Genomic DNA, 57,671 nt, shown 5'->3' with positions numbered 1-57,671 from the left:
CCACGGGCCGCCCCCTGTACGGCTGAAGCTCCAGCAATTCGATGAGCTCTGCCGCCTTTTTTCTATGGAGAACCTCCTCCCTCCCTGCAAAGGATTTTCTTCCCCACATGAAGCCCCCCCTGAACAGACCGGTTTTCATAAACAGGTGCCTGCCCAGCATGAGATTTTCCATGAGCGTCATTTGCGAGAAGAGTTCAATATTCTGGAAAGTTCGTGCGACGCCCATTTGGGCGATGGCGTGGGGTTTTTTGCCGGTCAGTTCCCGGCCGTTCAAACGGATGGAGCCGCTTGCGGGCTTGTAGATTCCGTTGATGCAGTTAAAAAGCGTGGTCTTACCGGCCCCGTTGGGGCCTATGAGGGAAAAAATCGAGCCTGGGGGGATTTCAAATCCAACATCATCCAGAGCCGCCAGCCCCCCAAACCACATGGAAAGTTTTTCCACCATGAAAAACGCCATGCACCATCCTTTTAAAGCCGGGGCCGCTCTGCCCGGCGTTACGCAGCGACCGCTCCAAAGGCTTTTCATTAACGCCCGGGCGGTTTGCAGGCTTTATTGCAAGGCTCCGCAAAATCAGTCGATTTTCAGCCAATCGGTCAACTGGACCATGTCGCCGTCTTCCACGCACTTAGCGATAAACACTTCGGTCTGCCCCTGACGGCACATGGGGTCATTGGGGTCAAAGGGCGCAAAGCTGATTCTGCCCATGACGCCCCGGAAGTATTGCAGCTTTTCCAACTCCTCCACCAGGCGTTCGCGGGTGAGGTCACGTCCGCACCGGTGCAGGGCTTCCACCAGGGGTTCCGCAAAGCCGAAGCCGGAGGTAAAAAAAGTGCCCCATCTTTCGCCGGGAGCGGCAAATTTGTCGTAGGCGGCTTTATATTCCCGCATGAGAGGGCCGAAGGAGTCGGGCCCGTCCCCGAAAAAGGTGGTGATGACGCCTTCCCACAGGCCTTTGCTTATATCGTAGAGGTAAGGATAGTCCGAACAGGTGCTGGTGCTCATCCACTGGGGATCGTACTTCATGGCTTTAGCCGCCCCCAATAATGCAATGGCGTGCTTGGGCGCCACCCACAAGAGGACGGTGTCTGCATCCGCCTGCTTGAGTTTTGCGGCTTGGGGCCTCAGATCGCCCTCCGCCGTGTCCACAGGAACTTCGGCGACTAAGGTCAGGCCGTGTTTTGCAAGCTCTTCCTTGGCGCCCTTGAGGCCGTTGGCGCCGTAATCGTCATTTTGGTAGGCAATGGCGACCCGGGTTTTACCCAGAATTTCCACCGAGTAGCGGCATAAAGCCTTGGCTTCCATTTTATACAGGGGATAGGTTGCAAAAAGATATTTTTGCGGAGGATCTATCCAGTGCATGGAGCCGGAAGCCGGGCTGATCCAGGGCGTCTTGCGCTCCATGAGGTAGTCTTTCACGGCCATTCCAGGGGCCGTGCCCACGCCCCCCACCCAGGCGAAAATCCCTACGCTTTCCTGCAGTTGCTTGACGCCCGCCAGGGTTTGAGCCGGGTTGTAGGCGTCGTTGAAGGTGTGGTAGATGATCTTCCGGCCGTGGATGCCGCCTTTTTCATTAATCATTTCAAACAGTACGCCCGTGCCCCTGGCCACCGAACCCCAGGCTGCGGCGGGGCCTGTCTGGGGCCCCCACTGGCCGATATGAATCTCCGTATCGGTCACGCCCTCTTCAGCAAAGGCGGGAAAGCCCATGCATGCAATCAAAGAGAATAAAGCAAAAGATGCCAAGAGAATATTTGTTCTCATGCCAGTCCTCCTGTCCATGAGTGCTTTGAGTATTTTTTACTATACCTTTTTAACATAATGGCGAGAAAAAATCCCGCTTGGTTTAACACACAATACAATTACTATTAAAGCAAAAGCCACTGCAGACTTAAATTCCATAGATGCGTAACGGCCGAACAGGTTTTCTACAATGCCTATAAAATAGGCGCCGAACACCGCTCCGGGTATGGAGGTCATCCCCCCCACAACAGCGCCGGCGAAGCCTTTCAGCATGGGGTCCCACATCATGAACGGCTCCATGGACCGGGGGGCGAGAAGCAGGCCCGCGATGCAGCCGACCAGGGAAGACAAGCCCCAGGTGAACATGAGCACCCGGTTGGTCCTCACTCCCATGAGTTTGGCCGCGGACCTGTTTTGCTGGGTCGCCTTCATGATCAAGCCTAAGCGCGTGTAGCGGTAAAACACAAACAATCCCAGCATGACAGCCCAGACAACGGAAAAGGTGACGGCCTCCAACGTGGTGACATAAAAGCCCCCCAGCCAAATGGACTCGAACTCCGTAATGGGAAAGGGCATCACTTTGTGATCGGCGCCGAATTTCCAGGAAACCAGGCCCATGAGTATCATTTCCAGCCCTATGGTTACGATGATCATGCCCAAGGTGGTTTGCCGCCTGGCTCTCCTTAAAACCGCAAACTCCAGCACACAGCCCACAAACACGGCGAACAAGGCGGCCAAAGGCATGGCGTAAACAAAGGGAACTCCGTAATTCCGGAGAATCATATAGGTGAAAAAAACCGACGCCAACGCCATTTCCCCCTGGGCGAAGTTCACCACCTCCGAGGTCTTGTATATAATGACCATGGCAATGCCCATAAGGGCGTAGCCGCTGCCCGCGGCGACCCCATTGAGCATTATTTGCAAAAACTCCGTCATTTCGCCGTCCAACCCGTTTTCAGACGCCGGCCGAGCCGGTGCCCTGCGGGTTTGCAAAAATTTTACCCGCTGCGCCCCCTGCTTGAGCGGGCTTGCCAATATCGCCTGGCGCGAAGCCATATGCCGTGCAGGCCAAGAGGCTCAAACAGCATAATCAAAACCATGATGGCGCCAAAGACAATATACTGGATATTGCTGACCCCGGTAATGGAAAAATAGGACTGGGACAGACTCTTCAGCCAATCCCCCAATACGGGAACGTCCAGGACATTGCGAAGGGTCAGGTCCAGCCAGGTCAGCAAAACCGCCCCGGCGACGGCCCCCGATATGGAGCCCAGGCCGCCCACGACAATCATGGCCAAAAACATGATGGACATGAGCAAATTAAAGGTGTCGGGCTGTATATATCCCAAAACGAAGGCGTAAAGCCCCCCGGCCAGCCCTGCGAAAAAGGCGCTGACTGCAAAGGCCAGGGTCTTGTAAATCATGAGGTTCACCCCCATGGTTGAAGCGGCCACGTCCGAATCCCGGATGGCGATAAAGGCCCGCCCCACCCTGGTTTTCATCAGGTTTCGGGCGAACAGACAGGCTGCAAACGCCATTGCGGCGAATAAATAATACTTTTCGGCGTCCGAACTCAAATTAAACGGGCCGATAACCAAGTCAGGGGCGTGCAGGCCCTGACGGGCCCCCAGATATTGAATTTTGCCGATAATTTGCGTGATCGTCAGCCCAAAGCCCAAAGTGGCGATGGATAAATACGGCCCCTCCAGCCGCAAGGCGGGCAGCCCCAATAAAAAGCCCAGCAAAGCGGAAATGGAGGCGGCGATCAGCAAAGACGGCAAAAACGGCGCCCCCAGTTTGCCGGTCAGCGCCGCTGTTGCATACGCGCCTACCGCAAAAAATCCGGCGTGTCCCAAGGATATCTGTCCAGTGCATCCCACAAGCAAATTAAGGCCTATGGCGGCGATGATGTTGATAGCAATGCAGTTGGCGACGTATATATAATAGGTTTTCAAATAGTTGGAGGCGATGAATGGAAAAAGGAGCAGCCCGGACGCCAGGATGACAAACCATAACACGCCCAAACGCGATGTAAAGAACGCTACATCCTCATAGTGATCCCGTTCCATATCCATGCACAATGCTCCGGCATGCCATTCCATAAACGGCGCCGATATCTTGAAATCATTCAGGTCCGTAGAAACGACGGCTCCCCTTAGGCAGCGACCCAAGCATTAACACAAGCTGTCTTTCCATGTCACTTGCTTTTCAGAAACCTGGCCTTCCAATCAGGAAGTAAACCGGGAGTTGTGTGAAACAGGCAACATTGCCCCCATGAAATTGTTCATTGACTACTACCAGGATTTATGGCATAAAAGCCAAAATAGACGAGTAATATACTCGTCGATTAGGGTGAGCCGTCACAAACGTTCTGTTTGTCATCGGCTCGCCCGCCATCTTTCGGCAGGCGCACTTGTAGTATTAGGGTTTATCTGAGAACCCATCCCACCGTAGTTGCGGCGAGGCTCCCATAGGCGCCTTAAGCCGCCCACTTTTCCTAATTCCTATCCCAATCTTACCTCAGCAATCTTCACCCAGCCTGCCTTTATCCAAATCAAAAACAACACTAAAAAATCATGAATTTGATTTTTAAATGAATTAGAAGATGTGGATCTGCTTTGGGCGTCGAACTGCAAAAATAGGGGCCTGCCCTCGGCGAGTCGCTTTCTTGAAAGAAAGCTCCGCAAAGAACTTTTCAATGGCGCTACGCGCAAGACAGCGGGAATGCGCTCCATCCCCAAATACGTGACTTACGGCCAATGGAGCGTATAAAAAAAAAGCAGGGCAAGCCCTGACACTACATTGCATCTTGCGTCCTTGGAGGCTGAATTCGGCTCGTTGGCTCAAGCCTGCATGTACAACCTGAGAGTCAAGTAGTTGGGCGGCAGCGGCAGCGTTGTTGCTTTTTGCTGCCAGGGTCCGCGGGATTTTTTTTGATAAGGCTGGGATGGAAATGGGCTTTACATCCCCTAATTATAACACTAACTTAAAAACTTAAGGTCGTCCCCAAGAGCCTAAGATATGCCGCCATTGAAGAAGAGCTCTTAGTTTTTTTCTTTCAACTCAGGATGCCTCTCAAAAAAGCCTTTCACGGATTCAAGATCTCGGCCGCATTCTTTACATTTCAAGTCCGGCGCATCCCTTCGACAAATAGGGACCCTACATTGTAGACAAATAAAGGCTTCATTCTCATCATGCTCCTTCTCCGGATCATACCCCATGGATGTCCGGAGGAAGCCCATTCCCAGTGCTGAAAGAAGGAAGCCGAACAAGTACTTATATTCAGTCAGGTCAATATTAAAACCATATTTGTCACTGTAAAAGGCAGAATCAGATTTGATGATAATAGAAACCCCTAAAACCAGTAATAAAAAACCTAATGTTGAATAGTTTGCACTTCTCATTCAATTAAAAATCCTTAATTAATCAAACGTACGGGATAGGAACGTCCAGCGGGCGGATTCAACCTTTTTTATAGAGGCCGGTTATTTTTCCCTGGGCGAGGATGCGGCCTTGCATGGCTTTTAGCAGGGCTTTTTTGCCTGTTTTGGCGGGATCCAGGCCCAACATGGCGTCCAGGGCGTATACGGTGAAAATGTACCGGTGCTCGCCGAACGGCGGTTTGGGTCCTGCGTAGCCGTTTTTGCCGTACCCGTTTTTCCCCTGCTTGATTCCCTTTTCCAAAAGGGGCTTGACGGGCAGGCCGGGCTCCAGCGAGGCCATGTCGGGCGGAATGTCAAAAACGACCCAATGGGTGAAGTTGAAAAGGCGCAGCCTTGGGGAGGGGGCGTCCGGATCGTTTGCGACGACGGCGTAACTTTTCACGCCTTCCGGAGCCCCTTCCCAGGCCAGAGGAACGGAGCGGTTTGCTCCGAATTGAGTGTGTTCAAATGGTATGGTTTCCAGGTCTTCGAACGCGGAGCTGGCCACCGTTAATTCCAGGATGCCGTTCGGGTTCATGCTTTCCCCTCCTCAAGCCAAATCCCCGCGCTCGGCGATAAGGCTAATCCAGTTTGATCAGATTGTACTCCTGGGTTCCCAGGCCGATTTCCTCTCCATAAGAGACCTGCACGTTCCCCTTAGTGTAGCTCCTCATGCCCTGAAATTTGTCCAGGCCGGGGTCGTGGTTGCCCTTTAGCAAGTCGTGTTGATGGCCGATCTGGTCGTTCACCAGGTCCAGGCTGGCCTTATCCAGGGCCACCGGGTCCGTGGAAGCCAGGATGCCCACATCAGGTACGATGGGCGAGTCGCTCCAGGGCACGCAGTCGCAATCCGGGGTGACGTTCTGGACAAAGTTGATGAATCCCATTTTGCCCAATTTATCCTTGACGGCGCCGTAGGCGTATTCGGTCATGCGCTCCATGAAAGCGCCGATGTCCGTGGCCCAATCGGGATTGATGGCTTTTTCAGGGCATACGGTCATGCATTCGCCGCAGCCGATGCACACCTTGGCGTCTATGATGGAAATCTCGTCCTCCAGCTTGGCGGCGCCCACAGGGCAGACGTCCTCGCAGCTTCCGCAGCCGGTGCACTTATCTTTATCCACCTTCATGGTGAGGTCGTGCTGCTGCTGCTTGCCGGCCGCCGGGGCGCACCCCATGGCCAGATTTTTTATGGCCCCGCCCCATCCCGCCAATTCATGCCCCTTGAAATGGGAAAGGGCGATAATGGCGTCGGCGCAGACGATGTCCGAGGCGATTTTCACGGACTTGAAATGCTTTTTATCGATCTCCACTTCCGCAATGCTTTTGCTGGTCAGGCCGTCGGCGATGATCAGGGGCGCGCCGACCACGGCGTAGGCGAATCCGTGCTCGATGGCCGTAATGTAATGGTCTATCGCATTGGCGCGGCTGCCCGAGTACAGGGTGTTGGTGTCGGTAATAAAGGGTTTTGCCTTGGCTTCCTTGATTTTATCCACCACCTGGCGCACATAGACGGGGTTGATAAAGGAATCGTTGCCTCTTTCTCCGAAATGAAGTTTTACGGCCGTCAGATCCTTTTTCTTCAAAAAACCGGCAAAACCGGCTTTGTCGAAAAGCTCTTGAATCCGGTTGATCTTATTGTGTTTCCACGATCTGGTTTTGAAACTCACGAAAAAGACGTCTGAAGCCATGATACCACCTCCTGGCAGAAGTTATTGGGTGCTGCGGGGACATTTATACACTTGTATCAGATTGTCGGCGCTTCTTGCAACCGGTCCGCCTGATTTGTTATTCGGGAACCTTGTCTACGGCCTGAAATCAGGCGCCCATGATTCTCAGACCGGCTTCCTTGGCCATTTCCACCAGATCCTGGCGATCTTTGGCGTCGTTTTTATCATAGACTCCGCATGCGCGGACCGGGATGACTTCCGTGAATCCGTACCAACGGAAAAAAGCCTCGTAACGGGGGAAGATATCCGCGAAAAGGGAGTCATCCGGTTGGCCCTGAGCCAGGACGATGACCATTTTCTTGCCCGGAGCCAATCGGCTGGGAGTTTCCTTTTTGGCGTATTCGGGAACCAGGAAGCTGAAGCTCCTGTCCACAAAGGCCTTGGCCTGGCTGGTTATGTCGCCGAAATAAACCGGAGAGGCAAGCACCAGCACATCGGACTCCAGGACCGAGTCGAGCACCGGGCCCATGTCGTCCTTGACCACGCATTTTTCCGACTTGCCCTTGCAGGACATACAGGCCTGGCAGCCTTTGAAATTCAATTTATTTAAAACAAAGGTTTCCACCTCCGCGCCTTTTTCTTCGGCTGTTTCCGCGATGACTTCCGTTAAAAACGCGGTGTTCCCCCACCGGCGGGGGCTTCCCAAAACACATGTCACCTTCATTAATTTTCCTCCTATAATTGGTTCGGTTAGGCGTCTTTTTTGATACCATACCCGGCACGGGCATATCAAAGTAAAACCTCCGGACCTTTTAAGGGCCGCAAAGGAGAATTAGAAATATTTTCTATTTTTACAATAGGTTAAAGATCTAAAGCGCGGTTGATGACGCGCATGAGGTTTTCGGGGGTGAAGGGCTTGGCGATGACGCCGGAAAAGCCGAATTGCCGGAACTCGCTCATGATGGGATCCTGGGAGTAGCCTGACGACACGATGGCTTTGGCCTGTTTGTCCAAGTCCCAGATTTTTTCCATGGCTTCCTTGCCGCCCATGCCGCCAGGGACGGTAAGGTCCATGATCACGATAGTATACGGGTCGCTTTTCTCCATGGCTTCTTTATAGGCGGCGACGGCCTGGGCGCCGTCGGCGACCGTTGTCACGGCGAAACCGAGAAACTCAAGAATCTCGCCGGTCACGTCCCGCACCACCCTTTCATCGTCCATCAGCAGCACTTTGCCCTGGCCGCGATCCAATACCTGGGCTCGACTTTCTTTGGAAACCGGTTTGGAGTCGGATGCGGGCAGATAAACCGTAAAGCTGGTTCCCTCGCCTAAGACGGATTCCACCCCAATGTGGCCGTCGTGCTTTTTGACGATGGAATAGGCTGTGGCCAGGCCCAAGCCGCTGCCTTCCTGTTTGGTGGTGAAATAAGGGTCAAAGATATTGGAAAGGTCTTCGGGGGGAATGCCTTCCCCTTGATCCCGGATGGACATTTCCACATATTGTCCGGGCGGGAGCGGGAGGTTGTCCTTTTCCTCCACTTTCACATTTTGGGCTGAAATATACAAAATTCCGCCCTGGGGCATGGCCTGGGTGGCGTTAATCACCAGGTTCTGGATCACCTGACGTATCTGGGAGGCGTCCACCTCGGCGGGCATGAGATCCTCGGGAACGTAGTACTCGCACCGGACTTTGGAGCCGGACAAGACAAAGCCCACGCACTCCTTGAGGAGTTCCGCCAGGGAAGCGCTTTCCTTGACCGGCGCCCCGCCCCGGGCGAAAGTCAGCAATTGCTGGGTCAGCTCCCGAGCGGTAAGGCAGGCCCTTTCCGCTTCCTGAAGTTTGGACACGACTTTTTCGTTACCCTGGCCATAGAGCTTGGCCAGGGAAATGCTTCCCAAAACCCCGGTAAGGATGTTGTTGAAATCATGGGCGATGCCGCCGGCCAGGACGCCGATTGACTCCAGCTTGTCCATCTTTTGCAATTCGGTTTCATATTTTCTGCGCTGAGTCACGTCCCGCAAAATCAGGATGGCCCCGATGGCCCGGCCAATCTCGTCCGTAATAGGCGAAGCACTGGAGGAGATTGGCGTGGAAACCCCGTCCATGGAAACCACCATGGCGTCCCCCCGAGGCTCCACCCTTCCGCTGGTCAAAACCGCGCCCGCCAGATCCAGGCGGTCGTCCTCCCTGTTTACATGGTGGATATGCAGCACTTCCCTGGCGGGCCGGCCCAAAGCGTCGGAGACGGACCAACCGGTCAGGCGCTGGGCTTCTTCGTTAAACAACCGGATAAGCCCTTTTCCATCCGTGGCGATAACCCCGTCGCCGATGCTTCGCAGGGTGACCGCCAAACGCTCCTTTTCCTCCTCCAGAGCCTTTTCCGCCTGGCGACGTTCCGTCACTTCGCGAATGTTCAGGATCACGCCGTCTATCAAAGGATCGGCCAGAAGATTATTGCCCAACAATTCCAGGATGCGCCAGGTTCCGTCCCGATGCCTTAAACGGAATTCCGTCACCTTCGGCATGCCGGGGCGCTCTATCATACTCAGCAGCAATTCTTCGAACTTGTCCGCATCCTGGGGATGAAACCAATCCAGAATGCTGCGGCCCACCATATCCACGGGATCCAGGCCCAGAATACGCTCCACCGAGGGGCTTTGATAGGTGATGATGCCATTGGCGTTCAAAATTGTAACAATATCGGTGGCGTTTTCAATGAGGGCGCGAAACCATTTTTCCCGATCCGCAATGGTCTCCTTGGCTTGCTGAACCTGGTCGATCTTTACTTCCATGGCCGCATACAAAGCCTGCAACTGGCTGATCATGGAATTGAAGTTTTCCGCCAGAACCCCCATTTCATCCCGGGATCGGACCGGCACCTTTTGCGTCAGATCGCCTTTCGCCGCCGCCTGAGTGGCTCTGGTGATTGCCGTAACCGGCCGCACAAATCGCAGGGATATAAAATATACCGCCACCGCCAGGATGCAGGCCACGATGATGCCCGTCCCAAGCACCGTCCCGGCGATTCTCCTGGCTTGGGCAAGGCCGCGCTTTTCGTCCACCTCCACCAGCAGGCCAAGGTCCCATTCCCGGATCCACTGATACACGCCCATGACCTTGCGGCCGGCGTGATTAATGTAAGTTCCGTATCCGCTCGCTCCGGCCAAGGACTTTCGGACGCCCTCAGTATTCAGGTTCCAGGATTCCCTCTGGCCGGGCGCAACATGCTTGTTGAGTATGCCGAACCTGCGATCCACCAGAAGGACTTCACGGCCTTCCTGAAAGGAGGTCCAGACCATGACTTCTTTATTCATGTTATCCAGGTTGAGCCGCCCGGCCAATACGGCCAATGTCTCCCCCTGAGAGTCCTTGATCGGGGCCGACACTGTCATGGTGGGTGAAGATTCGCCTTCAGGGAGATACAGGTTCTGCAAAAACACTCCGTCGCGTCCCATCTCAAAATAGGCTTGGCCGGATCTATCCAAACCCTCGTGGCTTTCATTCGTGGAAACCAGCACCTTGCCTTTTTCCCGGGAAAGTATGAACACTTCCGCCAGTCCGGGCACGGAGCTTGTCACCGAGTTAAGCAGCCCCCGCAGATAATCCTGGGCTTCAACAAAAACCGGGCCGTCCCCGTCCGGCGCCAGATCCTCGCATAATATACGCACGTCCGGAAGCTGCGACATCAGCATAATCTGCTTGCGCTGCCGCTCCACCCATTCTTGCAGGTCGGCCCTTTTGACGGACGCCGCCGCCTGCAATTCGTCATACACGACTTTTTCAACCGTGGTTCGGGCTTGAATCCAGGAAAAAAAAGACGAAACGGCAATACCGATGAGTAAAAGGCTTAGAAAAGAGGCTATCAGCCTGACCAGCAGGCTGCGGGGACGAAACATAACCACCTCTGGTTGATTAAGGGCGCGCAGATAATGATTCAAAATATTCAAATTTCGCGGAATTGAGGCGCCAATATACCACCAAACACCAGATCACTTTATATTCAACCCTTTCCAACAAAGTCAAGCTCCTTGGACGCTGCTCAAATTTCATTGTTGACCTTTTTGGGTTTATGTATAATTTTATAAAATTACTAGAAGCTATCATGATACCCATTGTTTTTGTTAGGAATTCACAAGAAGGGAAAGGCTTGAAACTTTCTACTTGACAATGATTATCATTATCTGTTAGCTGTTTTCCAAAACAATGGACGTCAAAAAGAACTTCCACTATAATACGGGATGAATTTGATCACATAACTCAAAAATCAAAGGAGGAAACCATGTCCAAGACCATGGAAAATCTGGCCGCCGCGTTTGCCGGTGAATCTCAAGCTCGCAACAAATACACCTTTTTCGCCGAAGTCGCCAGGCAGGAAGGGTATCATTACATAGCCAAAATCTTTGAAGAGACCGCCTTTAATGAAATGCAGCACGCCAAAGACCATTTCATGAAAATGGGCGGCCTGGGCGACACCATCGCCAATTTGAAGGAAGCCATTGACGGAGAAGACTATGAGACCGTCACCATGTATCCCGACTTCGCCAAGGAGGCCGAGGATGAAGGAGACAAGGAAGCAGCGCGTCTGTTTATTCAGGTGGGCAAGGTGGAAGCCGAACACCGTGAAAGATATAAAAAAATCCTTGAAATGGTGGAAAACGGCACGGTATACAAACGGGACGAGCCCATCGCCTGGAAATGCGGCATCTGCGGCTACATTGTGGAAGCCAAAGAGCCCCCCAAGAAGTGCCCCAGCTGTCAGTATCCCCAGGAATACTATGAACCCGCATGCATGGTCTTCTAAAAGGGGTGTATGGAATCCCAATCCCGCAATGTGAGTGAACTAATGGTGGACACCCTGATAAATTGGGGCGTCCACCATATTTTTGGAATGGTGGGCCATTCCAATTTAGGCTTGGCCGAAGCCATCCGCCAACGCTGTTTAACGGGCGATCTTCAATTCATAGGCATACGCCATGAAGGCGCCGCCGCCTTCGCCGCCTCGGCCTATGCCAAACTTTCCGGCAGGCCGGCAGCGTGTTTATCCATTGCAGGGCCCGGAGCCACCAATCTGCTGACCGGCTTATGGGACGCCCACATGGACCGGGTTCCGGTGATCGCCCTGACCGGGCAGGTGAATTCCAACATGCTGGGGAGGAACAGCTTTCAGGAAGTGGATTTGCACAAGGCTTTCGCTGGAGCGACCTGTTTTTCCCAGACCGTCTATAAGTCCAGCAATCACGCCGAACTCATGAATCTGGCCATGAAAAGCGCCTTGGAAAACAGGGACGTCGCTCATCTGGTTTTTCCCAACGACGTGCAGGAACTGGAGGTGGATGAAAACGCCGCGCCCGGATCGCCCGTAGGAAGGATAGCGCGGCGAAAGATTTCCCCCGCAAAAAATGACGTGGATCAGGCGGCGGAGCTGTTTCTGAGGGCGGAGCGGCCCGTCATTATCATGGGCCATGGCTGCCTGCAGTCCGTTGAAACCGTGGTGAGTTTCGCCAAGGCCTGGAACATCCCGCTCATGACCACCTTCAAGGCCAAGGGCTTCATCCCGGACTCGCACCCTCTAGCCTGCGGCGTACTTGGCTTAAGCGGAACTCCCATGGCCATGCGAACCATGCGGAACGCGGACCTGCTGTTGGTGCTGGGGGCCGCCTTTGCGCCTCACACCCGCATTGCAGAGGACATCCCGGCCATTCAGGTAGATCTTGACCCTGCGGCCCTGGGAAAATTCCGCCCCGTGACCCTGCCCGTATGGGGGGATATACAAATTACGTTGGAAGAGCTTGGCAAGGCGCTTTCGGCGGCCGTTCCCAAAGAGAATCCCCGGCGAGAATTGGCTGAACAATGGGAAAAATGGCGGGAAACCAAGGCCAACAGAGCGTCCAAGGACCAAGGCAAGGGGATCAGTTCCGCAGCCGTCTTTGAAGCCATGTCCCGCCGTACGCCCGCCAACGCAGTCATAGCCCTGGATGTGGGCGACAACACCTATTCCTTTGGCAGATATTTTGAATCCAAGCACCAGCGCGTGCTGCTCTCCGGCATGCTGGGCTCCATCGGGTCCGGATATCCGGCCGCCATGGGCGCCTGCTGCGCCGCCCCGGACAGGCCCGTAGTTGCGGTAACCGGGGACGGCGGGTTCGGCCAGTACTTGGGCGAGTTGACCACGGCGGTGAAATACCGCATGCCGATCAAACATGTTTTGCTGAACAACAGCAGGCTGGGCAAGATCGCCAAAGAGCAGAAGGCTGATAAAAAAACCGTGTGGTCCACGTCCTTGCGCAACCCGGATTTCGCCAAATACGCGGAGATTTGCGGCGCCCGGGGAATTCGCGTGGAGTCCGCCTATAATCTGGACGGCGCCCTGGAGCAGGCCTTCGCGTACAACGGCCCGGCGCTGGTTGAAGTGCTCACCGATCCGGACTTGGTTTAATCCCTAAACTTCTTTTTAAAAATCCATGCTCAGCCCGGCGGTGAAGCGGAAGCCGTCGTCGGGATAGCCGTGGTGCGTCTCGTAATTGGCGTCCAAGAGGTTTTGAACTTTGACGTAAGCCTCGGCGGATTTTCCCCAAAGGGAAAAGGGCTGAACTGCCTTGGCGTCAAAGGATGCGTAGGCGTCCACCTGTTTTTCCTCGGTGTTGGAAATATCCGAGTATTGATCGCTAACAACCCTGCCCACGCCTTCCAGACGGGTTTTCCACGGGCCGGCCTTGCTTTTTACCGTCAGTTTAAACGTGTGCGCCGGCGAGTACGGGAGATCCTTGCCGTTGTGCTCGTTTTCCGTGGTTTGCAGCACGTACGAGCCTTCAAGCCCCACCGCGCCCACGGTCCATGAAAGCGCCAATTCGGCGCCCGTCCTGTTGGTCCGGTCCAGGTTGACAGGCCGCTTGATCAGGTCAGAGTAATCATCGTACTGAATCTTGTCCCACACGTCCTCCCGAAACAGGGTGCACTCCAGCCTGTTTTTCTTGGAGATGTCCCATTGCCAGCCCAGGGAGCAGGAGACGATGCGCTCTTCAATAAGATCAGGGTTGCCGCGAACCTGGTCAATGGAGCCGTGGGCGGGCTGATACAACTGGCCGAAAGTCGGGACGTGGGTGGTGTATCCGGCCCGGGCCTTGATCTGATGCCCTTTTCCAACGGGAACTCCCACGCCGACCGTAGCGCCGGGCTGAAAATCAAAGTCGGAGACGAGATCCCCCCGGACGCCCAGGGTCCATGTGAAAGCCCCCTCATCCCGGTCAAACTGGCCGTGGAGGCCGCCTTGGGTCCGTTCGTGGTCCCCGGAAAGGGTGTGGTCGGCGCCTTCCCATTTGCCGTTGCCGCCAAAGCGCAAGGCCCACTTGCCCAGGCTGTCGGCGATGGTGGTTTCCTCCTTGATTCCAATCAGGTTGGAGTCAAGCAGGGAAGTGAGGCCGCTTTGGGACTCGTCCTCCAGACGCAGGGTTTCTCCGAACACTTTGACTTCATACTCGGCCTGATCATTAAAAAAACCGCGGGCCCGCAAATCAGCCGATCCTTTATTGTATTGCTGCCTGGCGTCGGGGGTGGGATTGTCCGTCCTGCCTGGAGAGCCGTGCTCGGAATGGTAGTACCTGGCGCTGCCGTCCCATCGGGTGGGGGACGTTTTGGGATTTTGCCAGCTAACGCTCGCCTTAGCCGTATCCCTGTCGCTGTTGACGCGGAATCCGTCCTGATGGCTTGCGCCTGCGGACAACCCCAAAGCGTGGTCGTTGACCTTGAATGAACCGGAAGCGCTGCCTCCAACTTTGCCGCGGGAGCCGCCATAGGCTTCCGCGCGTCCGGTAAAGGCTTTTTTTCTTTTGACGTCCTGCTGGAGCACGATGTTCACGGCTCCGTTGGAGCCTCCGGCGCCCAGCCAGACGGGAATGGGCGGTTTGTACACCTCAATGCGCTCCACCATTTCCATGGGAATGCTGTTGATGTCCGCGCTGCCGTACTGCGTGGCGCCGGCGGGGCGGCCGTTTACCAGCACCAAAACATGCCCCTGGCCCGCGCCGCGAATGGCAATGCGGGTTCCTCCCGTCACGCTTTCGGTTGCGTCCACTCCAGGCATGGAGGCCAGGGCCTCGCTCACTTTGTGGTAGTGGCCCTGCTGGATGGATTCCCGTTGCAGAATATCCAGTTGCTGGGGATAGTTTTTAACGTATTCGTCCAACCGGGATTGGGTGACCACCATGTCTTCCAGGGCGATAGGCTCCTGGTCATGGGCCAAGGCGGTTGCATTGCAAAAGCAAAAAGCAAGAAGGGCGGCGACAAGGGAACAAAGGCCCCTTAAGGAAAAGGGGGGGTTTCCCGGAAGAAGCAATAAGCGCATAACTATCCTATAACCTCTTTGATAAAGAGGATTTTTCCGCTCCAACTTAGATGTCTCGTCAAAGCAATTAGCAAATGTCGACAATTCTCACAATCCCTGTGCAGCTCTTTTTCGACAATTCAAAAAGATGCGGCGGGGGAAAAGGATCCCCCGCCGCAGTGCTTTTTAGGCTGAAGCTGTTTTACATTTCAAAACGGATTTCGCCGTACACAGTTTGGCCGGCCTTAACGGAACCGCCCCAGTATTCGCCTTCGTCAAAGACGTTATTTACGGCGACGGAGGCGTGCACCTTATCCGTAGCATTGAAGGTCAGCTTGGTATCCCATTCCCAGTGGGGATAGTAGCCCATGTAGGTTTCTTCATCCGTATAGGAATTGTCATCTTCCCAATAGGTTTTCCCGAAATATTGGCCGAAGATGCTATACTGAAATTTCCAGAATCGAAAATCCGTCCCAAGTTTTACAAGATCCCGCGGGAATTCCAAAAGGCTGTGGCCTTCCACGGTTTTATCCAGCTCGTATTCTTTGATCTCGCTTTCATACCGGCCGTAATTCACGAAGAATTGCATCCAGTCGGTGGGGTACACCCTGGCGTCCGCTTCAAAACCAATGATGTCCACCTTGCCCACGTTGGTTTTCTTTGCCACTTTGGGCGCTTCATAATAATTTGTTATCAGGTCCTGAATCTGAGAGAAAATGAACGTGCCGCCCAGCTTAATTTTTCTGTTCAGCAGGTACTGGTCCACGCCGACTTCATAGTTCCACATGGTTTCGGGATCCAAGTCGGGGTTGGATTTGTACAAGGTGCCTGTGCTGCCGTACCATGTGCGGAAGAGATCATAGATTGTGGGCGGTTTGAAGGCCTGAGCGACGGAGGCCCGAACATAGGTTGAGTCTTTAACGGGCTCCCAAACCATGGACACTCTTGGACTGACTGCGCTTTTATCCTTATCTTCAAGAATGGCGAGATTTTTCGGATCGCCGGACTTGCCGTTTTTCGCCCACCACCAGTCGATGCGGGCGCCGGTGTACAAGGTTACTTTATCGTGCAGGCTCCATTCCACCTGAAGGAAAGGCGCCAGGAAGGTCGTGTCGCCTTCGGTCAGGTCAACCACGCCGCCCCATGTGGAGTCTTCATCCTGGTAATAGCGAAGGCGGGTGGTTTCCTGTTCAAAGGTTCCTTGTTTATAAAAAAGACCAGCGGTAAGCACATGCTTGCGCATCCAGTTGAATGCATAATCGCCCTGGATTTCAGCCATGTACTCGTTGTCTTCGGAAGCCACATATTGGCCTTTGGCGCTGTAATAGGTCTCGCTGCTGGAAGCTCCGCTAAGGGATGTGTACCAGGATTCGCGCTTCTGCCAGGCCAACTTGGTTGTGACATCCACATTCCCAAAGGTTTCCTCGTACTTCAGGGACGGGGCGTAATACTCACGGGCGCCTTTACCCGCCAGGAAGTCTTTGGGATTAACCTTGGAAGTCACCTGACCGCTTCCGGCTTCGACTACCCCGGAAAAAATAAAGTCGTTTCCATCGCTGATGTAGCTGTGCGGCGCGTCATATTCATATGTATGGCTGCCCCCCATAAACATGAAAGTCAGCTTGCCGGTGTCCGTGGTCTTCCATGTGGTCCGGAGGGTGCCCCCATAACGCTCGGAGTTTTTGTCGCCCTTGTCGCCGACCACCCAACGTTTGGCGACCTGATCAGTACCGGCAATGACGCTGTAGTTGATTTCATTCCCGCCGCTAATGCCGGTGGCTGCGCCTGCTTTGGTGGTTTTGGTGACCAATTGCGTGGGATAGCCTTCCTGGGCTTCCCAGTCCATAGTGATCCGGTATGTGAATCTTTCGCCGACCTTGTCGCCCACCCAGGCGCCGGCCTTTTGATTATTGTACGTGCCGCAGCCCAGTCTGCCGCCGGCTTCCAGTTCCTTGGGATCCTTGGTAATCAGGTTGACCGAGCCGCCCACGGCGTTGCCGCCGAACAAGGCGGAGCCGGGGCCAAGCACGACTTCAATCTGGCTGATGGCGTTGGGATCGATCATGTTGTACGGCACCAATGAGGAGTAAGGATCGTTAACCGGAATGCCGTCCACCATGACCAGGGAGCGTTCGTCTCCCGGAAGGCCGCGCATGGTGGTTGCCGGCAAAGCATCTCCCAATCCGCCGGGGCGATCCAGATACACGCCCTTTTCGTAACGCAGGGCTTCATCAATGGTATTGATCTGCATAACCTCCATGTCTTCCTTGGTGATAACGCTCACGCTGGCCGGGGCCAGGTCAGCCTTTTTCTGGGTTCTGGTGGAGGTTACTTGCATTTTTTCCATGCTTTTGGCTTCCGGGGCCGTATCTGGGTCCGCGGCAAAGACCGGAACCGCCATAAGCAACCCGACGAGAATTGAAACGACGCCCGTCAGAAATTCTCCCCTGTACTTCATCTTACTTCTCCTTTTTTCCTATAAGTTCATATGGTTTTCGCCTTTTATCCATCCCCCGAAAAAAGGCGGCAAAAAGCCGTCTAACGAGGACGAACGGGTTGCGTCCGCCAAGGCCTTCGCGGCCTCCCGTTTTTTATGAATTGCTCCAGGCCGGGCTTAAGCAACGCCGGTCAGGATTTTTTGGGAAGTCTTCGTGACTTTATTTAGAGGTCAGCCGATTGCGGCTGTCGCCGCCCTACGGGGCGGGTTCAAAGGCCAGAGCCTTCAGGCTTCTGACCAAATAGGCGCTTGTTACGGCGATGCTTTCGGGATCCAGGTAGTACTCCGTATGCTTTTGAAAAAGCACGGTACCGAAAGCGGGAAAGCGCCCCTCAACGTCGTTGAACAGCATGAGCACGGAAATTTTCGGCAAGGCCTGAAATTTTTTGACCAAATCGTAGGACAGGCCGGTATCGTCCGGCTGGCCGCCCAGGCCGTCGCAAGCCCTTTTGAGGTCATCTATTTTTCCGCCGAAATTTGCGGCGAGCGCCCGCTCCGTATCGCTGTTAAAATAGTTCACATTGGTGAAATGCGAAGTTTTCTTAAAATCCTTGAACGCCGCCCATTCTTCCATAAACGGCGCTTCGTCAGGACATAATGTCAGATACCTGGCCAAAATAATGCAGGCCATATAATCCGGCTTCTTCCCCGATTCGTCTGCAAGCCCCTTTCCCGATGCAATGTAGTTGCGGCCATATAACGGAAGCAGATACCCGTCTTCCGCTTTTTCCAGTCCCAGTTTTTCCGCAACGGAAGACAAATCCATTGCGGCCACCCGCTCCTGGTACTCTTCGTAGTATTTTGCAAAAATTTCAGCTTGCTGACTCATATCGCCGCTCCTCTCCCCGAATCGTTCAGGCTCTTGTCTGCTGGGTAAAAGACGGCCTCAAAACTCCACGGACATGCCGACCATGACGGAACGCCGCGCCCCGGGCCATCCTCTATACACGTAATAGCGGCGGTCAAAAAGATTGTCCACCTCAAGATACCAGTTACACTTTTTCCAGCGATAGTCTATCTTGGCGTCCAGATACCAGCGATGGGGCAAGCCCCACAGATTTTCCGAGTCGTCATAGCGGGAGCCGTTGTAGTTGGCCTCCAACTGGCTGACCAGCCCGGCGATTTCATGGCGCAGCCGAATCTTGGCTTTATGCCGCGGCTTTTGGAACAAGTAATTGTCCGTATCTTTGTTTTTCGCCTCCAGATATTGGTATTCCGCATTTAGCTTCAAAGACTTAATCGGCCGAAGCGTGGCATTGACGTTCACCCCCGTCGATTCCGTGCTGGCCAGGTTCCTGTATTCAGCCTTTCCGTAGTTATCGTGGGTTTTAGGCAGACCGGCGTAGCGATAGTATTCAATCTTATCATCGATCTTGATGTAAAAAGGCGTAAGCCCCCAGCTGAAATATTTGTTCCAGTCGTGCTGAAACTGAAGTTTGGCGCTGTATACGGTTTCCAAAGACAAATCCGGATTGGCCAGGCGGGTGCTGTTTTGATAGTAGCGCTGGTCAAAGGTCGGCATGGTGTTGGAGCGTTCCAGAAGCAGGGAAAGACGCACCGGGGACGGCTTCCAGGTTATATTCAGTTGAGGATTGGCTTCCGCGTCGTAATCGCTGTAAAAATTGCCTTTTAAACCAGCCAGTATGGAAAAATTATCGCCGGGCTGAAATTCCTTGGACAGGGAAACGCCGCCCACGGTTTCTTCTTTTTCACCGTAGGTGTTGGAATCAATCTCCCGATACTCCACATTGCCAGCGACGGCTACCCGTTTGATTCCCCAGGGATCGCCGTTCCACCGGGCTTCCTCGCCAAACACCCGGCTGTCCAACTGGCTGTCCAGGCCGGAGTCAGGATTTACCGTCTGATCGGAAAAGCTGTTGACGTAGACGCGATTGCCAAAGCTGCCTTTGCTAAGCAAAAAGGAGCCGCCCCATTCGTCCGTGGAGGATTCCGAATTCGGCGTCATCCGGTATTCCTTGCCGGGGTTTTCCTTTTCTTCATTGGATATCATGCCGGAAATGGTGGCCTGAAACTCCGCCGGGAGAGGAAAGTCCATGTTGGCTTTCAAGGCCAGCTTGTCTTCTTCGTCATTAATGCGGTCTCCGCCGTTCAGGTCGGCCAGGCCGTTGACAAAAAAGCCCACCTCGCCTTTTTGAGCGCCAAGGTTGAATTCCGCTTTTTTTCTTTCGTAACGATCGGGCTGATCGCCTGCATCGTCAAAAGTTGGCTGAGATTCTGCAAAACCATAAGCGACGTCGATCTTGTTGACGTATGCCTTTTCTCCCTTTTTGGAGGTGATGACGATCACGCCGCCGCCCGTATTGCCAACATAGCGCGCGGCCTCAGGCCCCTGCAGCAGGCGCACCTCCTTGACGCTTTGGATGGGTATGCCGCTCAGGTAGACCTTGCCCGAAGCCGGGTTGAAAAGGGGCCTGCCGTCCATGATCACGGCCACGGTCTTGGAGGAACTGCCCTGCACGGTAACGCCTGTTGTGGAGGCGGAGACTCCGGGCAAAAGGCTAAGCAATTCGCATATATCCCGGATATTATATTGAGCTACGTCCTTCTCGGTTAAAACATACGAGTCGGCTTTTACCGATTGTTCTTCAGCTTCTTCCTTGGCTTCCTCCGCTTGAACCGTTTCCGCCCAAGCCCAGCCCTGGGGCATTGCCGCCAGGGCCAGGAGCATCGTCAAACAACATACTGCTTTTGTCATTTCCAGGAATCCTTCAACTTGTCCATCTCTGCTTTCCAAGCGGCCACGTCTTCTGGCGTGAACATGTCTACAGCTCCTCCCTGGAAATCTCCTTCTACATCGCCCATATCCTCTTCGATCCAGCCTTCCAACTCCAGATAATGCTCTTTGAGTTCTTCCAGCACTTCAGGATCGGCTTCCCACAGCCCCCGGCTTTCCGCTTCCAGCAGCCGCCGGGAGATTTCCTCCAAGGCCCACGGATTGTGCTTGCGGAAAAACTCCCTGTTTTCCTCGTCCAGCACAAAGGTGCGGGTAATATCGTCAAAAATCCAATCGTCCACTTCCTGGGTGGTGGACTCCCATCCGTAGACCCTGCCGACCCGTTTGGAGATGTCGCCTGCGCCTTTGTATCCGTGGCGCTTCATGCCGTCGATCCATTTGGGATTCAAGAGCTTGGTCCTGACCACGCGGCGCACTTCGTCGGCCAGGTCTCGCACCTGAACCCGTTCGGGCTCCCGGGTGTCGCCGTAGTAGGTCTTCACCGGCTTTTGGGAGAGGGTGCGGGCTGCAGCTGTCATGCCGCCGTGTGTGCCAAAGTAGCAGCAGCAATTGAACAGGTCGTTTTCGTCGGCGACCACTTTATTAAAAGTGAGGCTGACGGTTTTAAGGCTGCCCGCCAACTGCTTGTGGGAGGGCTCGCCGAACACTCCCTTGCCGTAGGCGTAGCCGTTCCAGAACATAAAAATGTCCGAAAGGTCGGCCTCGGTTTTCCAAGCCGATGCATAGACGGCCAGGTTGACGCCCGCGCGATAGGTGCCGGGCTGGGCTGAAAAAACCCGGTAGGTTGCGCGGCGCAAAGCCAAGGAGTCTGTTTCATCCCCGCCTTCTTCGGCAAGCTGCGCCAAGGTATGCTTACGCACGTAATTCTGTTCCACCGGCTCGTCCAGGGCGGCGACAGCCTGGATCACTTCGTCCACGTACTCAATGCAGTTAGGGAAATTATCCCTGGCAATGCCCGAAACCCGAATGGTCACGTCTACGCGCGGGCGGCCCAACTCCTCCAGCGGGATGATCTCAAAGCCCTGCACCCTGCCGCCGGCCAGCCACTTGGGTCTTGCGCCGATCAAAGCCAGAATCTGGCCCATGCCCTCGCCGTCCGACCACATAATATCGCCGGCCATCCAAAAAATGCCTACGTTTTCAGGATAGGCGCCTTCTTCGTTTAGGTATTTTTCCAGCACGGCTTCGGACAGTTTTTCGCCCACCCTAAAAGCCGCCTTGGTGGGAATCTTGTTGGGATCCAAAGAATAAAAATTGCGGCCTGTGGGCAGAATGTCGTCCCTGCCCCGCATGATAAGGCCCGAGGGGCCGGCGGGAATGTATTTGGCTTCAAAGCCGGAAAGCAGGGCGTCAATTTCTTTGGACTCCCCAACCCGCACGTTGAGGTCCAGGATGCGATCCAGCAGGGAGGCTATGCCCGTCAAAACCTGCCTGTCCACGACCAGGTCGCCCAGCAAGTCCAGGGTCCGATCCAGAAATTCCTCTCCGTTTACGGATTGGAGGGCCTGCTCTACAACCTTGACGCCCAGGGCTTCGATTTCCTCCATTAACATGCCGTGGCTTTTGCCGGTACGGGGATCCACCGCGCCCTCGTCGTTCATGAGGGTTAGCAATTCGTGCCCCATGGAGCGGCAGAGGATTTTCCGGAGACTGTTTGGGTCTCCCGCGTCGTAACGCAAGATGGCCCACAGGAACTCTATGCGGGCTTCTCCTTCGGGAACCTTGCCGAACACGTGCATGCCGTCCGGGATGTAAGTGTTGCGGATTTTGGACAGAGCGTCGTGGGTGCGCCGGACGATTTCGTCCATGGGCATGTCGTCGGTCAGCTTGATTTGCTTGTCCAGATTGGTTTTTCTGACTGTATCCACGATCAAATGCGACAAGGTGTGAGCGCGGTTTTTCTCCGTGGTTTTCGCCTTCTCGTATTCGTCCAGATACCCGTCCAACTCCTCCAGATCGCCGTACAGGCCGCCCTGCCCCATGACCGTCTGCATATGGTTGACCAGGGTTGCGTAGCTGCGGCGTTTGGCGATGGTTCCTTCGGACGGATTGTCCGAGTTATAAATGTACAGGTGCGGGGTTTCGTGAATGCAGATGTCAGGCAAACAGGATTCGGACAAGCCCACGGACTTGCCGGGCAGAAACTCCACGTTGCCGTGGGTGCCCACGTGCACGAAGGCGTCGGCCCCAAACTCGTTTTCCAGCCAACGGTATGTGGCGATGTACTGGTGGGGCGGCGGCACGTCGGGATCGTGGAGGATTTTACAGACCACGCCGTCGCATTTTGTGCCGGCGCAACCACGTTTGGGCTGCACGCACACCACGGCGTTTCCGTAAGAGACGCCGGTGATGAGAATTTTGCCGTCATAAAGCATGGCGGCGGGCACGCCGTTCTTTTCTTCTCCCGGGGGATTGCCCCAGGCTTCCGAAATTCTTTCCTGCATGGCCGTGGGAAAGGTTTCCCACCACTTCAGATAAGTGGGAAGGTCAAGCTGGCAAAGATCTCCGCCTTTTCTGACGATTTCGTCCGTGGTGGTCCACCGGAATTCCGAAACCGCCTTGCGGTCCATGATAGTGGTTATCAACTCTTCGCCGGTTTCCGGCGGATCGACCGAATAGCCCTTGGCCTTCATGGCTTGCAGAATCCTGGCCACCGACTCCAAGGAATCCAGCTTGGCGGCCCCGCCTACCGTGGCTTCCACCGAGGCGCAGGGGTTGTTATGCAGGATAAAGGCAATCTTTCTTTCAGAAACCGGCTTCAGGCCCATGGACACCCAGCGGGCGACGCGCCTGCTCAAACGGCGCACCCTCTCGGGGATGGGGGTCCGTTTTTCCAGGATGGCGCCTGTGGAGTCGTCCTGCTCGCGTTCTGCGCAGCCGACCATCATAGGCTCGATCACGCCTTCAAACTCGGGCAAGGCCACGGTAAAAGCCACGTTGGAAAGGCCCTGGGGGCTGGCCTCCCATTCCTCGGGGGTCATTTCCAGGCTGACAATGGGCTGAAAAACCGGCACGCCCAGGCGTTTGAAAAAGGCCACGCCGTCGCGATTGGCCCTTTCATCGGAGAACTGATCCGCACCTTTGATGCCCAGAAGGAACATCTGGAGTTTAATAAATGCGTGAATCTGGGGGCTGTTTTCCGATTCAAAGAAGACCTCCTCCAGCATGGCAATGCTGCCCTTGGCGCCGTTATCCTTGTCCGGGGAACTGTAGGAAAACACAGGCCTACAGGCCAGACCCTGGTTTTCAAGCTCCCGGATTAACAAGTCCTCCAATTCCATATTGCCTGTAATCCAGGTGTGGCGAGGGATTAGAATGCCGACTTGCGGGGCGTTTTCCAGGCCTTTGGTTTTAAGGTATTCATTGTACCAGGCCTGATACGCTTCCAAATTCTCAAAATGAGTAACCTGAGACTCGGGGTGATACAAGCCCTCCCATGGCATGAAAACCGGCTTGGGCGCGGATTCCGCATCTCCGTCCGCCAGGCCTTTTGCAAAGCGGAGCAAGTTGAAAAAATTATTGTCGCCGCCGAAGCTGATATAGTTGTAAGCCTGCTGCACAGTTTCAGGGCTGAAAGTGGAAAGGCTCCATAAGGAGGGATCGTAACCGGTGCAAAGGATAGGGACCTTTTTCCCGATTTCTTCGAGCCGCTCTTCCAAAGCGTCCCAGAAGCCCGTAGCGGAGCGGTAAAGCAAAATGATGTCCGCCTGCTCCAGGGCTTTGAAAACCTCGTCAAAGCGTTCGGCCTCGTTTTCCAGGGTTTTGGAGGAGTACATGACAAGGTCAATGTCTTCCTGCTGCTTTGCCGCCCGGGCCAGCATGGGTACGTGAGTGTTCCACATGATCGATGCTATGCGTGTCATTTTGCTTCTCCTGTAATCCTATGCAACCCTCAACGGTATGACCACCTGGCTGCCGTTAACGCAGGCGCTTTCCACCACTACGCCGTAAACTGATTGAATATTTTCCGAGCTTAAAACGTCTGCTGGAGGGCCGCAGTCGTGGACCTTGCCCTCCTGGAGCATGACGATGCGGTCCGAAAACCTGGCCGCCGTGTTTAAATTGTGGATGGTGACCAGGGCGCCTCGGCCCGTGGTTTCCGTATACTCCCGCACCATGTTCATGACTTCCATCTGGTGCCGCAAATCCAGGTTGCTGGTGGGCTCGTCCAAAAGCAGGTATTCCGCCTCCTGGGCGAAAGCCCGGGCCAGCATGACCTTTTGCTTTTGACCGCCGGAAAGCGTGTCGAAGTCCCGCATGGCAAGGTCGTCCAGATCCATACGCGCCAGGGCGGCCCAGACCTTTTCCACATCCTTGCTGGATGGCCGCCAGGCAAGGTGGGGCCGCCGTCCTAACAAAACCGTGTCGAACACGGTCATGGGAAAGCGGCTGGGCAGGGCCTGGGGAACATAGGCCAGGCTTAAGGCGCGCTCCTTGCGGGAGAGGTCGTCCACCTTCCTGCCGTTTACCATCACCTCTCCCTGGCCGGGATTCAGCAAACGGAGGATACATTTCAGCAAGGTGCTTTTTCCCGCGCCGTTGGGACCGATCACCGAGACGACTTCGTTGCCGCCCACGGACAAATCCACCCCGTTCAGGATGTCGGCCTTGCCGTAGCCAAAGCCCAGATTGTTTACTATTAGCGTCACCAGAACCTCCTGCTCTTTTTGACAAGAAGGTAAAAGAAGAATGGGACTCCCAATAAGGAAGTCATAATGCCTATGGGAATGACTTGGGGCGGCCAGATTATCCTGGAAATAACGTCGGCCAAAGTCACCAACGAAGCCCCCACCAAGGCCGATGCAGGCAGCAGGTAGCGGTGGTCGCTGCCCACCAGCATGCGGGAAATATGGGGCGCCACCAGCCCCACAAATCCGATCACGCCCACAAAGCAAATGGCGCCCGCGGTCATGAGCGAGGAAAGAAGAATGCCCTCCATCCTGAGGCGTTCCACGCTGACGCCCAAAGTGCTGGCGGTTTCATCGCCGGACATGAGGGCGTTGTAATCCCACGCCCGGGCGTAGACGAACGGCATGGGGCCCAGCACCATAAATGCCGATACCCAAATATGAGACCACCCGGCCTTGGACAGGCTGCCGAAAAACCAGAAGACCACGTCCTGCACTTCCTCCATGGTGCCCGTATACTGGACAAAGGAGGTAAGCGACGAAAATAAAAACATGACCGCCACGCCGCCCAGAATCAGGGTTTCCGTACCTGCGTTTTTCAGCCGGCTGACGCCCAGAATCAAAAGCGTGGAGATTAGCGAGAAAACAAAAGCCGACAAAGCCACGGCATTATGATGGGCCGCCCTGAAAAAGACGATGCCCACCACGGCGCCGAATCCAGCGCCGGAGGAAACGCCTAACGTAAACGGCGAGGCCAAAGGGTTTTTCAGAATGGCCTGGCAAATGCACCCCCCCACCGCCAGGCCTGCGCCCACCAAAAAAGCCATCACAACCCTGGGAAGCCGCAAACCCAATAGAATGACGCTTTTTGGACCTTGCTCACCGGCAATGGCGCGAAACAGATCGCCCAGGGAGGTCTCGGAGGTTCCTATAAGAACCCCCGCGGCTCCCGCTCCCACCAGCAAGCTCGCCAATAATCCCAACCCAAGCAGGGTGCGGAGCTGCATCCGTTTATAGGCTTGCTCCCCCCGGATTTGAAAGGCGTCCTCGGCGGGATACCCGGTTTGCGCGGCGCTATTCCGGAAAAACATAATACCCCTTTAGCGGAAGCCCCTGGAACCGCTCCATGTACTCTTTATGCATGGCGGCGGGGTCGAGTCCGCCGCATGAACTCGGGTGAAACCACTTTGCCATGTAGGCCAGGCCGACCACATACCTTGGCCCCGGCCCGATGTCTCCGGCCAGGATATGAAATTGGCCGTTTTTTACCGCCGGAAGTTGGTTGAATCCCGGACGGTTAAAAATATGCGTGTACAAATCCCTGATTTCCTGATCCGAATCCGTGGAATACGCTCGCTTGATGCTGCCTGCCTTAATCACGGCGTCAGGCGCCATGGACATTACCCACTCGGTAGTGACTTCCGGATTTTGCAGGTCTGTGGTTTCGGCGATGTTATAGCCCCCGGCCAGCTTGCACAGCTCGTGCATGGCGGTCCCTGTGCCCGAAGCCTTAAAGTCGGAATAGGCTTCCATGTACGCGACGATTGGCTTGCCGGAATGGTCGAAGCAATCCAAAACAGCTTTTTCGTGCGATTCCAGCCAGGCAAGAAACTCCTGAGCCTTTTCATCCCGGCCGAATATCATGCCCAGAGTGCGGATTTCGCCCTTAATGGTGGATGGCCTGAAGCAGTCAATGCGTAAAATCTGGATGCCCAGGCCGCCGACCTTTTCCTCCAGGGAGGACCCCGGGTTATGACCGTAACAAAGAACCAGGTCCGGCATAAGCCGCACAATGGCTTCGGGGTCAGGGTCGTTCCACTTGCCCACATTGGCGACATTCTGCAATTCCGGCCAGAGTTCGGGCTCTTTCCAAATCAGGCTGCTTGCTCCGACAATCAGTTCTCCGACACCCAGGGTCCTGAGCACTTCGATGCCGTCCGTCGTGAGAACCACGACGGACTTGATCGGCGTGCGCAGGACGATTTTTTTCCCCCGAGCGTCCATGACTTCCATCTTATTTTCCCCAGCAAAAACCAAAGCCGGAAAAAGAATGCAAGCCATTGTAAATACAATAAAATTTCGAGACTGCAACAAACGACCTCCCTGGTCCAAAAACACAAAAAGCCACGAGACTCAAAAGGGGAATCCTTTTGAAGAGCCTTCGTGGCTTTTCTAAACATCCGTCCGGCTTGATGGGTTCGGACGGCTCATTTTTTTATGAAAAATAGTGTATTTTCAGCCAGTTTCTTACCGACGGAAACTTCGGGTTCTTTTCCGAAGCGTGATTGGCAGCCTATAGCCGTGCGTGGGGGGCATGTCAAGTTTTTTCATGCCATGGGACGAATAGCCCCATCCCAACCTGGCAATTAATATACAAGGTATCAATAGCTTATATCCTAAAAGAGAATTATTTACCCGCATGGGAATAAATCTGCTTGACTAGATTCTGGCATGCGTTTATGCTTTTGACCGCATCAAGCCGGATATCGAAGTCCGAAAAGCAATTCGGGAATTGCGCATTGCATCGGGTAAGGCGCATCCCGGGGTAGTTAGAAAAGTCAGTAATAAAATTAATCAGGCCATGAAGGTCAGTCATCCCATTTTTGGGAGCGACCTTGATGGCCTTTTTTTATTGTCAAAATAGACCCAACAACCTTGCCAGGCCTGGAGGCCTGAAATTTTTGGCTGCCAAAGGAGTACGGCTTGAACCCGAAATACTTTTTATGCTTTCTGCTGATGCTGGCGGCTTCGCCGGCGTTAGCGGGAAATGTGCTGGACACGGTGGAAAAGCCTCTTGGCGATTCAATTCATATCCGCCAGGACGCTCAAAAAAAAATGGACAAATGGGGCGTTGAACGCCAGGAACTGGAAGCCCGATACAGGGAGTTGCAGTCTTTGGTGGAGCAACAGACCAAGACTCTGAACGCCTCCAAAGAAAGGGAGCAATCCCTGGAACAGGCAGCGGCTCAAAAGCAGACCCGGTTGGAAAACGCCCGGCGCATGGGCGAGGAGCTGACCCCTTTTCTGCATGACTCTTTGTCCCGCCTTGAACTTCTGATCTATGAAGGCGACGCATTTTTAATTCCCGAAAGACAGGCTCGCCTGGACAGGCTCAGGACAACTATTTCCGCGCCCGACATCTCTCCCGGAGAAATGTACCGCAAGGTCATGGAAGCCTTTTTGGTGGAGGCGGAATACGGAAACACGGTGGAAGTGTATCGCGAAACCTTGAACGTGGAAGGCGCGGACATCCGGGCCAATGTACTGCGATTCGGCAGGCTGGCCATGTTCTGCCAAACCCTGGATGAAAAGCAGTGCGGCGTCCTCGATTCCGCGACCGGTCAATGGCGGCGCCTTCCGGCCAAATTTGTCCCGGAGCTTTCCAGGGCGTTTTCCATGGCGCAGAAGCAGCTTCCCATGGACATTGTTTCTTTGCCGCTGGGAAAGGTGAATCCATGATGAAACAAATATCCAAAATAGAAGTTTTCACCTCCATCGTCATGGGGCTCCTTTTTCTCGTCGGCGCATCCTGGGCCGGGGATGTACGCACGGCCCGCGTGGAGGCCCAAATAGCCAGAGAGCGGCTTGCCAAGGAAGCCCAGGCTGAAAAGGCGGAAGCTCTGGACGAGGCGAAAAAAATCCAGGCGGAAATCTTTGCGGACAAAGCCAGGCTGAAGCAGGCCGTCGCTGAAATGGAAGTCACAAGCCAAGGGCTTGCCAAAGAAACCGAGGCGGTTGAAAAGCATATCGCTGAACTGGACGTCCAAAACAAGGAATTGGCCAAAGAGGTTGCGATTGCGGAAGCCGACGTCAAGGAATTGCTGGGCTTCATCCGCAGCAACGCCAAAGACCTGGACGCCCTGCTGCTGCAAAGCCCCCAGAGCGCTTTGGGGCTGGACCCGCGCATCGAAGGCATCAGGGAATTATCGCAGGGTCAGGGATACCCGTCCATGGACGACCTGTCGCTCATGGTGGAACTGCTGGTTTCGGAAATCGTCCACAGCGGACAGGTGCGCCGGGAGCAAATTCCCATTGTCACCAGGGAAGGAAAAACCCGGGAAGCCCAGGTTATGACCATGGGCAATTTCTCCGCCATGGCGAGCCTGGACGGAGACGCGGATTTTCTCCTGTATTCCGAGCCTTCCCAATCTTTTTTTCAGTTGTCAAAACCTTCGCCCGCCCGCATGCGCGCCCAACTGGCGGACTACATGGCCGGAAAAACCGAGGCCGTTCCGGTGGACGTATCCCGGGGAGCTGCCCTTCGGCAGTTCGCCCACAGGCTTGATTATAAAGAGCAAATCAAGAGCGGCGGCTTAATTGTGTGGCCGATTTTGTTCATCGCCGTTTTGGCCTGCCTGCTGGTGATTGAGCGTCTCATCTTCCTGCTGAGGGTCCGCACCAATGTGGACGTGCTTATGGAAAAGGTAGTGACCCTTGCGCGTCAGAACAAATGGGACGCCTGCATGCAGGCGTGCACCCAAAAGGGAAACCGGCCGGTTCCTTTGGTTCTGGCTGCAGGGCTGTCCTGCCGGGGGCGCTGCCGGGCGGACATGGAGAACATCCTGGGCGAAGCCATTTTGCGGCAAATCCCCCGGCTGGAGCGTTTTCTGCCCACCCTGGGCATGCTGGCCGCCATCGCCCCTCTGCTGGGGCTTTTGGGCACGGTCACAGGCATGATCAACACCTTTCACGTCATCACAGTGGCGGGGACGGGAGATCCCAGGCTCATGTCCGGGGGCATTTCCGAGGCGTTGGTCACCACCATGCTTGGCCTGGCCGTGGCCATTCCGGTCACGGTAGCCCACGTCCTGCTTTCCCGGATGGTGGAGCGCAACGTAGGCCAGATGGAGGAAAAATCCATGGCTCTGGTGAACGAACTGTGTTCCGAGCCCGCCTGCGACGTTCCTGTGGAGAAGGCGGCATGAGTGCAGCAGTCTATTGGGCGCTTTGGGACGTAGCCGAGCATTTCAGGGCCGGCGGCCCGGTGATGATTCCCCTGGCTCTGACGTCCCTGGCTTTGGGTTTTTTAATCGCCCACAAAGCGTTGGTGGTCTTTCGCCTTTCCCGGGGAGACGCAGGCCGCGCCCAGGCAGAGGAATGGGTTCTGAGGGGCCGGGTGGAAGGCCCGGGCAACCCCCATGGCGCCGCCCGCATGATGGTCCAGGCATTTCTCGCCAGCAGGACGGGGCAACCGGAAAAGGATCGGGGCATTTTGCTGGAGGTGGAAAAAGCGCTTTCCACCCGTCTGGACGACAACCTGGCGTCCATCGGCGCCCTGGCGGGCATTGCCCCCCTGCTGGGCCTTTTGGGAACGGTTTTAGGCATGATGGCCGCGTTTGACGTGCTGTCAGCCTTTGGAACAGGCAACGCCCAGGCCATGGCCCAGAGTATTTCCGAGGCATTGGTCACTACCGAGACGGGCCTGCTGATCGCCATCCCGGCCGTTTACATGAAAGCGTTTTTGGAAAAACGCGTGGAAAATATAAAAAACAGGCTTTCGCGGATCGTTATTCATCTTTCGGTCCACGCAGCATCCATACAGGAGCATCCGGCATGATCGGAATATCCAACGCCCGCAGGGCGGCCAGAAAAGACCTGGAAATCAACATGTCGCCGCTGATCGACATGGTTTTTATTCTACTGATTTTTTTTCTGGTGACCACCAGTTTCGTCCGCGAGACAGGCATTGACGTTCATCGTCCCACTGCCAGCACGGCGGTTTCCAAGGAAAAAGCCACCATCCTGGTGGGGGTGACCAAAGATAATCGCATATTCATGGAAAAGCGGGAAATTGACGTGAGAGCCGTGAGGCTGCACGTGGAAAGAGCGCTGGCGGAAAACCCGGAAGGCTCGGTGGTTGTGGTTGCAGACCGGGACAGCAGCACGGGCACGGTGATTTCCGTCATGGACGACGCCCGCCTGGCCGGGGCCAAAAACGTCTCCCTGGCGGCGAGCCTGGATGGAGAGGGGGCTTAAGTTGGGCGATAGCGCAGCCATAAACTCCATGAATCCGCATTTCAGTCTGGGGGGAGGGCCTTTGCTTTGGGCGGCCGCAGCCGTTGTGGGTCTTGCTTTTAATCTCCTTTTGTTTGGGATGATGCCTTTGCTTATGTCAAAGGCGACGCCGGATCGCACCAAAGGTCCGGATATTGCCGCAGTATCGGTTATCCGTCAAAAGAAAATCGAACAGCCGGCGCGTAAACGGGAAACGCCAAAGAAGCAGCAGGAACCGCAAAAAACCAAAACAAAGGCCCTCAAAACAATCGCACCGCCTAAGCCGGCGGTCAACAAGCCGCGCCTGGCCTTTGACGTCAACCCCAGATTGCCGGCGGCCCCAGGCGGGCTGACGCTTCCTCCCTTGGAAAATTTTTCCATGACCGCACCGCCTGAGCCGCCGGACTTGCGAATGGACTTCCTGGAGAGCGAGTTGGATTCTCCATTGACTCCTGTATATACGCCCCGGCCTATGTTCCCATTCAGGGCCAGAAAAATGGGCATAGAGGGTTCGGTGGAAGTGCAATTCGACATCAATGAAAAGGGCGAGGTTACCAAGGTAACTATATTGAGAGCAGACCCTGAGGGAATCTTTGACCAGGAAGTGCTCCGCACCCTGCCCACCTGGAAGTTCAGCCATCCCACCGTGGACGGCAGGCCGGTCAGAGCAAAACGTATAAGGACCATTGAGTTTGTTTTTGAATAAGCAAAAGGCCTTCCAGCACAGAAGGCGTAGAGGATGGCATCATGCCCAGGTATAAATTCAAAAATTTGATGTTGGCGGTAATGGCATTCGCACTGCTCGTTCCGGGAGTTTGCTTTGCAAAGGCGGACTCTCAGGAATCGCTGCCTTTATCGGTCCGGCAGGTTTTGTACAAAGCCTACACGGCTATGAACGAAAACAAACCTGGGGAAGCCGCGGCCCTGCTTTGCAAGTTCAAGCAAGACCCCAAAAACGCCAAGGACATGGAAGAAGCCCGGACCATGGTGGAATTCGCCGAGGGCAACGCCCGGTATATGGCCAAGGACTACAAGGGCGCCATGGCTTGCTTTGAGCAAGCCGTCAAGTCGGATCCCAATTATTCCGCAGCATGGAGCAACATGGCCGTGCTGTGCCATGAAATGGGCGACACCTTAAGGGCGGCCCAGTGCTTTTTGCAGGCGTACAATACGGCGGAGGAAAAAAAGCCCGACCTGCTGTATTCGGCGGCAGCGGCCTTTCTTATGACGGAGCAATATGCTGACTCCATTGCGGCCTTTGAACGCCTTTTTACGGAGTTTCCCCAGCAGGTGACCAACCAATGGAGAGAATATGCAGTTCATGCCTATTTGGGAAGCAAGCAGCCCAGAAAGGCTTTGCGACTGGTGGAGTACCTGGCCGTCAATACGGAAGGCAATGAATGGCGCAGGTGGAACGAGTTCCTGCTGCATCAGTATCTTGATTTGGAGATGAGCAAAAAAGCCCTGAGTCTGGTGAAACGGCTTGTGGAAAAAGAGCCTGGAGATCCTTTGTGGTGGAAGGCCCTGGCCAATCTGCATCTGTCTGAAAACCGCCTGGAGGAAGGCCTGATGGCCTTATGGGCTTACGGAAAAATCACCCCATGGAATGAAGAAGAACAAAAGCTGGCCGCCGACCTTTTTCTGGTCCTGGACGTTCCTGCGGAAGCCGTGGCCATATTGGAGCTTCTGCCCGAAAAGGAGCTGACCGCCTCCATGGTAAGGCAGGGAGTGTATTGCTACCGGCGCATGCAGCAGACAGACAAAGCAATAGCTTTGCTGGACAAGCACGCCAGGCGTTTAAAGGACAAGGAGCTGACCATACTGCGGGCTGACATTTTTTATGAATCGGGAAAATTCTGCGATGCATGCGAGGCCTACGAAAGGGCCGCCAAGGAAGGATGCTCCCCGGGCAGAGCCTGGCTCATGGCTGGATATTCCGCCTTGGCCCATGGCGACAAAAACAAAGCCAACCTGGCTTTTCAAAAGGCGACAACCTTCCAGAGCCACTGCAAGGAAGCAAAGAATATGCTCAAGAGGTTGTCCTAAAACCGCCCTATGAAAGCAATTTCAATAGCTCAAGCGCCCCCTGTAGCGATTAAAAATAAGCAGGTTGGTCTTCCCGGCCGTCGTAAAAAATGGACGGCGCTTCTATTTGGAGGAGGGTTGATAATTTTCGCTTCCATTTGTGCGGCGGCTTTAGGCAGCGTGACGATTTCCCCCTGGGAGGTTTTTTCCTCCGTTTGGGAAGGACTTGTCAGGCCGGGCGGCGTTCTTTCGGAAAGCCTGGAGTATAAAATCGTCTGGGATATTCGCTTGCCGCGGGCTGTTATGGCGGTGGTCGCCGGCATGGGCCTGGCCGTCTCCGGCGTGGCGATCCAGAGCGTACTGCGAAACCCTCTGGCCAGCCCCTTCACCGTGGGCGTTTCGTCTGCGGCGGGGTTCGGCGCGGCCATGGCGGTGGTATTGGAATTCGGCATTACCAGCAATCCGAAAACCATGGTGGCTTCCAACGCTTTTTTCTTTTCGTTGGTTGCCGTGCTTTTCATGTACGCCCTGGCCAGCTCCAAAAAAGGCGGGCCGACCATGATGGTGCTGGCGGGCATTGCAGTGATGTACCTGTTTTCCGCCATGACCACCCTGCTGCAATACCTGGGCACGGAAAGCGAACTGGCCCAAGTGGTTTATTGGCTGTTTGGGAGCCTGACTTCGGCTGACTGGGGACGCATCGCCTTTGTGGGGGGGGCCTTGGTTATTTCCCTCCCCATCATGATGTGGTTCGCCTGGGACCTGAACGTCATGGCCGCCGGAGACGACGTGGCCGAGAGCCTGGGCATCCAAACGTCCCGGATCAGATTGATTTGCGTGACGGCCTCGGCGTTTTTAACGGCCGCCATTATTTGCATGACCGGAGTCATTGGCTTTGTATGCCTTGTGGCGCCTCACATGGCCCGGCTGATTTTAGGGTCGGACCATCGGTTTTTATTTCCCGGCGCCGCCATAATAGGGGCCTTGGTGCTGTTAAGCGCCGACACTTTGGGCAGGACCGTGGTTTCCCCCCTGGAGATTCCGGTGGGCATCGTCACTTCGTTTGTTGGGGCGCCTCTGTTTTTGTACCTTTTGTTATCCTCCAAGCAGGATAAAGGATAGATCAAAATGAACAGGCTAAGGCCGGCGTTGACGGCCGTAATACTTGTGTTTCTTATGATGGCTCCGGCCCTGCCTTCCCCGGATCGCCCTCTCACCATACAGGACTCGCTGGGCCGGACCATCACCCTTAAAAAACCCGTCGAACGCATGGTGGTGCTTGGCAACTACCGTTGCGAGGCGGTCAAGGTTTTGGGCTGCATCCATAAGGTGGTCGGGGTGGACGGCAACTCGGCCAAAGGCAGCCGGAATTACTTCCCCGAATTGAAAAAGCAGCCATTGGTGGGAACCTGGCAGACGCCCAATGTAGAAATCATCGTCAGCCTTCGGCCCGACCTTGTCATCACCAGCGCCAATGCCATCCGGGTGGAGCGTTTGGAGGAAAAGCTCAAAACCTTTGGCATACCGGTGGTTGGATTCGATTTTTACCGGGACGACATTCTTGTCAGGGAGATCACAACCCTTGCAACCCTGCTGGGCGCGGAGGAAGCGGCGAATACTTACGTGCAATGGCGAAAGGGCTATGAGTCGATCCTCAAAGAATACGTCTCCACGCTTTCCGAGGAGCAAAAGCCGCGCATTTTTTTGGAATGGGGTCCAAGGCCCGGACAGTCTTATGCCAGGGGATCTTCCGGGGACGCAAAATGCCCGATTTGCGGGGTGCGGAACATCCTGGCCGAAAACGACGTGGAAACGCCCACCGTCAGCCTGGAATGGGTCGCCCGTGAAAACCCGGACCTTATCTGCAAGCATGTTTCCCCGTACCCGGATTGGGGATACTGGGATGACAAGGAGCCTGAAAAACTTATTCAATCCTTGAGTGAAAGACCCGCCTGGAGCGCCATATCCGCCATCCGGAACAAACGGGTCGGGCTTATCTGCCCGGAAGTGGTGTGGGGGCCGGACAGCATAATCGGGCTGTTGGCATTCGCCAAGTGGGCTCACCCGGACCTGGATATATGCCCGGAGCAAGTCTACCGGGAGTATTGCAAAAAATTTATGAACCTGGACGTTCCCAAAGGGTTGATGGTCGTCTATCCGCCTTTTGAATGCGGGGAACATCCTGATTCCTAATCAAATTTTTTGTGCAACGGCCTGCAGAAGCAGGCTAATTTTAGCGTCAGGAAGCGACAAATGAAAAACAATGTATTTCCCTTTTCCGCCATTGTCGGCCAGGACGCCTTACGGCGCGCTTTGTCATTGTGCGCCGTCAATCCGGCCGTTGGCGGAGTTGTGGTGCGGGGAGAAAAAGGCACCGCCAAATCCACGGCTGTCAGGGCTTTGGCGAAGCTGCTGCCCCGAATCCCGGTTTATGAAGACTGTCCGTACGGATGCAATCCCGATATCCCGGAGGAACGATGTCCCGTTTGCCAGGCAAGGACTCAGGAAGCCAAGGTGCGCTTTAAACGCAGACCTGTGGTCACCTTGCCGTTGAATGCTACGGAGGACCGGGTGGCCGGCGGCCTGGACTTTGATTTGGCCGTAAAAAACGGAGTGCGGGTCTTGCAGCCCGGCCTGCTGGCCAAGTCGCATCGCGGCATTTTGTACGTGGACGAAGTCAACCTATTGGACGACCACATTGTGGACCTGGTTCTTTCTTCCGCCAGCACAGGAGAAAACCGGGTGGAGCGGGAAGGCCTTAGCGTTTGCCACGCCTCTCGGTTCATGCTGGTGGGCACTATGAATCCCGAGGAAGGAGAGCTTCGCCCCCAGTTTTTGGATCGATTCGGCTTGTGCGTGGAGATCGGGTCTGAGCAGGACGTGGAAACCCGGGCGAGAATCATGCGCCGCAGGGAAGCCTTCGACCTGGACAAGGAAGCCTTTCACGAGAGATTCGCCAAGGCGGAGGCCCAGACGGCCGACTCCATTCAGGCGGCCTCGGCTCTGCTTCCCAGGGTGAAAATGAAGGACAGCCTGCGGGATTTGATCGCCAACTTGTGCGCGGAAAAATACGTCGCAGGACATCGGGCGGAACTGGTCATCGAGCAGGCGGCAAAGGCTCACGCAGCCCTTGGCGGAAGAACGGAAGTCACGGAAGGCGATATCGAGGCAGTGGCGCCCATGGCGCTTTTGCACCGCACTCGAGACGCCGCGCCGCCTCCCCCTCCGCCCGAGCAGGAAGAGCAGGAGGAGGAACAGCAGGAGCCGCCGGATCACGATCCACCGGAGAACGAAGAAGAGGATCAGGAGCTTCCGCCGGAACAGGAGGAATCCCAGGAACAGGAAGATGCGGGTCCGCCGCCTCCGCCCGAGCGGGAAGAAGCGCCGCCTGAAGAAGAAATGCAGCCCCCCGAGCAGGAGGAAGAGCGGGAATCCAGCTCGATGGACAAAATTTTCGAGGTGGGCCAAAACTTTAAGGTAAAACGCATCCAGGCGCCCAAGGACAGGGTCTTTCGCCGGGGCTCCGGCCGGAGGTCCCGCACCCGGGTGGCTCAAAAGCAGGGCCGGTACGTCAAAAGCAGGCCCCGAAAGCATTCGGACGACATCGCCCTGGACGCCACATTGAGAAACGCGGCGCCTTTTCAGGCCAGAAGAAAGGCGGAGGGCGATTCCAACCTCGCCGTCATCCTGAAAAAAGAGGATTTGCAGGAGCGTATCCGGGAAAAACGCATCGGCAACTTTTTGTTGTTTGTGGTGGACGCCAGCGGTTCCATGGGCGCCAAAGGCCGGATGGTGGCGTCCAAGGGGGCGATCATGTCCCTGCTTTTGGACGCCTATCAAAAACGGGACAAAGTGGCCATGGTGTCGTTCCGCAAGGACGAGGCCCTGGTTAACCTGCCGCCCACGTCCTCCGTGGAGTTGGCGGCCAAGCTCCTGGCGGAGCTGCCGGTAGGCGGCAAGACGCCCCTGGCCGCCGGGATGGTGAAATGCGCCGAAATGGTTCGCAACGCCCTGGTGCGCGATCCCTCCATGCGGCCCATTGTCCTGTTTATTACTGACGGCAAGGCCAACGTAGGGCTGAACGCCGGCAAGCCTGTGCCCGAGGCCATGGAGCTGGCCGCGCGTCTGTCCCAGGACGAACGGGTTCATTACGTGGTGGTGGATACGGAAAGCCGCGGCCTGGTCCGCTTCGGCCTGGCAGGCAGGCTGGCTGAAAACCTTGGCGCCAGGTACTTTCAAGTAGAAGACCTCCGGGCTGAACAGCTCGTGGATATTACAAGGAACGAGGATTGGTAAATGAAACGTAAGACGGTATTTCCCTTTGCAGCAATCGTGGGTCAGGACATGATGAAACTGGCCTTGATTTTGAACGTAATCAACCCCACCCTTTCCGGCGTACTGATTCGCGGGGAAAAAGGAACTGGAAAATCCACGGCCGTGCGCGCCCTGGCCGATATTCTGCCGGAAATCGACGTGATTTCGGACTGCCCTTTTGAGCTTTCTCCCCAAGACGAACAGGAGGCTTATGAAGAATGCATGACCGCCCTGACCGGGGAAGAGCCGAAAAGCGGCGACCTGGAATCCTACAAAAGAAAAGTCCGGGTGGTGGAGCTTCCCGTAGGCGCCACGGAAGACCGGGTTGTGGGCACCCTGGACCTGGAGCACGCTTTGCGTAAAGGGACCAAAAGGGTGGAGCCCGGCCTTTTGGCCGCCGCGCACCGGGGAATTTTGTACGTGGACGAGGTCAACCTTTTGGACGACCACATTGTAGACGTGCTTCTGGACTCGGCGGCCATGGGCGTGAACACCATCGAACGCGAGGGCGTCAGCTTTTCCCACCCGGCCAAGTTTACTCTGGTGGGCACCATGAATCCCGAAGAAGGGGAGCTTCGGCCCCAGTTGCTGGACCGCTTCGGGCTTTGCGTGCATGTGACCGGCGTGGAAGACATGGAATCCAGGGTGCTGATCATGAAGCGCCGGGTCGCTTTTGACGAAAACCCGGCCAATTTCACCGCCCAATTCGACCAGGAGTCCGCCAACATCGCCCAGAGCATAACCAAAGCCAGGGAGGTGTATCCCAAGGTGAATCTTCCGGAATCCATGTACGCGGAAATCGCCAAATACTGCCTGGAAGTGGGCGTGGACGGGCACCGCGCAGACATCATCATGCTGAAGACCGCCAAGACCCTGGCCGCCTACGACGCCAGGGAAGAGGTTGCATCCAAGGATATTGAAACCGCATCCCAACTGGTGCTGCCCCATCGCGTCAGACGGGTTCCCCTCCAGGACGTGGTTACGGACATCAGCGCGGCCCGGGGAAGAAAATGATCAACCAATCCATGATTAAAATCTCCAACCTGCACAAGCGATTCGGCAAGGTTCACGCGCTTCGGGGGGTGAATCTGAACATCGGGGAGGGGGAGCTTTTCGCCTACCTGGGCCCCAACGGCTCGGGCAAGACGACGACCATCCGCATCCTCACCAGCCTGACCAACCCCACGGAGGGGGAGGCCTTTTTGAACGGGTATTCCGTTCTTAAGCAACGGCTGGACGCCAAGATGCAATGCGGCGTGGTGGCTCAGCATATCAACCTGGACAACGAACTGACCGTGGAGGAGAACCTGTCTATCCACGGCATGCTGTTCGGCATGGGCAAAAAGGACCGGGCCAAGGCCATTGACGAATTTTTGGAATATGTGGATCTGGCCGACCGGAAAAAGACGCTGATCAAGCAGCTTTCCGGCGGGCTCAAGAGGCGGGTTATGATCGCCCGCGCCTTGATGCATCGGCCTAAAATTGTGTTTCTGGACGAACCCACGGTGGGCCTGGATCCTTCCATACGCCGCAAAATCTGGTCGTTCATCAAAAAGGCGCAAAACGACGGCGCCACCATTTTGCTGACCACCCATTATATTGAAGAGGCGGAGTTCCTGGCCGACCGGGTGGCCTTTTTGGACACCGGGTCCATAGTCGTCATCGACTCGCCCCAGAACCTGATGGATCGCATGGGCGCATGGGCGTTGGACACCATGAACAACGGGGATATCAGCACGGAGTATTTCAAGTCCCGGGAGCAGGCGGAGGCCAGCGCCCAAGGGCGGCAATACACGGGATTTACGGTTCGCAGGGTCAACCTGGAGGACGCATTCATCGCCCAGACCGGTAAGAAAACCATCGGGGAAGCCGCGCCCGCCAAATCGCCCCATGGCGGCGCTCACTCTTCCGGCCACGGACATGGAGGGCATGGAAGCCATCAGAAAGGGGGCCATTGATGAACGGTAGCTTTGCCGTGTATTACAGGGAAATGGTCATACTTAAACGCAAAATTTTCAAGCAGATTGCATCCATGGCCGTGTCTCCCCTTTTGTATCTGGCGGCTTTCGGGTTCGCCATGGGCCGCGACTTTGACATGGACGGCATGACTTACATGCAGTTTTTGGTTCCCGGTCTGGTGGCCATGGCCAGCATGACCCAAGCGTTTTCCATAGCCAGCGAGATAAATATCAGCCGGTTTTACTGGCATATATTCGAGGAATTTCAATCAGCGCCGCTGGCCAACGTGCAATACGTGATCGGCGAAGTGGCGGCCGCAATCACAAGGGCTCTGCTGGCTGTGAGCGTGATCATGGTTCTGGCCTTGTGCTTTGGGGTGACATTATCGATCAACCTTTATTTTGTGGGGGCGATCGTCATCAACGCGGCTTTGTTCGGGTCCGTGGCGGTCATTTGCGCCATGCTGGTCAAGTCCCATGCGGACCAAAGTCTGGTGACCAGCTTTATCATCACGCCCATGGCCTTTTTGGGGGGCACGTTCTTTCCTCTGGACCGCATGCCCGGCGCGGTGCAGGCCATATTGAAGCTGCTGCCGTTGACGCACGCGGCCAGGGCTATAAGAACTTCGGCCCATGGCGGCGTTCCGCCTTTGTTTTCATACGCGCTGCTGCTGGTATTGTTTGGAGTGTTTTTCTCCATAGCCATAATTTGCGCAAACAAAGCGCGCAACTAACGGAGCGTCTTCATGTTGTTGGCAGTCGAAGAGCAGACCGCCGTTCTTTGCGGCAGAGTGTTGCCCGTGATGTTCATAAGCCTGTTCGGCTTTGAAGTGCTCATGCAATTGGGGGCGGCGAAGAAAATCGAGCCCCTGGGCAAGCCCCTGGCCAAGGCCGCCCGGCTGCCGCCTTTGACTGTAGTGACCTTTTTTGCGTCCATCGGGTCTTTGATCGCGGCCAATACCATGCTGGCCCAATTTCACCAGGACGGCCTGATCAAAGGAAGGGAACTGGTCCTTGGCGCCGTGTTCAACACGGTTCCCGTGCATTTTAAGGAGACCCTGACCTATCAACTGCCGGTCATTCTCCCTTTATTGGGCATGCGCTTGTGCCTGGTTTATGTGGCGGTTTTTTGGCTGTCCGGCCTGTTGAAACTGGGATACGTGATTATAGCAGGCAGGGCGGCGTTCGACGCCAAGAGGGAAAACTCGGATGCGGTCAAACCGCCGGAGGACAGCGCGCCGAAAGGCCGCCGCAAAGTCGGGGTCTTGTTAAAAAACGCCTGGGACGCCCGGGCCAAACTGTTCGGCAAAATGGCCGTAATCATTATCGCGGTCACCTTTGCGGTGCAAATATTGATGGAATCCGGGGCCATCGAGTTTCTGGATCGGCTTATCGGCCCCATTGTGGACAGCGTGGGTTTTCCGTCGGCCATTGTGGCGCCTGTGAGCGTATACATATTCAGCCCCATTGTGGGGGTTACGTCCATGTCCGCCCTGCTGAACAACGCCGCGGTGACGGAATATCAGGCCATTGTGGCTTTGCTGGCGGGAGGTTTTTTGATGGTACCTGTCACAAGGCTGCGCGGAACCATGCCGCGCTATGTGTCCATCCTGGGGTTCAAGCACGGATTGCAGGTATTGGCCATTACCACCACGCTCTCCCTGGTTTCCAGGGCGATCGTATTAGCCGGCATACTCCTGTTTTGGTGACAGCCGCGGGGAACACCCGGAAGGACTTGTGTTATGCCAAACAGCGTCAAGGACCCCAAGGCAAGTCCGTAATGACGCTGGGTCCCGGCTTGCGGGGCGGTCTTAAAAGCAGACCGCCCCGCAAGCCGGGATGACGGTTTTTCCTGGTGAATGAAAGCCCGAGGGACGCTTGCAGTTCCTTCATGGGGAAGCGAATGGGTCTCCAAGACCTTTTGGCGCTAAAAGCCTCAGGCCTCCGTCATCCCCGTGGAGGGGAGCGGCGGGATGATTGCGGTTGTTTTGCAATCATCATGACGCACCCCCGGAAACGGGGACCCAGCGTCCTGAAATTTTGACGAAGTAAATCATGAAAGCCTGAAAAGGGGAATAGTCACGACTCCAATGATGGCGCCTTGGCATTAAAAGCCGCGCAATAGAGCGGCAACTGTATAAATCATACGCCCAATCCTCCAAAATCAGGTCATGAAGGTCTGACGCAAGGGGCCCAGGCGTAACCTCGTTTTCTTAAAATGCAGCATCCCGAACCACGGCATGAAGCCTGGCATGAATGCTTCTTTTCAGAACATTTTTGGAAAGGCTTTATCCTATGAAAAAAGTTATTTGCGTGATAGACGGCCAAGGCGGCAACATCGGCGCAACGTTGATCAAATACATCAAAACCGCCTTTGAAAACGAAACAGAGATTATCGCCCTGGGCACCAACGCCATTGCGACTTCCCAGATGCTGCGGGCCGGCGCCCACAAGGGAGCTTCGGGCGACGACGCCGTATGCCGCACGGTCATGAAGGCGGATTGCATTGTGGCGCCGGTTTCCATCACCTGGGCCAACGCCATGCTGGGGGAGGTGACGTCCCGATTGGCCGAGGCGGTCATGGATAGTCCGGCGTTAAAGGTTCTGCTGCCATTAACCCAGGAAAACGTGGAGATTGTGGGCGTGGTGAATGAGCCCCTGCCCCACCTGGTGCAAATGGCCGTGGCCGGAAAAATGCGGGAGGTTTTACGCCCGGAAGAAAACGCCCGCAAGGTCCTGCGGGAATACATCCCGGAGCGGAAAAGAGCCTAATCGAAAAACTGCCTCCGGCGGCAAACTTTTTGTAAAAAGTTTGATCAAAAACTTCAAAATGGCGCTTCGCGCAAGAGCGTCGTCAGAGTTGTCATCTCGAATGTCCCTGTCGGGAATGGCGGCGTGTATGGCGTTCAATTCCTGACGATGAAAGACGCCCCCATGGAAGATTCCGTGGGGGCGTTTTTTTCAGGCTAAAACAATATTAAGGGTTTTAAAACACCTGTTTGTAAAGTTCGGCGATGTCGTTGGGGTCGGAGACCGGCCGGGCGTTGAACAGGGTCGGGGAGTCGGCGATGGCGTGGAACGGAGCCAGGGCCAGGGCGTCTTCGGTCACGCCCACCTGGCTTAAGCGCAGGGGATGCCCGGAGGATTCCATGAGCTTTTCCACGGCGTCCGCGGCTGCCAGGGCGGCGTCCCGCCTGCTCATGCCGCCGATGCTCACGCCCATGGCCTGGGCCGCCAGGGCCAGCTTTTCCGTGGCGTGATCCACGTTGTAGCGCATGACCGCAGGCAGCACGATGCCGCAGGCCGCGCCGTGGGGCACGTTGCAGAGCATGCCCACGGTATGGGCCATGGAATGGGCAAGCCCGACCTGGGCGATGGAGAAGGCCCAACCGGCGGTGGTGGCGCCGATCTGCAGGTTCAGGCGGGCCTCCTCATCCTGACCGTTGGCGATGGCCCTGGGCAGGTTGGCTGCAATCAGGCGGATGGCCTGGAGCGCGTGGCCGTCGCAGATGGAATTGGACATGGTGCTGGTCAAGGCTTCCACGGCGTGGGTCATGGCGTCCATGGCCGTGGAGGCGGTAAGGCTGGGCGGCAGGGACAGGGTGAAGATGGGGTCCAGAATCGCTGTGTTGGGCACGATGAAGTTATCGATGATATACACCTTACGGCCTGCGGTGTGGCTTTTGATGACCGCGGCCGCGGTGACTTCGCTGCCCGTCCCCGAGGTTGTGGGGATGCAGATGTGGGGAATCTGGGGTTCGGTCAGGCGCATGAGGGCGATGTGATCGTCGGCCTTGCCGCCGTTTTTCAGGGTGACGCATACGGCTTTGGCCGTATCGATGACGCTGCCGCCGCCCACGCTGACAATCAGGTCCGCGCCTTTTTCCCGGGCCATGGCCACGGCCCTGTCCACGGTGTCCAGATCGGAGTCCTGGGCGATGTCGTCAAAGACGCCCGCGTAGAAATCGCCCAAGGCGTCCTCCACGTATTTCACCAGGCCTGCGCCTTTGACTCCCGCGTCGCTCAGGATCAAGGCCTTGTGAGCGCCCAAACGCACCACTTCCTTGCTGATGGAGCCCAGGCTGCCGTGTCCGGCGATCACCAAAGTGGGGGTGATGTACTGGACAAAGGGGATTTTGGGATCGTCGGAAAAGAGCTTCATGGTGAAATTGCTCTTGTAATCCGAGCTGGCGGAGACATGCACGCGCTTGATCTGGGTGTATTCCGCCAGGCCTGCGTGGCCCAGTTCGCGGCCCACGCCGGATTGTTTGTATCCGCCGAAGGGGCAGAAATCGCCGAAGGCGTGGTAGTTGTTGATCCACATGGTGCCGGTGCGAATCTGCCCGGCGATTCTTTCCGCCTTGGCCGTGCTTTGGGAGAACACGCCGCCGGCCAGGCCGTAGTCGGAATCGTTGGCGATGGCCACGGCTTCGTCTTCGGAATCGTATTTGATGACGCAGACCACGGGGCCGAAAATTTCCTCCCGGGCGATGCGCATGGAGTTTTTAGCGGCGAAAATGGTGGGCTTGTAGTAATTGCCGCCATCCAGGCCTTCCACGACGGCGCGCTCGCCGCCCGTGACGACCTCGGCGCCTTCCTCGCGGCCCAATTGGACGTAGCGCTCCACGGTGGCCAGTTGGGCGGTGTTGGCCAGGGGGCCCTGCTGGGAGGCGGGGTCCAGCTGATAGCCCACGCGCAATTGCTCGGCTCGGGCTTTCATGCGGCTCAGGAACTCGTCATAGATCTTGGAGGAGACCAGCACCCTGGTGCCGGACTCGCAAACCTGGCCTTGATGGAAGAAGGTGCCGAACAGGGCGCCTTCCACGGCCATGTCCATGTCCGCGTCGTCGCAGATGATGTTGGCGGACTTGCCGCCCAGTTCCAGGGTGACTTTCTTGACGGTGTCGGAGGCCATTTTCATGATCTGGCTGCCAACGGCCGTGCTCCCCGTAAAAGCGATTTTGTCCACCTCTTTATGGGTGCACAGGACATTGCCCAACTCCCCGCCGGGGCCTGCGATGACGTTGACCACTCCGGGGGGAATGCCGGCCGCCTTGGCGCATTCGGCGATGATGAGCGCGCCCAAAGGCGTGGAGGTGGCGGGCTTCAACACCACGGTGTTGCCCATGGCGATGGCCTGGCCGATTTTCCAGAAAGCCATGCTCATGGGAAAGTTCCAGGGGATGATGCCCACGCAGACGCCGATGGGCTCGCGGCGAATATAGTCGCGCCCCGGCGCAAACACGTTGCCGGCGTAGGGGATGTCTTCCACCCAGGGAAACTTTGTGGCCGCATAATGGGCGAAATTGCGAATCAACTGAGAGCCCAGCATGCCCCAATATTTGGCGAGGCCGATGATCTGGCCGGAGTCCATGGACTCGGTGATGGCCATGCGCAAGGTCTGCTGGGTGACCTGATCGGCGAAGGCGTTCAGCTTTTGGGCCCTGGCTTCGGGGGAGAGATTGCTCCAGACCCCGCTGTCAAAAGCGCGCCGCGCCGCCATAATGGCGGCTTCCGCATCCGCTTCTCCTGCCATGGCAACCTGGGCGATGGGAACGCCCGTGCCGGGGTCGATGGATTCAAAGGTCTGGCCGCTGGCTGCGTCCACGAATTCGCCGTTAATAAAGAGTTTGTATTGATCCATAGTTGCTCTCCTGTTGATGTGGTTTTGGGTTGCGAAAATGAAAGGGCTGACAGAATTATTTCAGCATCTGCGTTGCAAACAGGTCGTTCCATTCAGGTTTTGGAGCTGAGTTACAACAATGTCCTAAAACAGTATCTGCTTCCGCTGTCACAGTTTGAAGAATGCGGCTAAAAACGGCGGAAGCCGCCTCAATCAAGGCTAACCATCCTATTACAAAGCCATTATTCCATCCGGGCGGCGCAGGGCGTAAAAAGGCCCTGCATAGAGGCGGAAAAGGGGCTTCTGCTGCTGCAATGGTCTATTTAGATCCGGATAATCCTGCTCAAACCGTGGAATTTGCATTGGAACATGAGCTGCCGGGGGGCGAGCGGCGCTTGACATAGGCCTCCCGGCGTTAGGAATGATAAGAGATTAGACGAGCTCCCGTCTCCTGTCAAACAAATGGTTTGTTTTACAAAAACTATCGTTTTACATTAAAACATTGCAATGTTTTCCGTGCTGTTTTAAATCAAGCAAGGCTGTTTCAAAGGCAAAGGCTCCCGCCCTAAAAAGTCATGACAGGCAAAACCCAGGAGAAACCCATGGATTCCAAAAATAACCGCAGGATTTCCGCCCTGCTGGCTGCATTTCCAACGCATGAAAATTTCTTGGCGTTCGCCCAAAACAGCGAGAACGCCAAGGCCCTGAAGTCCTTGATTTTGTTCGCGGAAAATAACGACATCATACCAACCGGAGAGGCTCAGGCCCTTGAGCGGTTCATCCAGGAAAACGCCTTGCAGCGGGAAGACCTGAAGCCGCCCACACCCATGAATTTTTCGGATTTTTTCGATCAAAAGGAAACCCTGCTGGAATTAAACCTGTCGGTCCGCGCCCTGACCGAACGCATGAAAGCCCTTCTGGACCAGTACGAACTGGATTTGCCCAGGGTGAGCAACTCCATGCTGTCTCGCTTGAAGAAGGAAAAGGCGGACACCTTGCACAAGCAGAATGTATTGAGGAGTCTGGCGTTCTGGCTGGGGCATGAGCGGGGGCGATTGGGCGCCCATTGGAATTACGAGACCCTTGCGGAGTTGTGCCGGGGAGGCATGACCCAGGCGGAGCATAAGGAAGGGGTGCGGATCGGATTCGCCTTATACAGCCGGGGCGACGTGATCGACCATGAAATCGTGGGGTGGCTCAAAAACGAGCTCAAGGGGTACATCCAGCAGTCCATCGGCCGGTTCGCTTACGGCCGCTGGGGCAAGGTGCGCTCCCACGACATCACCACCTTGTATGTGGACTTCCCCAAGGAGGAGGCGGCCAGCAATCCTTCGGCCTACCGCCAGTGCCTGCGGAGCGCCCTTTCCCTGGCCCACCAGATGGCCATCCGGTGGGCTTTGTCCAGGCATTACACCCAGAACCGTTTTTTATCCATCGGCATTTCCGCTGGCGCCTTTGACGGGCTGGACAACTATCTGCTGCCTATCCTGAGCGCCAAGCTGCCCGGAGACCCGGCCATACGCCTGACCGACTTCGCCAGGCAATGCGCCCTGATTAACGACATTCGGGCCCTGCTTTTTCCCGCGCCCACGGAGGTCACTCTGTTCAACAACGAAACCCTGACCATTTGGTGGGTCATGGGCGTGTGGAGCACCTTGTATTTCGACTTTGTCCCGGACCTATTGGTGGACAAGGCTCTGGGCGCCGATTCGGAGTCCGCGGCTTTGTTCACGGCGACCCTGTATCCCTCTATCTTGCAGACCGGAGATCGGGACGCCAAGGACCAACCCAACGCCCTAACCACTTTTCTGAGATATCCCCACAACTCCCTCTTGGGCCTGGAAATCGCCAAAACATTGTATTACCGCCGCCGCTTTTGGGACGCCAACGAAATCCTGCGAATCATCTTGAGCCTGGATCCCACCCACTTGAACGCCAGGACCCTGCGCATGATCCTTTTTAGAAACCTGGCCGTGGAGGCTCCGTCCCATTCCATTGCGGAAGGCATGTTTGAGCAGGCCTATCTGGAGGCGGGGTTCATCAAACAAAACTGCCAGTACCTGACCGAGGATTTTTACTGCGAGCAGGCGGTGATCTTCCTGGCCCAGGCCATGCTGACCCTGCGTCGTTTGCGGGCGGGCCGGGGAGCCATAGAGGGGGAATACAACACCGAGCATTTTAAACGGAAGATATACGCAGCCCTGGACAAGGCGGAGTCCGTATTCTGGAAGGGCGTGACCATATCGCCCACGGGAATCCGGGCGGTCTACCTTTTGAACTCCGTCAAGGTGATCAGGAACGTATTGAAACATGACGACAGCCTGTTTACCACGCCTGAAAAACCCCTGGACTGCGCGCCCCAGGCCGTGCGCAAATCCATCCATGAGGTGCAATGGCAATTGGGCTATTTGCGAGAGGACCTGCCGCAGATTCCTGAAAATGAAATGATAGGCGCCATCTTTGATATGAACACCCGAATGCACGATGACTCCATTTCGCTCCAGGCGTACCGCCCCACCACTTATTTTTGCACAGCGGCCGTCTGGTGGGATCTCTACCCCACGCGCACCATAGGCTGCGCCAAGAGGGCTGTCAGGCTTTTGGAAGGGGCGGCGGAATTGGCTCGGGAAATGGAGGCCAAAGGGGTGTGCATCTACGCCTTCACCAGAACTTACGGAGAAATGATTTCCGCCCAGGAATTCATCAGCCACATCGACCGGATGCTGAAAATGATCCGAAAGGCGGCTGGAAGCGACTTCGCCCAAAGGCCGGACTCGGAGGTCATAGAGCCGGATGACGACCAACCCATGAATTTGCTCATGACCTTAAATTTTTAGTTTAAATCGTTCCAGATGTGCAGAAGGGCTTTTTTCCAGCGGGGATGCTCAAAAGCCTGAGCGCGCCATTCCTCTCCTTGGGCGACCTGGGATTCCAGCACGGACCATGCCCGGGCGTGATCAAAGGTTTTCCACAAAACGCCCGCCTGATACAGATATCGGCAGGAGCCTGTTTTTAAAAGGCCGTCAAAGCCTTGCTCAAAATCAAATCGCTTCCAATGGGCGCCTGCGTAAAACAGGTATTGGGGATCTCCCAGAAGCGATAGGACGCGGGTCCCGTCCTTATGATCAAAGGATTTCCATTCCAGGCCGGCGTGATAAATGTACTTGGCGCTTTTCAACCCAGCCAAGGCCTCGAAACCCAAAGTATAATCAAACTTGGGCCAGACCCTTCCGGCCCGAAAGATGTGTTCAGGGTCTGCCAGACCAATAAGACGCGAAAGGCCTTCTTCATAATCAAAGGCGCTTTCCTTGACTCCCTGTTCGTAGAGGGCTTGGGCTTTTTCCCGATTTTGATCCTGTGTCATGGGGCGTCTCCCATGCTCACGACCCTTCCGAAGGGCGGATGAAACCGGACTTCCTGGGCGGAAGGCACAGCCCAAATGGTCGGGTGATGAGGCTTCAGGGCCTTGAGGTCGTAGATGAAGCCATCCGTCAGCACGAGCAGGGCCTCCTTGTGGCCGCTCATATAGGCGTTGAACAGAGGCGCAAAAAGCGTGGTTCCCCGGCTGCCGGATCGGATGTAGCGCCAGTCGCCTTTTTTATAATAATAGGGCCGCTTGCTTTTGGAGGCTTTGAAGCCGTCCCCCTGCTTTTGCGGAATAAACAGGTCCTGATCCAAACACAGCAGGTTAATGCGAAAATCCGAAACCAGAGACTCAACCAGCCCGAAGGCCTGCTCCATCTCCTTGGGATGGGAGGCCATGGACCCGGAGACGTCCACGACCACGGTGATGAGCGGCATGTGGGTGTATCGCCTGCCTGGGGCGTAGATGCCGGCATCCACATAGCGGCGGTTGAACCGGGACGAGGCGTATTCCCATTGTTCCCGGGGGCGGGAGTAGTCCAGGATGGTCTTGATTTCCCGCCGCCAAATGGGCCTTTTGACTTTGGCCGGGGCCTCGATGAGGCAGGCCAGATCCTGCAAGGCCCGCTCGTTTGCGCATTCCCCACCCTGGCGGATGAACCGGAGCACCCGCTTGGCGCCTGCGTTGGCCTGTTCGTTGGCCGAGGCCTCGCCGAACAAATGGGCGCCCGTGGGCAAGGGCTTGCCGCCTTGATCCATGAGGGACAAGCCGTCCACGGATCCGGGCGTAGCGGATTTATCCCCCAAGGCCTGCCAGGAGGATTGATCCATGCCGGGCAAACCGGGATCTTCCTCCCGTTGGCTTGTGTCCGGAAAGGCGGAACGGGAGTTAAGCCAGACGTAGACCTCCTCCCACGAGACTTGGGCGAGGTCGGTTTTTCCCGTATCCCGGCCGAATGACTTTGGAATCACGGGCAGGCCGGGGGGCAGTTCCAGTTCCGGGGTTTGATGCCGCCCAGTGCGGGAGAAAAAGGATTTCCTGTTTTCCCCAATATAGGAATTGATGACCATGTCCTGAGCCAGGTTCTGGACGTGGAGATTCCGCCCTGGAATCAAGCGGTGGTCGTGATTGAAAATCACATGAAGCATTTCGTGGATCAAAAGCCCGATGAGATGTTCCGGCCGGGTTTGCTCCACAAAGGCGGTATTGTAAAACAGGGTGAGCCTGCGTTGAAACGCGGTGAGGGCCAGGGTGGGCAAGTCGTCATTGGGGACGAAGCTCACAGCCTGGAAGAAGAAGGACGCAAAACGGCTTTGGCTCCACAGCGTTTTCAGGACAGGCTCCCAGGGCGACGGGGCGGCGGTCATGGCGCCTCCAGCATATCCCGAATTTTTTCCGAAACCGCGCCGGCAGTCTTGGAGTCCAGCATTTTCAGGGCGCTGGGAATCTGGGTGAACAGGGCGCATTTTTTAATGAGCAGGTAGAAAAACGACAACCGCATGTCCGCCCGCACCCGGGCCAGGAATTGGAGCGTGTTGGCCAAATTTTGCAGCAAGGCCTGGGAGGGTTTATCTCCGCTTTCCATGTTTTGCTCCCGCAATGCGGTGAGGGCTCCGGACAAGGCCCACAGGGCGTCCTCCTGCCTGATGTGGTTTTGCGCCAATAAGTCCAATTTGGCGTGATCGCCGTCAAGGACCTCCTGGGTCGTCAATTCCCTTGGGGAGGTTATCTGCAAGACAAAATCGCTGGCGGCCGTCTGCCCCACCAGGGCGACGATCATCTTCTCCAGGGGCGCGTCCGCGCCGGACTCCAGAAGCCGGGCCAGGTCCGCCCCGGTTTTCAGGCCGTAGGAAAGGTGCAAGGCCTGGGAGACCTGATGCCATCCCCGGGGATTTGGGTGGATGTTTTCCTCGTCCCAGAGCTTGTCCGGAAAGCCGCCTATGTAGCGGATGATGGAAGGATGAATGCCCTCCTTTTCCGCCCAATTGAGCCAGTTGGTCGCATCGGGCCTCAGATGGAAGACGGCCAGCCTGCCGTCCAGGGCCGAGTCGTCAAACTCCGTAAGCGCCGTGTTATCCTCCTCGCCCAGGTTTCCGGCCAGGACCACAAAGGTTCTATCCGGCAGGGCGTGCTCGCCGCAGACCTTTTCGGTAATGATCTGAAACAGGGTCTGGATTACCGTGGGATGGGCCCGGTTGGCTTCGTCCAAAAACCAGAGTATGCCGTCCTTGCCCTCGGGGACTTCCGGCGGCGGGATGAACCCCGGGCGGTAATACAGCATGCGGCGGGACTCATGGTCGGGCACGGGGTATCCGCCCAGGTCGATGTTTTCCTTGAAGGCCAGCCGGGTGTCTATAAACAAAAAATTCATTTTGGACGCAGTCTGACGGACCAGGTCGGATTTGCCGATTCCCGGATGCCCTACGATTTTCACGGCGTAATTGATAGCGGCGTCGGCCGCAAGATGGCGTTCCAGAATTTCCTGGAGTTCGGGCACGGTGACGGCCACAGGCTCTTTTCGCATAGGTTCTCGCCTTTAAACGAACAAGGCGAGGGCCGAAGCCCCCGCCTTTTGGATTTCCGCTGCAAGCATGAATCAGGGATTCATGGTGTATGCGTCGATGAGGGAATATACGTGCTTCTCCAGGACGCGGTTGAACTTGTCGTCATCCACCACCGGGCTTTGGATGCACTTGAGGATGGCTTCCTTTTGCTCGGGCGTTGCCGTGGGCTTGCCGTTGACGGCCAGGGCGTACCTGGAGAAGTCCCGCACGAACACGTCAAAGATTTCGTCCAGCAGGTCGTCGTCCAGGTTTTCGATCTTGGCGCTTTCGATAATGAGCTGTCCGTAAGCCACAATGGTAAAGATTTCGCCGACGGCCAGCAGAAAGTCAAAATCGTTGAGCATTTGCTTGCCCAGATCCATACCGGAGAGCATGAGCCATTCCACAAAGGCCTGGATCTGCTTTTTGAAGATGTTGACGTTGGGCAGGTCCACGCTGTTGTAGGCGATGTTGTAGTCGTGGAACTGGATTTTTCCGTAACCGCGGGTGGGGCCCTGGTCGAACATGTGGTCGTCGTTGCGGGCGTCCGTGATCCTGCCTATTTCCGGGTGTTCCTTGGGGTTGAAGAAGTAATTGGGCAGGAGCTTGGCGATGAGCGCCATGTTCACGTGACGGGTGCCTTCCAGCTTGGGGAAGCCCCGGAGGTCCACCACGGCCTGGGAGAAATAGTTGTCCTTTTCAAAGCCCTTGGCGGCGATGATGTCCCACAGCATTTCGTGGACTTCTTCGCCCTGGATGGCCACCTTCATTTTCATGATGGGGTTGTACAGCATGTAGCGCTTGTCTTCCTTGGAGGCGGCGCGCATGTAATCCGTGGCGCGCAGGCCGAAGAGCTTCATGCCCGCCAAACGGCAGAAGGAATCCAGGAACAGGCGTTTGACATGGGGGAAGTCGGTCACGAACTTGCCGTACACGTTTCTGTGTGCGGCGTGATTCAGGGCTTCGTAAAAGGAATGGGTGACAATGCCCGTTGCGCCGGAGCCGATGTTGAATTTGCAGATGTTGATGGTGTTCAGCATGTCGTCCCAGGCCTTGGGGCCGCGAGTGGTGATGTCAGCGTCGGTCACCGGATAGTCGTGGAGGATGAACTCGGACACGTAGTTCTGGGCGTGAATGACGTTCTTGACCAGCTCGAATTTTTCGTGCTGGGAATCCGCCACAAAGAACACGTATTCATCGGTGTCGGCAATCTTGCCGAAAACCGTGATTGTGGAAGCCTTGTTGCCGTTGCCGATATAGTATTTGCTGCCCCGGGCCAGGTAGGTTCCATCTTCCTGGGGATAGAGCTTCATCTCGGAGGAGTAGATGTCGGCGCCGTGCTCCTTTTCGGACAGGCCGAAGGCGCACAAGGGGTTCTGGCGCAGGGTTTCCACGGCGCGGTGCTTCAACTCCTCATTATCGCCCAAAAAGACCGGGTCCAAGCCCAGGGTGGAAACGTGGTAGGTGTACCAGTAGGGCATGCCGTAAAATCCCGTAATTTCAGAAAACTCGTACATGCGATAGGTGCTGTAGTATTGCTCTTCGCTGCCGTATCCCTTGGGCAGGAACAGGGTTTCGAAGATCCCTTCCTTTTTGATGAACTCGGTGAAGTCGTCCGTAAACTCGGCGGCGTAATAGTCTTCCTTCATTTTGGCCAAGCCCTTGTTCTCGAAAAATTCGATGGTCTTGAGCATGATTTCCTTGGACCGTTCGTCGGGATAGTTCCGGTCCTGGTAATTTTTGGGATTGAGAAGCAGCATTATTAACTCCTTTAGGTCGTTTTAAAAAAAGGTCGCGTCTGGATAAAGACTGAACAAAATAATATTGCAGATTCGTCGGTTTTTAGACAAGTGTGTATTTCATACGCTGTTATAGCAAAAAAAAACGGGGGAGACGACTTTTTTTCTGACCGCTTGAGGAAAACAAAACGCCCAAAGGCTTCCTGGGCTATCAGGATGTCTTTGGGCGGTTCAAGACAATAAAAATGGAAGGGCTTTACGGCGATTTGCGCTTAGGGCCAAAACCTCGTTGCGCTACTCAGCAGGTCCGCGCTCCTTGGCCTTTTGGGCCAGCCTGGCTTCCAGTGCGGGAAGCCCCTTTCGCCAGGTTTCAATTTCCATAACAACAGACCCGTTTTCCTGAAGCGCGGTTTTTCCCGTACAATCCTTAAGATTGGGGTCCGCGCCGTAGTCCAATAGTATTTGGGCTATTTCCCCGGTTTCGGCATCGAACAACGGCGTTTCACCCCATGCATCCAGAGCATTGGGATCGGCGCCATTTATGAGAAAGCACTCTGCCGCTCCTGGATGTTCTTCTACAGCAGCGATATGCAGAAGGGTCCTGCGCTTATTATCTGAAGCATGAACAACTTCAGGGGAGCGGGCAACAAGCTCTTTAATTTTCGTTAAACTTCCCGGCCTCTTATTATGCGATGAAGCGCCCGGATTATTTCTCGTCCTGTAAATTTCGGCCAAAACTTCTTCAAAATGGGTGGGGATGTAAGGTATAGGGCGTCCCATCTCTTTAAAGGCGTTTTCCAATTTAACCCGCGCCTTGTACCGGGCAGCCCACATGTATGGGGTTTCCCCCCATTTATTTTTTATGCTCTCGTCTACGCCCTGCTTGAACCAGAAGTTCAGCCTTGCTGCGCATTTTTTCGGGTCGTGGAGCATACCGGAAGTGCAAACGTTATGAAACTTAGTATTGCCGTCACGGTTTTGAATATTTACGTCAGCTCCTTTTGCGACTAGATAATCCTCTGTTTCCTCCATATATGTCATCATCAGGGGGGTGCCATGAGAGGTTCTTCCTAATATGGAATGTCTTGGGGGACGGCATTCCGGGCAATATTGGCACTCGCATGGATCGTATTCATGCTTGACGGCATTAATATCCGCCCCCTTGGAAAGGAGATAGTCGATCATGCTCTTCCAATCTCCCTGAAATGGGGGGTCGCCACGTCTATTCTTTTTTTCCATGTGATATGGCATAACCGTGGGACCCATAATTGGAGTATAGCCCCAGTCTGAGCCTGCGTTGACGTCGGCGCCATTTTCCACCAAAAACTTCGCCACATCCAGGTGGCACATGGTTGCAGCGATATGCAATGGGGTTTCTCCAAAGGAATTCACTTGGCGGATGACGTTGGGGTCCGCCCGGTACATGCTCTTTACCTGCTCCAGATCCCCGTCATAAGCGGCCTTAAAAACGCCGGATTCAAACTTTTCAACCTTTGTACGAATGGCGTCAGGGGCGGTACGCCGGATAAAAACATCAAGTTTTTTAAATTCCTTGAATCCCCGGCAAGCGACGCTTCGCTTTTCTTCATGCATTTTTTGGATTGCCAGATCCAGTTTTTCTTCCTCGGTGAGGAAACGATCATCTTGCGCGCCCCCCGCTGTTTTAGCTCCGCCGCCTTGAGGATTAACCGGCAAAATTTTTTCCGGGGCAAAGGCGGTTTGCGCCGCGCCCCTGCTTTTTTGAGAAGCGGACATACTGGATGTTGCTGAAGAGGCGGAATTTGCGTTTGCACGGGAAGAACCCGCAGCACTGGCGGGCGCGGCGCCCTGGGAGGTTTCGATGCGCTCCACCTTGGATTTGGGATAGGAAATCTCGCCTCCAAAGCGAATGCACTTAATGAACGAACCATCTTCCCAGGCTTGCTCCACGTCAATGCGCTTGCCGTTTTTAAGAACAACCGTATCAGCCTGAGTGGAGGCCGGCAGACATGCTATAAGAAGTATGATGACAATATATAGGGTTCCGAGGCGCTTCATGAATAATATCTCCTTCCACCCTCTATTGAAAAGAGGCGGCAATTTCCCGGAATGTTCTATTTTCTGAAACTTGCGCGGGAGTCTGTCCGTTAATATCCCTGGCATTCAAGCTGCCTCCCGCCTTTATATGCATTTTAATTAAGGCGTTAATGTCCGAAGAATGGGTGTATTTGAGCCCGACAAAATGCAGCGGAATGCGCCCCATATTATTTTTTATTGTAGCGTCGGCCCCTTTTGCCAAGAGCGCGGCGACGGCGTCGTTATGTTCCGCCCACAAATGGAGCGCCGTATTTCCTTCGTTGTCCTGAACGTTAATGGGAATTCCGTACTCCATTAAATAGTCAAAGGCGTCCACGTTGCAATATTCCCCCGCCCAGTGCAGCAAGGTGCGGCCAAACCTGTCTTTTTGTTTGGCAAGGTCCGGATTTTGCCTCAGCAAAATGTCTATGGCGTTTGCACTATAGGAGCCCATCCCGATATTGCCATGAGCAAAAGCCAAGCGTGGAAAGGATGATGTTTTGTGTCTTCTTTGATATTCCTCTCGCGCGGTAACGCGAATAGCGGTCCTGACGTCTCCGAACATCACGGGGACGGAAGGCATTGGGATCCCGGCTTTTTCCAAAATCTTCCCAACTTGTTTTCTTCGGCCGAATTCCACGGCGCTCTCTATGGGAGTATGCCCCCATTTATTTTGAGAGTTCAAAGAAGGGGCGTATTTCAGCAAAAACTCGGCTTTTTTTTCTGATTTAGGAACCTGGCCGCGCAAGGCGATATGAAGCGCTGTATCTCCGTGGCTGTTATAGGCGTTGATGTTGGTCCCGCATTTTATAAGGAGCGCGGCGTTATCGTACCTTTCATCCGCCACCGCAAGCATAAATGCAGTGCCTTCCTTATCAGCATTGTATATCGATCTGGCGGGATCGTTCACCAATTCCAGATTTGCGCCCTTGCGCACCAGGACAGAAATTTCATCATGACATTTTTGACCCTGCACGGCGAACATTATAGCCGTCATTCCATAATCGTTGCCTGCATTTATATCCAAACCTTTATCAAGAAAGTATTGAATCTGTTTCGCGTCCCGAACGCTTTCCATCAGCAAGTTTTTTCCGTTTCTATCGGTCTGATAAACAATTTCGGGTTTTTCATTTATCATCTCCAGCAATTCATCAAAATAGCCCCACCCTGCGAGATCAAAAGCCCGACTTTTGTAGGTTCTGTCGACTCCTGGCTTGGTGTAATTGGTTCTCACCTTAAAGGGCTCAGGATATTTGAGCGGCTCATTGGCAAGGCATTTCCATCTGGGAACATTTGTTACAGGCTCTGCAAATGCGGGTAGAGGATTTTTCTTGTCCGTTTTCTCTATCCTCTCTATGGTGACCTTGGGATATTTCACCAACTTGCCGTATCGGTAGCAGTTGTATGTCTCCCCCTCCTCCCACACCTTTTTGACCTGAATTTCCTTGCCGCTTTTAAATACAATAACATCGGCCCATAGGGCGGGCGCAAAGAGGCAGATGCACAGAAAAATCGATGCTGAACCTTTTAAGATTTTCACTATTCCATCCATAGATGAGGTTCCGGATTATTGATTTCGAACGGGGAAGATCTCTGACGGGACCAACCGCGCTATTGAGTGGCAATGCCTTGGCATTAGCACGTGTTTTTCCTTACCTCAAGTAAAAAGTCCTGAATAATACCAGCGATCAGAGTTATGGAATATGGGTATTATACCAGGATTCAGAATTGATTTTCCTCAATAATCCTGCTAAGGACAAGGTTATTCCACGCAAAGGCCTGCTCAGGGCGCCAGTGCAACGCATTGTTATTACAGGTGATAAGACAGCTCTAAAGATGGAAGCCAGTATTAACCCGGAGACGATATATCATTCATGGATCCTCAATATAACATCATTTTCAAGGGTAAAATCGTAAGCGGCAAAAATCCTGAAACCGCCCAAAAGGTCCTGACGGCCGTTTTCAAGCAACAAGCGCCCAAGGTTCTGGCTTCCATGAACGGAGGCGCCCCGTACATCCGGAAAAACCTGTCTTTGGACCAGGCCAGAAAGTTCAAAGCGGTTTTTGACAAAGCGGGGGCGCAGATCCAGGTGGTAAAGACTTTCAAGTGCCCGGATTGCGGCCATATTCAGAAGACGAACAGCCAGTGCGAAAAATGCATGAACCTGAAAATGGAGTTCGAGTCCGGCCCGGAACCGGTCGACGAACCTCCATCCAAGGCGGCTGCAGACAATGGGCGAACCAAGGGAGACGGGCCCGCACCGACTTTTTCCACGAAAAAGCTGAACCAGTTCTCTACCTATAAACTGGTCTTTAAAGGCCGAATTCAGCCGGGGTTTGACGAGGACGCGGTAAAAAGCAACCTGGCCAACGAGTTTAAGGCCGACATCTTTAAAGTAAACGCGCCTTTTGCCGGTGGGGACGATTATCACCAGGGGCAGTTAAACGGGATAAAGGCCGAGGAACTGCGGGAGCGATTTGAACGCGCCGGCGCCCTGGTGGAGGTGATCGAAACCGTCAAGTGCCCCATGTGCGGCAAGGTTTTGGAGGCGGGGGAAAACTGTCCGGATTGTTTTGAAGAACAGAAGCCCCAGGCCATAGAAGACGTGGGCGCCTGGGACATAGCCCCGGAGGTTGCCAAACCCAAAAAGGATAAATCCACCTTTGGGGAGGGTGTAGACGATAAAGAGGAATTACGTCAGGAGGGCATGGTTCGCTTCAGAAGGGGCGTAATTTTCTTTTCCATCTTGTTCCTCATCCATTCGTTCTTTGGGCGCGAAAGAGCCTTTGCCATCTCCTGGATATATTTGCTCCCGGCTCCCTATTTTCTTGGGGCTTGCTACAACCTGGCAAAATATAAAGGCTATTCAACCAAATTCGGCCTATTGGGAATTCTCAGCCTTTTAGGGGCGACTGTGATGCTTTTTCGTAAGCCTTCAGGGGGTAGTTAGCCCGGGTTACTGATCCATGCAAGGTCTGTGGGTTGGTTTTTCAGGAAGTCGGAGATAATTTGGACGAGTCT

General features: G+C 55.2%; 42 protein-coding genes (1 of these 42 running past the window's edge). 18 read left to right on the top strand and 24 right to left on the bottom strand.

Annotation, left to right across the window (positions count from 1 at the left end; translation table 11 throughout):
• The 9 genes from G491_RS0123460 to G491_RS34530 all read right to left on the bottom strand — a co-directional run.
• A protein-coding gene (locus G491_RS0123460) for an ABC transporter ATP-binding protein (RefSeq protein ID WP_028316283.1) crosses the window boundary here: on the bottom strand, positions 1–457 show its 5' portion. The gene continues 335 nt to the left of window position 1, outside the view; only the first 457 of its 792 coding nucleotides appear in the window; it begins with the start codon at positions 455–457; its stop codon lies beyond the left edge, outside the window.
• Positions 458–571: 114 nt separating this feature from the next.
• Positions 572–1,762 carry an ABC transporter substrate-binding protein gene (locus G491_RS0123455; RefSeq protein ID WP_028316282.1) on the bottom strand — a complete coding sequence of 397 codons (1,191 nt, stop codon included), beginning with the start codon at positions 1,760–1,762 and terminating at the stop codon, positions 572–574.
• 39 nt (positions 1,763–1,801) lie between these two features.
• Entirely contained in the window at positions 1,802–2,677 is an 876-nt protein-coding gene (locus tag G491_RS0123450) for a branched-chain amino acid ABC transporter permease (protein ID WP_028316281.1), read from the bottom strand.
• Between the two features lie 62 nt (positions 2,678–2,739).
• Complete coding sequence (locus G491_RS0123445; protein ID WP_035219943.1) at positions 2,740–3,816, bottom strand: branched-chain amino acid ABC transporter permease; 1,077 nt, start codon at positions 3,814–3,816, stop codon at positions 2,740–2,742.
• 969 nt (positions 3,817–4,785) lie between these two features.
• Positions 4,786–5,145, bottom strand: a complete 360-nt coding sequence (locus G491_RS0123440; RefSeq protein WP_028316279.1) for a hypothetical protein — start codon at positions 5,143–5,145, stop codon at positions 4,786–4,788.
• A gap of 58 nt (positions 5,146–5,203) precedes the next feature.
• Positions 5,204–5,701 carry a YbhB/YbcL family Raf kinase inhibitor-like protein gene (locus G491_RS0123435; RefSeq protein ID WP_035219942.1) on the bottom strand — a complete coding sequence of 166 codons (498 nt, stop codon included), beginning with the start codon at positions 5,699–5,701 and terminating at the stop codon, positions 5,204–5,206.
• A gap of 43 nt (positions 5,702–5,744) precedes the next feature.
• Entirely contained in the window at positions 5,745–6,854 is a 1,110-nt protein-coding gene (locus tag G491_RS0123430) for a DUF362 domain-containing protein (protein WP_028316277.1), read from the bottom strand.
• 127 nt (positions 6,855–6,981) lie between these two features.
• Positions 6,982–7,557, bottom strand: coding sequence for a flavodoxin family protein (locus G491_RS0123425; RefSeq protein WP_015948257.1), 576 nt, complete (start codon positions 7,555–7,557; stop codon positions 6,982–6,984).
• A 137-nt stretch (positions 7,558–7,694) separates the two neighbouring features.
• A complete protein-coding gene (locus tag G491_RS34530) occupies positions 7,695–10,730 on the bottom strand; it encodes a PAS domain S-box protein (RefSeq protein WP_051327483.1) in 3,036 nt (1,011 codons plus the stop codon).
• Positions 10,731–11,113: 383 nt separating this feature from the next.
• On the opposite strand from G491_RS34530, the gene G491_RS0123415 reads away from it, so the two are divergent.
• Together G491_RS0123415 and G491_RS0123410 are read left to right on the top strand one after the other, a co-directional pair.
• The gene (locus G491_RS0123415; protein ID WP_015948259.1) at positions 11,114–11,635 is read left to right on the top strand and encodes a rubrerythrin family protein; all 522 of its coding nucleotides are present in this window, start codon (positions 11,114–11,116) and stop codon (positions 11,633–11,635) included.
• A gap of 9 nt (positions 11,636–11,644) precedes the next feature.
• Positions 11,645–13,270, top strand: a complete 1,626-nt coding sequence (locus tag G491_RS0123410; RefSeq protein ID WP_028316276.1) for a thiamine pyrophosphate-binding protein — start codon at positions 11,645–11,647, stop codon at positions 13,268–13,270.
• A gap of 15 nt (positions 13,271–13,285) precedes the next feature.
• Here the strand turns inward: G491_RS0123410 and G491_RS32200 are convergent, their stop codons facing one another.
• From G491_RS32200 to G491_RS0123365, 8 genes are all read right to left on the bottom strand, one after another.
• Positions 13,286–15,073: a TonB-dependent receptor plug domain-containing protein gene (locus G491_RS32200; RefSeq protein ID WP_169829511.1), complete on the bottom strand. Its 1,788-nt coding sequence runs from the start codon at positions 15,071–15,073 to the stop codon at positions 13,286–13,288.
• Between the two features lie 283 nt (positions 15,074–15,356).
• Complete coding sequence (locus G491_RS0123400) at positions 15,357–17,612, bottom strand: TonB-dependent receptor plug domain-containing protein (protein ID WP_084511662.1); 2,256 nt, start codon at positions 17,610–17,612, stop codon at positions 15,357–15,359.
• Between the two features lie 235 nt (positions 17,613–17,847).
• The gene (locus tag G491_RS0123390) at positions 17,848–18,480 is read right to left on the bottom strand and encodes a DUF3786 domain-containing protein (RefSeq protein WP_028316273.1); all 633 of its coding nucleotides are present in this window, start codon (positions 18,478–18,480) and stop codon (positions 17,848–17,850) included.
• A gap of 57 nt (positions 18,481–18,537) precedes the next feature.
• Entirely contained in the window at positions 18,538–20,367 is a 1,830-nt protein-coding gene (locus tag G491_RS0123385) for a TonB-dependent receptor plug domain-containing protein (protein ID WP_084511661.1), read from the bottom strand.
• Positions 20,364–24,269 carry a cobaltochelatase subunit CobN gene (gene cobN, locus G491_RS0123380; protein ID WP_028316271.1) on the bottom strand — a complete coding sequence of 1,302 codons (3,906 nt, stop codon included), beginning with the start codon at positions 24,267–24,269 and terminating at the stop codon, positions 20,364–20,366. Before cobN ends, G491_RS0123385 begins: the two co-directional genes overlap by 4 nt.
• Before the next feature lie 18 nt (positions 24,270–24,287).
• Positions 24,288–25,055 carry an ABC transporter ATP-binding protein gene (locus G491_RS0123375; protein ID WP_051327481.1) on the bottom strand — a complete coding sequence of 256 codons (768 nt, stop codon included), beginning with the start codon at positions 25,053–25,055 and terminating at the stop codon, positions 24,288–24,290.
• Positions 25,052–26,125 carry a FecCD family ABC transporter permease gene (locus tag G491_RS0123370; RefSeq protein WP_028316269.1) on the bottom strand — a complete coding sequence of 358 codons (1,074 nt, stop codon included), beginning with the start codon at positions 26,123–26,125 and terminating at the stop codon, positions 25,052–25,054. The genes G491_RS0123375 and G491_RS0123370 overlap by 4 nt, the downstream gene beginning before the upstream one ends.
• The gene (locus G491_RS0123365) at positions 26,109–27,047 is read right to left on the bottom strand and encodes an ABC transporter substrate-binding protein (RefSeq protein ID WP_169829510.1); all 939 of its coding nucleotides are present in this window, start codon (positions 27,045–27,047) and stop codon (positions 26,109–26,111) included. The genes G491_RS0123370 and G491_RS0123365 overlap by 17 nt, the downstream gene beginning before the upstream one ends.
• A 690-nt stretch (positions 27,048–27,737) precedes the next feature.
• Here G491_RS0123365 and G491_RS34525 point away from each other — a divergent pair.
• The 14 genes from G491_RS34525 to G491_RS0123295 all read left to right on the top strand — a co-directional run bounded on the left by G491_RS34525 (position 27,738) and on the right by G491_RS0123295 (position 42,097).
• Positions 27,738–28,493 carry a DUF3450 domain-containing protein gene (locus G491_RS34525; protein ID WP_051327480.1) on the top strand — a complete coding sequence of 252 codons (756 nt, stop codon included), beginning with the start codon at positions 27,738–27,740 and terminating at the stop codon, positions 28,491–28,493.
• Positions 28,490–29,959 (top strand): MotA/TolQ/ExbB proton channel family protein, encoded by a 1,470-nt coding sequence (locus G491_RS32190; RefSeq protein ID WP_051327479.1) that lies wholly within the window; start codon positions 28,490–28,492, stop codon positions 29,957–29,959. The genes G491_RS34525 and G491_RS32190 overlap by 4 nt, the downstream gene beginning before the upstream one ends.
• Positions 29,956–30,591 (top strand): MotA/TolQ/ExbB proton channel family protein, encoded by a 636-nt coding sequence (locus G491_RS32185; RefSeq protein WP_051327478.1) that lies wholly within the window; start codon positions 29,956–29,958, stop codon positions 30,589–30,591. The genes G491_RS32190 and G491_RS32185 overlap by 4 nt, the downstream gene beginning before the upstream one ends.
• Positions 30,588–31,010: an ExbD/TolR family protein gene (locus tag G491_RS0123345; protein WP_015948272.1), complete on the top strand. Its 423-nt coding sequence runs from the start codon at positions 30,588–30,590 to the stop codon at positions 31,008–31,010. Before G491_RS32185 ends, G491_RS0123345 begins: the two co-directional genes overlap by 4 nt.
• A 1-nt stretch (position 31,011) precedes the next feature.
• Entirely contained in the window at positions 31,012–31,734 is a 723-nt protein-coding gene (locus G491_RS0123340; protein ID WP_035219938.1) for an energy transducer TonB, read from the top strand.
• Between the two features lie 41 nt (positions 31,735–31,775).
• Complete coding sequence (locus tag G491_RS0123335; RefSeq protein WP_028316266.1) at positions 31,776–33,074, top strand: tetratricopeptide repeat protein; 1,299 nt, start codon at positions 31,776–31,778, stop codon at positions 33,072–33,074.
• A gap of 117 nt (positions 33,075–33,191) precedes the next feature.
• The gene (locus tag G491_RS0123330; RefSeq protein WP_248635493.1) at positions 33,192–34,175 is read left to right on the top strand and encodes a FecCD family ABC transporter permease; all 984 of its coding nucleotides are present in this window, start codon (positions 33,192–33,194) and stop codon (positions 34,173–34,175) included.
• Positions 34,176–34,181: 6 nt separating this feature from the next.
• On the top strand, positions 34,182–35,246 hold the full coding sequence (locus G491_RS0123325) for an ABC transporter substrate-binding protein (RefSeq protein ID WP_028316264.1): 1,065 nt from the start codon (positions 34,182–34,184) through the stop codon (positions 35,244–35,246).
• A gap of 60 nt (positions 35,247–35,306) precedes the next feature.
• A complete protein-coding gene (locus G491_RS0123320; RefSeq protein ID WP_028316263.1) occupies positions 35,307–37,349 on the top strand; it encodes a putative cobaltochelatase in 2,043 nt (680 codons plus the stop codon).
• The gene (locus G491_RS0123315) at positions 37,350–38,381 is read left to right on the top strand and encodes a magnesium chelatase ATPase subunit I (RefSeq protein ID WP_028316262.1); all 1,032 of its coding nucleotides are present in this window, start codon (positions 37,350–37,352) and stop codon (positions 38,379–38,381) included.
• Positions 38,378–39,325, top strand: a complete 948-nt coding sequence (locus tag G491_RS32180; protein WP_051327477.1) for an ABC transporter ATP-binding protein — start codon at positions 38,378–38,380, stop codon at positions 39,323–39,325. The genes G491_RS0123315 and G491_RS32180 overlap by 4 nt, the downstream gene beginning before the upstream one ends.
• On the top strand, positions 39,325–40,059 hold the full coding sequence (locus G491_RS0123305) for an ABC transporter permease (RefSeq protein WP_035219936.1): 735 nt from the start codon (positions 39,325–39,327) through the stop codon (positions 40,057–40,059). Before G491_RS32180 ends, G491_RS0123305 begins: the two co-directional genes overlap by 1 nt.
• A 12-nt stretch (positions 40,060–40,071) precedes the next feature.
• Positions 40,072–41,034, top strand: a complete 963-nt coding sequence (locus G491_RS0123300; protein ID WP_028316260.1) for a hypothetical protein — start codon at positions 40,072–40,074, stop codon at positions 41,032–41,034.
• A 586-nt stretch (positions 41,035–41,620) separates the two neighbouring features.
• Complete coding sequence (locus tag G491_RS0123295) at positions 41,621–42,097, top strand: DUF3842 family protein (RefSeq protein ID WP_028316259.1); 477 nt, start codon at positions 41,621–41,623, stop codon at positions 42,095–42,097.
• Between the two features lie 214 nt (positions 42,098–42,311).
• On the opposite strand, the gene G491_RS32175 is transcribed toward G491_RS0123295, so the two are convergent.
• Positions 42,312–44,969, bottom strand: a complete 2,658-nt coding sequence (locus tag G491_RS32175) for an aldehyde dehydrogenase family protein (RefSeq protein ID WP_035219935.1) — start codon at positions 44,967–44,969, stop codon at positions 42,312–42,314.
• Between the two features lie 581 nt (positions 44,970–45,550).
• Here G491_RS32175 and G491_RS0123285 point away from each other — a divergent pair.
• Positions 45,551–47,785 carry a hypothetical protein gene (locus G491_RS0123285; RefSeq protein ID WP_028316258.1) on the top strand — a complete coding sequence of 745 codons (2,235 nt, stop codon included), beginning with the start codon at positions 45,551–45,553 and terminating at the stop codon, positions 47,783–47,785.
• Here G491_RS0123285 and G491_RS0123280 read toward each other — a convergent pair.
• The 6 genes from G491_RS0123280 to G491_RS0123255 form a co-directional block, all read right to left on the bottom strand.
• Positions 47,782–48,312 carry a hypothetical protein gene (locus G491_RS0123280; protein ID WP_028316257.1) on the bottom strand — a complete coding sequence of 177 codons (531 nt, stop codon included), beginning with the start codon at positions 48,310–48,312 and terminating at the stop codon, positions 47,782–47,784. The two genes, G491_RS0123285 and G491_RS0123280, sit on opposite strands and share 4 nt — an antisense overlap.
• On the bottom strand, positions 48,309–49,679 hold the full coding sequence (locus tag G491_RS0123275; protein ID WP_028316256.1) for a vWA domain-containing protein: 1,371 nt from the start codon (positions 49,677–49,679) through the stop codon (positions 48,309–48,311). The genes G491_RS0123280 and G491_RS0123275 overlap by 4 nt, the downstream gene beginning before the upstream one ends.
• A complete protein-coding gene (locus G491_RS0123270; RefSeq protein ID WP_028316255.1) occupies positions 49,676–50,836 on the bottom strand; it encodes a P-loop NTPase family protein in 1,161 nt (386 codons plus the stop codon). Before G491_RS0123270 ends, G491_RS0123275 begins: the two co-directional genes overlap by 4 nt.
• A gap of 72 nt (positions 50,837–50,908) precedes the next feature.
• The gene (locus G491_RS0123265; RefSeq protein WP_028316254.1) at positions 50,909–52,615 is read right to left on the bottom strand and encodes an acyl-CoA dehydrogenase family protein; all 1,707 of its coding nucleotides are present in this window, start codon (positions 52,613–52,615) and stop codon (positions 50,909–50,911) included.
• 273 nt (positions 52,616–52,888) lie between these two features.
• Positions 52,889–54,289 carry an ankyrin repeat domain-containing protein gene (locus G491_RS0123260; protein WP_169829509.1) on the bottom strand — a complete coding sequence of 467 codons (1,401 nt, stop codon included), beginning with the start codon at positions 54,287–54,289 and terminating at the stop codon, positions 52,889–52,891.
• A 364-nt stretch (positions 54,290–54,653) separates the two neighbouring features.
• Positions 54,654–56,027, bottom strand: coding sequence for an ankyrin repeat domain-containing protein (locus G491_RS0123255; protein WP_169829508.1), 1,374 nt, complete (start codon positions 56,025–56,027; stop codon positions 54,654–54,656).
• 496 nt (positions 56,028–56,523) lie between these two features.
• Between G491_RS0123255 and G491_RS0123250 the strand changes: the two genes are divergently transcribed.
• A complete protein-coding gene (locus G491_RS0123250) occupies positions 56,524–57,600 on the top strand; it encodes a hypothetical protein (protein ID WP_028316251.1) in 1,077 nt (358 codons plus the stop codon).
• Positions 57,601–57,671: the final 71 nt, after the last annotated feature.

It is taken from the genome of Desulfatibacillum aliphaticivorans DSM 15576 (assembly GCF_000429905.1).
GTDB lineage: Bacteria > Desulfobacterota > Desulfobacteria > Desulfobacterales > Desulfatibacillaceae > Desulfatibacillum > Desulfatibacillum aliphaticivorans.
This window is presented reverse-complemented; position numbering and strand designations above follow the sequence as displayed.

Coding starts and splice junctions, on each gene's coding strand:
- G491_RS0123270 (WP_028316255.1), bottom strand. CDS start 50,836: ATGCGAAAAGAGCCTGTGGCCGTCACCGTGCCCGAACTCCAGGAAATT.
- G491_RS0123410 (WP_028316276.1), top strand. CDS start 11,645: ATGGAATCCCAATCCCGCAATGTGAGTGAACTAATGGTGGACACCCTG.
- G491_RS0123415 (WP_015948259.1), top strand. CDS start 11,114: ATGTCCAAGACCATGGAAAATCTGGCCGCCGCGTTTGCCGGTGAATCT.
- G491_RS0123325 (WP_028316264.1), top strand. CDS start 34,182: ATGAACAGGCTAAGGCCGGCGTTGACGGCCGTAATACTTGTGTTTCTT.
- G491_RS32180 (WP_051327477.1), top strand. CDS start 38,378: ATGATCAACCAATCCATGATTAAAATCTCCAACCTGCACAAGCGATTC.
- G491_RS0123430 (WP_028316277.1), bottom strand. CDS start 6,854: ATGGCTTCAGACGTCTTTTTCGTGAGTTTCAAAACCAGATCGTGGAAA.
- G491_RS0123300 (WP_028316260.1), top strand. CDS start 40,072: ATGTTGTTGGCAGTCGAAGAGCAGACCGCCGTTCTTTGCGGCAGAGTG.
- G491_RS0123275 (WP_028316256.1), bottom strand. CDS start 49,679: ATGACCGCCGCCCCGTCGCCCTGGGAGCCTGTCCTGAAAACGCTGTGG.
- G491_RS0123370 (WP_028316269.1), bottom strand. CDS start 26,125: ATGTTTTTCCGGAATAGCGCCGCGCAAACCGGGTATCCCGCCGAGGAC.
- G491_RS0123285 (WP_028316258.1), top strand. CDS start 45,551: ATGGATTCCAAAAATAACCGCAGGATTTCCGCCCTGCTGGCTGCATTT.
- G491_RS34530 (WP_051327483.1), bottom strand. CDS start 10,730: ATGTTTCGTCCCCGCAGCCTGCTGGTCAGGCTGATAGCCTCTTTTCTA.
- G491_RS0123400 (WP_084511662.1), bottom strand. CDS start 17,612: ATGAAGTACAGGGGAGAATTTCTGACGGGCGTCGTTTCAATTCTCGTC.
- G491_RS0123450 (WP_028316281.1), bottom strand. CDS start 2,677: ATGACGGAGTTTTTGCAAATAATGCTCAATGGGGTCGCCGCGGGCAGC.
- G491_RS0123365 (WP_169829510.1), bottom strand. CDS start 27,047: ATGGAAGTCATGGACGCTCGGGGGAAAAAAATCGTCCTGCGCACGCCG.
- G491_RS0123305 (WP_035219936.1), top strand. CDS start 39,325: ATGAACGGTAGCTTTGCCGTGTATTACAGGGAAATGGTCATACTTAAA.
- G491_RS0123320 (WP_028316263.1), top strand. CDS start 35,307: ATGAAAAACAATGTATTTCCCTTTTCCGCCATTGTCGGCCAGGACGCC.
- G491_RS0123250 (WP_028316251.1), top strand. CDS start 56,524: ATGGATCCTCAATATAACATCATTTTCAAGGGTAAAATCGTAAGCGGC.
- G491_RS32190 (WP_051327479.1), top strand. CDS start 28,490: ATGATGAAACAAATATCCAAAATAGAAGTTTTCACCTCCATCGTCATG.
- G491_RS0123445 (WP_035219943.1), bottom strand. CDS start 3,816: ATGGATATGGAACGGGATCACTATGAGGATGTAGCGTTCTTTACATCG.
- G491_RS0123425 (WP_015948257.1), bottom strand. CDS start 7,557: ATGAAGGTGACATGTGTTTTGGGAAGCCCCCGCCGGTGGGGGAACACC.
- G491_RS0123265 (WP_028316254.1), bottom strand. CDS start 52,615: ATGCTGCTTCTCAATCCCAAAAATTACCAGGACCGGAACTATCCCGAC.
- G491_RS0123335 (WP_028316266.1), top strand. CDS start 31,776: ATGCCCAGGTATAAATTCAAAAATTTGATGTTGGCGGTAATGGCATTC.
- cobN (WP_028316271.1), bottom strand. CDS start 24,269: ATGACACGCATAGCATCGATCATGTGGAACACTCACGTACCCATGCTG.
- G491_RS0123295 (WP_028316259.1), top strand. CDS start 41,621: ATGAAAAAAGTTATTTGCGTGATAGACGGCCAAGGCGGCAACATCGGC.
- G491_RS0123440 (WP_028316279.1), bottom strand. CDS start 5,145: ATGAGAAGTGCAAACTATTCAACATTAGGTTTTTTATTACTGGTTTTA.
- G491_RS0123435 (WP_035219942.1), bottom strand. CDS start 5,701: ATGAACCCGAACGGCATCCTGGAATTAACGGTGGCCAGCTCCGCGTTC.
- G491_RS0123390 (WP_028316273.1), bottom strand. CDS start 18,480: ATGAGTCAGCAAGCTGAAATTTTTGCAAAATACTACGAAGAGTACCAG.
- G491_RS0123315 (WP_028316262.1), top strand. CDS start 37,350: ATGAAACGTAAGACGGTATTTCCCTTTGCAGCAATCGTGGGTCAGGAC.
- G491_RS0123345 (WP_015948272.1), top strand. CDS start 30,588: ATGATCGGAATATCCAACGCCCGCAGGGCGGCCAGAAAAGACCTGGAA.
- G491_RS0123455 (WP_028316282.1), bottom strand. CDS start 1,762: ATGAGAACAAATATTCTCTTGGCATCTTTTGCTTTATTCTCTTTGATT.
- G491_RS32185 (WP_051327478.1), top strand. CDS start 29,956: ATGAGTGCAGCAGTCTATTGGGCGCTTTGGGACGTAGCCGAGCATTTC.
- G491_RS0123385 (WP_084511661.1), bottom strand. CDS start 20,367: ATGACAAAAGCAGTATGTTGTTTGACGATGCTCCTGGCCCTGGCGGCA.
- G491_RS32175 (WP_035219935.1), bottom strand. CDS start 44,969: ATGGATCAATACAAACTCTTTATTAACGGCGAATTCGTGGACGCAGCC.
- G491_RS0123280 (WP_028316257.1), bottom strand. CDS start 48,312: ATGACACAGGATCAAAATCGGGAAAAAGCCCAAGCCCTCTACGAACAG.